The 47086-nt window shown below is 65.1% G+C and carries 43 protein-coding genes (1 of these 43 only partly in view); 33 read left to right on the top strand and 10 right to left on the bottom strand.

All coding sequences use genetic code 11. The features are described from left to right. Window positions 1–1111, bottom strand: a 1111-nt coding sequence (locus WEB52_01015) for a YifB family Mg chelatase-like AAA ATPase (protein MEX2225009.1), incomplete at its 3' end; no start/stop codon positions are given. 502 nt (window positions 1112–1613) lie between these two features. On the opposite strand from WEB52_01015, the gene WEB52_01010 reads away from it, so the two are divergent. Further along, a complete protein-coding gene (locus WEB52_01010) occupies window positions 1614–2861 on the top strand; it encodes a hypothetical protein (GenBank protein MEX2225008.1) in 1248 nt (415 codons plus the stop codon). 487 nt (window positions 2862–3348) lie between these two features. Beyond that, window positions 3349–3972, top strand: a complete 624-nt coding sequence (locus tag WEB52_01005; GenBank protein MEX2225007.1) for a GNAT family protein — start codon at window positions 3349–3351, stop codon at window positions 3970–3972. Window positions 3973–3995: 23 nt separating this feature from the next. Here the strand turns inward: WEB52_01005 and WEB52_01000 are convergent, their stop codons facing one another. Next, window positions 3996–4352 (bottom strand): DUF2795 domain-containing protein, encoded by a 357-nt coding sequence (locus WEB52_01000; protein MEX2225006.1) that lies wholly within the window; start codon window positions 4350–4352, stop codon window positions 3996–3998. Window positions 4353–4444: 92 nt separating this feature from the next. Here WEB52_01000 and WEB52_00995 point away from each other — a divergent pair, with 92 nt between their 5' ends. Continuing rightward, window positions 4445–4588 (top strand): hypothetical protein, encoded by a 144-nt coding sequence (locus tag WEB52_00995; protein MEX2225005.1) that lies wholly within the window; start codon window positions 4445–4447, stop codon window positions 4586–4588. Beyond that, window positions 4585–5667 (top strand): hypothetical protein, encoded by a 1083-nt coding sequence (locus WEB52_00990; protein MEX2225004.1) that lies wholly within the window; start codon window positions 4585–4587, stop codon window positions 5665–5667. The genes WEB52_00995 and WEB52_00990 overlap by 4 nt, the downstream gene beginning before the upstream one ends. 413 nt (window positions 5668–6080) lie before the next feature. Here WEB52_00990 and WEB52_00985 read toward each other — a convergent pair whose 3' ends face one another. The 4 genes from WEB52_00985 to WEB52_00970 form a co-directional block, all read right to left on the bottom strand. Next, on the bottom strand, window positions 6081–6389 hold the full coding sequence (locus tag WEB52_00985) for a hypothetical protein (protein ID MEX2225003.1): 309 nt from the start codon (window positions 6387–6389) through the stop codon (window positions 6081–6083). Between the two features lie 83 nt (window positions 6390–6472). Beyond that, the gene (locus tag WEB52_00980; GenBank protein MEX2225002.1) at window positions 6473–7324 is read right to left on the bottom strand and encodes an SMP-30/gluconolactonase/LRE family protein; all 852 of its coding nucleotides are present in this window, start codon (window positions 7322–7324) and stop codon (window positions 6473–6475) included. A gap of 2 nt (window positions 7325–7326) precedes the next feature. Continuing rightward, a complete protein-coding gene (locus WEB52_00975) occupies window positions 7327–9543 on the bottom strand; it encodes a bifunctional (p)ppGpp synthetase/guanosine-3',5'-bis(diphosphate) 3'-pyrophosphohydrolase (protein MEX2225001.1) in 2217 nt (738 codons plus the stop codon). A gap of 16 nt (window positions 9544–9559) precedes the next feature. Next, window positions 9560–9799 (bottom strand): hypothetical protein, encoded by a 240-nt coding sequence (locus tag WEB52_00970; GenBank protein ID MEX2225000.1) that lies wholly within the window; start codon window positions 9797–9799, stop codon window positions 9560–9562. Window positions 9800–9938: 139 nt separating this feature from the next. Here WEB52_00970 and hisS point away from each other — a divergent pair, with 139 nt between their 5' ends. From hisS to WEB52_00860, 22 genes are all read left to right on the top strand, one after another. After that, on the top strand, window positions 9939–11216 hold the full coding sequence (gene hisS, locus WEB52_00965) for a histidine--tRNA ligase (GenBank protein ID MEX2224999.1): 1278 nt from the start codon (window positions 9939–9941) through the stop codon (window positions 11214–11216). Window positions 11217–11226: 10 nt separating this feature from the next. Further along, window positions 11227–11721 (top strand): hypothetical protein, encoded by a 495-nt coding sequence (locus WEB52_00960; GenBank protein ID MEX2224998.1) that lies wholly within the window; start codon window positions 11227–11229, stop codon window positions 11719–11721. 97 nt (window positions 11722–11818) lie between these two features. Further along, window positions 11819–12880 (top strand): peptide chain release factor 1, encoded by a 1062-nt coding sequence (prfA, locus tag WEB52_00955; GenBank protein MEX2224997.1) that lies wholly within the window; start codon window positions 11819–11821, stop codon window positions 12878–12880. Then, on the top strand, window positions 12877–13149 hold the full coding sequence (locus WEB52_00950; protein ID MEX2224996.1) for an Rdx family protein: 273 nt from the start codon (window positions 12877–12879) through the stop codon (window positions 13147–13149). The genes prfA and WEB52_00950 overlap by 4 nt, the downstream gene beginning before the upstream one ends. A gap of 2 nt (window positions 13150–13151) precedes the next feature. After that, window positions 13152–14015, top strand: a complete 864-nt coding sequence (gene prmC / locus WEB52_00945) for a peptide chain release factor N(5)-glutamine methyltransferase (GenBank protein ID MEX2224995.1) — start codon at window positions 13152–13154, stop codon at window positions 14013–14015. After that, window positions 14008–14367: a hypothetical protein gene (locus WEB52_00940; GenBank protein ID MEX2224994.1), complete on the top strand. Its 360-nt coding sequence runs from the start codon at window positions 14008–14010 to the stop codon at window positions 14365–14367. The genes prmC and WEB52_00940 overlap by 8 nt, the downstream gene beginning before the upstream one ends. Then, window positions 14364–14984: an alpha/beta fold hydrolase gene (locus WEB52_00935; protein MEX2224993.1), complete on the top strand. Its 621-nt coding sequence runs from the start codon at window positions 14364–14366 to the stop codon at window positions 14982–14984. The genes WEB52_00940 and WEB52_00935 overlap by 4 nt, the downstream gene beginning before the upstream one ends. Before the next feature lie 32 nt (window positions 14985–15016). Continuing rightward, a complete protein-coding gene (locus WEB52_00930; GenBank protein MEX2224992.1) occupies window positions 15017–17395 on the top strand; it encodes an HD domain-containing phosphohydrolase in 2379 nt (792 codons plus the stop codon). A 383-nt stretch (window positions 17396–17778) separates the two neighbouring features. Beyond that, window positions 17779–19566, top strand: a complete 1788-nt coding sequence (locus WEB52_00925; GenBank protein ID MEX2224991.1) for a hypothetical protein — start codon at window positions 17779–17781, stop codon at window positions 19564–19566. Between the two features lie 500 nt (window positions 19567–20066). Then, a complete protein-coding gene (locus WEB52_00920; GenBank protein ID MEX2224990.1) occupies window positions 20067–20759 on the top strand; it encodes a sugar transferase in 693 nt (230 codons plus the stop codon). 64 nt (window positions 20760–20823) lie between these two features. Beyond that, complete coding sequence (locus WEB52_00915; GenBank protein MEX2224989.1) at window positions 20824–22332, top strand: polysaccharide biosynthesis tyrosine autokinase; 1509 nt, start codon at window positions 20824–20826, stop codon at window positions 22330–22332. A gap of 27 nt (window positions 22333–22359) precedes the next feature. Then, window positions 22360–23823, top strand: a complete 1464-nt coding sequence (locus WEB52_00910; GenBank protein MEX2224988.1) for a flippase — start codon at window positions 22360–22362, stop codon at window positions 23821–23823. Continuing rightward, window positions 23820–25091, top strand: coding sequence for a glycosyltransferase family 4 protein (locus tag WEB52_00905; protein MEX2224987.1), 1272 nt, complete (start codon window positions 23820–23822; stop codon window positions 25089–25091). Before WEB52_00910 ends, WEB52_00905 begins: the two co-directional genes overlap by 4 nt. 3 nt (window positions 25092–25094) lie before the next feature. Next, window positions 25095–26555 carry a flippase gene (locus WEB52_00900; protein MEX2224986.1) on the top strand — a complete coding sequence of 487 codons (1461 nt, stop codon included), beginning with the start codon at window positions 25095–25097 and terminating at the stop codon, window positions 26553–26555. Continuing rightward, on the top strand, window positions 26555–27592 hold the full coding sequence (locus tag WEB52_00895) for a GNAT family N-acetyltransferase (GenBank protein MEX2224985.1): 1038 nt from the start codon (window positions 26555–26557) through the stop codon (window positions 27590–27592). Before WEB52_00900 ends, WEB52_00895 begins: the two co-directional genes overlap by 1 nt. A 26-nt stretch (window positions 27593–27618) precedes the next feature. Further along, window positions 27619–28632 carry a GNAT family N-acetyltransferase gene (locus WEB52_00890; GenBank protein MEX2224984.1) on the top strand — a complete coding sequence of 338 codons (1014 nt, stop codon included), beginning with the start codon at window positions 27619–27621 and terminating at the stop codon, window positions 28630–28632. A gap of 84 nt (window positions 28633–28716) precedes the next feature. After that, the gene (locus WEB52_00885; GenBank protein ID MEX2224983.1) at window positions 28717–29877 is read left to right on the top strand and encodes a DegT/DnrJ/EryC1/StrS family aminotransferase; all 1161 of its coding nucleotides are present in this window, start codon (window positions 28717–28719) and stop codon (window positions 29875–29877) included. Window positions 29878–29897: 20 nt separating this feature from the next. Beyond that, complete coding sequence (locus WEB52_00880) at window positions 29898–31124, top strand: glycosyltransferase (protein MEX2224982.1); 1227 nt, start codon at window positions 29898–29900, stop codon at window positions 31122–31124. Beyond that, the gene (locus WEB52_00875) at window positions 31124–32527 is read left to right on the top strand and encodes an O-antigen ligase family protein (GenBank protein ID MEX2224981.1); all 1404 of its coding nucleotides are present in this window, start codon (window positions 31124–31126) and stop codon (window positions 32525–32527) included. Before WEB52_00880 ends, WEB52_00875 begins: the two co-directional genes overlap by 1 nt. Continuing rightward, complete coding sequence (locus tag WEB52_00870) at window positions 32524–33795, top strand: glycosyltransferase family 4 protein (protein MEX2224980.1); 1272 nt, start codon at window positions 32524–32526, stop codon at window positions 33793–33795. The genes WEB52_00875 and WEB52_00870 overlap by 4 nt, the downstream gene beginning before the upstream one ends. Beyond that, on the top strand, window positions 33792–34817 hold the full coding sequence (locus tag WEB52_00865) for an SDR family oxidoreductase (GenBank protein MEX2224979.1): 1026 nt from the start codon (window positions 33792–33794) through the stop codon (window positions 34815–34817). The genes WEB52_00870 and WEB52_00865 overlap by 4 nt, the downstream gene beginning before the upstream one ends. 3 nt (window positions 34818–34820) lie before the next feature. After that, complete coding sequence (locus tag WEB52_00860; protein MEX2224978.1) at window positions 34821–35966, top strand: glycosyltransferase family 4 protein; 1146 nt, start codon at window positions 34821–34823, stop codon at window positions 35964–35966. A gap of 159 nt (window positions 35967–36125) precedes the next feature. Here the strand turns inward: WEB52_00860 and WEB52_00855 are convergent, their stop codons facing one another. Together WEB52_00855 and WEB52_00850 are read right to left on the bottom strand one after the other, a co-directional pair. Then, complete coding sequence (locus WEB52_00855) at window positions 36126–36992, bottom strand: acyl-CoA thioesterase domain-containing protein (GenBank protein MEX2224977.1); 867 nt, start codon at window positions 36990–36992, stop codon at window positions 36126–36128. Beyond that, window positions 36989–37786: an enoyl-CoA hydratase-related protein gene (locus tag WEB52_00850; protein ID MEX2224976.1), complete on the bottom strand. Its 798-nt coding sequence runs from the start codon at window positions 37784–37786 to the stop codon at window positions 36989–36991. The genes WEB52_00855 and WEB52_00850 overlap by 4 nt, the downstream gene beginning before the upstream one ends. Window positions 37787–37929: 143 nt before the next feature. On the opposite strand from WEB52_00850, the gene WEB52_00845 reads away from it, so the two are divergent. The 3 genes from WEB52_00845 to WEB52_00835 all read left to right on the top strand — a co-directional run bounded on the left by WEB52_00845 (window position 37930) and on the right by WEB52_00835 (window position 42861). Next, window positions 37930–39039, top strand: a complete 1110-nt coding sequence (locus tag WEB52_00845) for an acyl-CoA dehydrogenase family protein (GenBank protein MEX2224975.1) — start codon at window positions 37930–37932, stop codon at window positions 39037–39039. Window positions 39040–39093: 54 nt separating this feature from the next. After that, window positions 39094–41916 carry a DNA polymerase I gene (gene polA, locus WEB52_00840; protein ID MEX2224974.1) on the top strand — a complete coding sequence of 941 codons (2823 nt, stop codon included), beginning with the start codon at window positions 39094–39096 and terminating at the stop codon, window positions 41914–41916. 147 nt (window positions 41917–42063) lie between these two features. Next, a complete protein-coding gene (locus tag WEB52_00835; protein ID MEX2224973.1) occupies window positions 42064–42861 on the top strand; it encodes a hypothetical protein in 798 nt (265 codons plus the stop codon). A 28-nt stretch (window positions 42862–42889) separates the two neighbouring features. On the opposite strand, the gene WEB52_00830 is transcribed toward WEB52_00835, so the two are convergent. Continuing rightward, a complete protein-coding gene (locus WEB52_00830; GenBank protein ID MEX2224972.1) occupies window positions 42890–44254 on the bottom strand; it encodes a prenyltransferase in 1365 nt (454 codons plus the stop codon). Further along, window positions 44254–44733 (bottom strand): pyridoxamine 5'-phosphate oxidase family protein, encoded by a 480-nt coding sequence (locus tag WEB52_00825; protein MEX2224971.1) that lies wholly within the window; start codon window positions 44731–44733, stop codon window positions 44254–44256. Before WEB52_00825 ends, WEB52_00830 begins: the two co-directional genes overlap by 1 nt. A 193-nt stretch (window positions 44734–44926) precedes the next feature. On the opposite strand from WEB52_00825, the gene mutM reads away from it, so the two are divergent. The 4 genes from mutM to dtd all read left to right on the top strand — a co-directional run. Then, window positions 44927–45880 carry a bifunctional DNA-formamidopyrimidine glycosylase/DNA-(apurinic or apyrimidinic site) lyase gene (gene mutM / locus WEB52_00820; protein ID MEX2224970.1) on the top strand — a complete coding sequence of 318 codons (954 nt, stop codon included), beginning with the start codon at window positions 44927–44929 and terminating at the stop codon, window positions 45878–45880. A 1-nt stretch (window position 45881) separates the two neighbouring features. Beyond that, a complete protein-coding gene (locus WEB52_00815) occupies window positions 45882–46631 on the top strand; it encodes a hypothetical protein (protein ID MEX2224969.1) in 750 nt (249 codons plus the stop codon). Between the two features lie 74 nt (window positions 46632–46705). After that, the gene (locus tag WEB52_00810) at window positions 46706–47059 is read left to right on the top strand and encodes an FmdB family zinc ribbon protein (protein MEX2224968.1); all 354 of its coding nucleotides are present in this window, start codon (window positions 46706–46708) and stop codon (window positions 47057–47059) included. Continuing rightward, window positions 47060–47086: the 5' end (the start) of a D-aminoacyl-tRNA deacylase gene (gene dtd / locus WEB52_00805; protein MEX2224967.1), read on the top strand. It continues 438 nt past the right edge of the window; 27 of the gene's 465 nt are visible here — the first part of the coding sequence; the start codon lies at window positions 47060–47062; its stop codon lies beyond the right edge, outside the window.

The following is a 47086-nucleotide window of genomic DNA, read 5'->3' as shown; positions in this document are numbered from 1 at the left end:
GCGACCGTCGTCGTGGCATACCGCTTCCCCGCTGTAGAACTGACCGACAGGGGCAGGGGTTCATGGCGGTGACGAGCATGAAGTTCGCGGGATACGTCGTCGAGCCCTGGGCGCGCGAGATCGTGACGGTGCGGTCTTCGAGCGGCTGTCGCATGACTTCGAGCACCTGCTGTCCGAACTCCGGGAGTTCGTCGAGAAAGAGCACGCCGCGATGGCTGAGCGTAATCTCCCCGGGTCGCGGCGTGCGGCCGCCGCCGACGAGTCCCGCGTGCGAGATCGTGTGATGCGGCGCGCGGAAGGGGCGCCGGCAGATCAGCGGCGTGTCCGGCGGCAGCATGCCCGCGACGGAGTAGATCTTCGTCACCTCGAGCGTCTCTTCGGCCGACATCGACGGCAGGATCGACGGCATGGCGCGGGCGAGCAGCGTCTTGCCGCTGCCGGGCGGGCCGGACATCAGCACGTTGTGGCCGCCCGCGGCCGCCACTTCGAGCGCGCGCTTCACGTGTTCCTGGCCGCGGATCGCGGCGAAGTCCGTGCCGAGCCATTCTGACGGTTCGACCTTCGGGATGCCGGTACACGGCATCGGCGAGAGCGGTTCGCGCTGCGCGAGGTGATTGAGCAGCGACGACAGCGTATCGACCGGATAGATCGTCATGTCGGGCAGGAGCGCCGCCTCCTTCGCGTCGACGCCGGGCACGTATGCCGTGCGGATGCCGCGCTCGCGGGCCAGCGCGACCATCGGCAGGATGCCCTGCGCGTGACGGACGGCGCCATCGAGCGAGAGTTCGCCGAGGAACACGGCGTCGTGGACGTCGGCGAGGACGTTGCCGGCGGCGACCATGATGCCGACGGCGATCGGCAGGTCGTAGGTCGGGCCTTCCTTGCGGATGTCGGCCGGCGCCAGGTTGACGACGATGCGTCCGCGCGGGAAGGGGAAGCCGGAGTTTTTGATCGCGGACTCGACGCGGTCCTTCGCTTCCTTCACCGCGGCGTCGGGCAGGCCGACCATGGCGAGGCTGTTGAGGCCGCGGTTGGCGGCGTCGACCTCGCACTCGACGATCTCGCCTTCGAGACCGACGACCGCGCACGAGAGGACCTTGGCGAGGGCCATAACCCCGCGACTATCTCACACAGAACATTTGTACGTCAACAGGGGGATTTGAATGAACCACAGAGGCACAGAGGCGCAGAGATTTCTTGGGGGAGCTAGGCCGTTAGGCCGCCCTCGAAGAAAAAAACAACTCCGTGCCTCTGTGCCTCTGTGGTGAAACCGTCCGGGCCTATGCGCGGAAGTCGGTTGGTTGGCCGGTGCGGGATTCGCCGGGAGGTTCGCCTTCGCGGGTGTCGGCCTGCGTTTCGATGTCCTGCTTGTCGCGCTTCGAGGCGCTGGTCGGGGCCGCGGGTGCCACCGTTCAGTTGCATGGCCATGAAGCATGCAGCCGTCATTGGATTGCGGCACGGATTGCCTAGAAAAACGGGGAATGCGAGCCATACCAGTCGTTGACAAAGGTTTCCATGAATCGTACCTTACTTACCGTTACGAACACTGCTAATCGCAGTTGCGAGGGGTTGATGTAGTGAGGTATGGCTTCCTTGTCCTGACCTTGCTAATCGTGGGCGTTGCGACGATTTCCGTCTACGGTGCGTCGGAGTTTCTCGATCTGTCTACGGATCGCGTTGATGCTCGCGCGCTTCTGCAGGAAGCCGTGAACGCAGAGATTCGCCCCGGTCCGAACGAAACTCTCCACTTGACGACCAGACAGTTTTCAAGAGTTCGTTCTGACGCAGACAGGCCAACCGATCCCTATCACCTTGACCTATACGAAGCTGAGCCAGAGACGACGTACGTTGATGCATGGTTTCAGGCGGATTCGAATGGAGGCATAGATCGGCGCTATACGGTGGTAACGGATGAATTTGGGAACGTGGTTCAGGAAGAGTCCCGCACTGGGCCACATAGTGAACTCATCTATCAGTCGGCACTAGGGGCGGTGCAACTTCTCCCGTTTGAAGTGACTCACTCACCGGTGCGCTCGATATCGATCCCGGATGTCCGACCCGAATCGTCCGTTTCCGTCCTGTCTACACGCCGCACCGGGAACGATGAGACCACGGTTGTCGAGGTGCGGACGATGGCCTCGCCGGCGCCTGAGTCGGATAACGCTTATCAGCGACCATATACACAAGATCTCCGACCTATCGAGTCGATTGAGACACTTGAGATCACGGACAACGCCAATGTCCTCCGCTACACCGTCGAGCTCCGGACAGAAACCAACACGAAGGTGTTGATCGTCGACACGGAAGTGCTCGCGCTCGAGATCGTTCCAGCGAAGCCGCAAACGTTCTTCGAGCTTAAGCATGCTGCTGAAGTGCCCGTTCTTGCGGAGAGCGTCGAGCCTCCGCAGCCTACGACCTACTCCGATGCGAACACCGTTCCTGACGGCACTCCTGTAGCGTTCCTTGATCCCGATTCGGCGGCAAAGTTCTCTTCAACTACAATTACTGGCGCGCAAGCGAAAGTGCAGCCAGGGCTCCTGCAACGAGATGCACGATTCGCCAGTATGTACGGGCTTGCGATCACCACGACCTATGCCAGCGAAGACGGAAGGGTTCTGCGAATCACTGTAGGTAGCGCAGCCGATCTGAATCCGCTCCTGACTTCGACCCCCCCTTGGTGGCGCACGGCAGAACCGATCAATATCTTGCTCGATGGAGTTGACTTTAGCGCGTGGTTGATGAGCAACGGCGGGGAGATGATTGTGGGTGAGCGGGATGGCCTTCTCTTGGTCTGGGAGTCACAGCAAATGACCAACGAGGACCTTTTGACCGCCGTGTCGGATACGACGGTCAGGAGGTAGTAGCAATGTCGATTCGCAGAAGGCTTATCACTGGAATCGTCTTAGGCACACTCGTCAAATCGGCCCACGCTTCTATCGGCGGACCGTCCGTGTTAGCGATAACGTGCGACGAGCTGAAGACAGGTCAGAACAATTACACGAACCCTGACCGGTTCTTGTATCGAGAAAACTGCGTAGACTGGGATGCGCCCAGTGGCTTCCCGAACGTGACTGGCCAGGCTCATACGTTTAAAAACCCGGCCCCCCAGGTAATTGGCTCGCGTGCCGTGGGAAAGGAATTCTGTAACGGAGCTTGGCGCACGATGTATGACACGCAGATGCTGGTTAGCTACAACAGCAAGACTAAAACGGTGAATGGTGTAGGCACGTACGCCCAGTGCATGAACCACGATACTAGGTTTCGCACTCAGCACAACTACTATCAATCTAACCCCCCACTGAATCAGACCAATACGCTATGCATTCCCACCTGTCCCCCTCTCTGAGCATGCTCGAGTCTGATTACCCGGACTCCCTGTTTAGCCGCCGTGTCGTCATGCGCCCGATATCCCGTGACGACTACCCGCTGCTGTTCAAGTGGAGAAGCGACGTCAGTTCGCTACATTTGTGGTCCACGCATCGGCGGGTCATAAGTTTCGAGCAGTTCGCCGGTGGTCTAGAGCAACTTCTTCAGGAAGTCGTCTTCTTCCTGATTCTGGATCGCACCAGCCGCCGGCCGATAGGCTTCGTGCACACCTATGGGGCGAGCCCAGAGGATGGATTTGTTCACTTCCTGCTCTACGCTGACCCATCAGTCAGAGGAACTGGCATTACCGTCGAGGGTTCGATGCTCTTCGGCGACTATCTCTTCAAATTCTTTGCCATTCGCAAACTCTATGCCGAGGTTTACCAGTTCAACCAGGCATCCATTGATGCGCTTGAATCGGCCGGGTTCTCACGCGAGGGAACCTTGAGGGAGCATATCTGGTATCTCGATCGCTACTGGGATCTCTATCAATACGCACTCTACAGAAGCGATTGGGAGCAGTTGCGTACGCGCATGCGTAAGGTGATCGACGGAGAGCGGTTGGAACCGACGATTGAGCTCGGCAATCGACGCTCCAGCGTGTGAGCGGGTTTTGAGGTTCGGCTGAGTCAGGCCAAGAAGTCGGTTGGTTGGCCGGTGCGGGATTCGCCGGGAGGTTCGCCTTCGCGGGTGTCGGCCTGCGTTTCGATGTCCTGCTTGTCGCGCTTCGAGGCGGCCGTTGGCGCTGCGGGTGCGGCGTCGGGGAGGGCGATGCCGCTCGCGTAGATCTGGGCGATCTCCGCGTTGAGGTCGTCGATCGAGTCGTAGGTGCGGTCGGGGAGGTGGCGGAGGACGTAGGTCACCTCGGCGTCGATGCCGCCCTTGTCCTGGGCCTTGTTCTGGATCGCCGCCTGCGATGCCGGAAAGTCGAGCCCTTCGAGCGCATCGACGAACTCGCGCGGTTCTGCGTGCCTGCGTTGCACCATGCCGCACCTCCACGTCGAGTGTAGGGACGAGCGTGCGACCGGCGCGTCGTGATTCGCGGCGGTGGCGTTGCAGATGTGGGGCAGGGGCGCGGGTGCCGCACGGCGCGACGCGTTCCGGCGGCATCAGCGAGACGGACAAGCTCTACACGGGCCAGCGCAAAGAGCCTGGCGACGCCGAGTTCGGCCTGTACAACTACAAGGCGCGGTTCTACACACGACGTTTGGGCGGTTTGTGAGTGCTGATCCTGTTGTTGCCGCCGCATACGATCCACAGTCGTGCAATCCGTACTCGTACGTTCTGAACAACCCGCTGCGATACGTCGACCCGTTCGGCCTGACGCCGCAGTGCTTGTTGTTCTGCACGAGCTCGCCCGACGACATTGTGGTGGACGTTGACGAGGGCACGTACTACACAGAAGGCGAGTCCGTCAACGCGAAGCCCATGAGGTGCGATGCGGCCTGCGAACTCAAGGGCGCGTTGGATTACCTCAAGTATCAAGGCGATCAACTGGTGGGCGCACTGAAGTACCTCGAATGGCAGAACGCGATGGCTGCATTGTTCTTCATAGCGTCGCAGAGCATCGGGACTACGCGCGAAGCCGAACCGCGAGAACTCGGTGAGCCTTCCCCGCCGCCCTACGAGAACCCTATGAAAGCCAAGCTCCCTGCAGACGGAGGCTGCATGCTGTGTGACTTCGGCGAGACGTTGGTTGAGAAGGTTGGCGAACCACTCAAGGACGCCGCGGGGGTTGCGTTGCGTGTGGTCAATCCGTTTTCGGTGTGCTACGAGATGGTAGTTGGTACTCTCGTCATAGGTGGGATGACGCTCGCCACCAGCACGACCATAATTGCATTCGGCGCTGCGACCTCGCCAGCCGGAGTCGGGGTGCCGATAATGGGGATCGGCGTCCTAGTGGCTGTGGCTGGTGGAGGAGCGACAGTGGCAGCCGGCTACGCGCGTATCAGGTTTGTACGGGAGGAGCACATTGAGATGTCGATTGATGAACCTCAATGGTACGGATTCCTTGCGGGCTTCGTGTTGGGCCTCGCGGGAGTAATTAGGATGAGGTTTCACCTGGAGGGCGTCAACCGCGCTGGAGGATACTCGCGGTGGCGATGGGCGAAAGTTGATCTCGTTGGCGTTGCGCTAATCGTCGCGTCAATCTGGTTCGCCGGATGGGTGTGGATTGATGATCTGCTGTTCCTTACTCTATTCAGCCTCCCGTTCGGGTTGCTGCTCGCACTTACCTGGACCATTGCCGCCGACGCTGCGATCCGCGCGCGACGGTCGAATCTCTCGCCACCCCGTGAATAGGCCCCGGTACGCAGGGGAACCCCGCCCGTTGGGCCACAAATACTGTGCACGAAAAGCGCACCAGACCACGCTCGCACGGTTCTTGTCGTCGTTGGACGCAACTTCAAGATGAACGACACGATGTGACGCTCCTATGTTCAAGGGGACTTGCGATCTAAACTGACATTGCCAAGAGGGAACGGGCGGACAGTTTTGCTGTTCGTCCGTTTTCAGTTACACCGCGTTCACCGCTCGCATCGGGTTGCCTTCGCCGGGTCGCACGCGATTCAACAACGGCCACACCCGAAACGCGCGTACCGCCTGAGCGCAAGCATCGCTTCCGTCGTGACTTGCCTCTCTTCTAGGCGAATCGACACGATGTGGGGATAGTGTCAATTGCTAGGTGGCGTGAGCTTTTGCTCGACGGACAATGACTACGGCGGCGCGTCATCGATGCGGTAGGCGACGCGGGTGTCGCCGTTGCCGCTGAAGGAGACCGAGACCGGCATCGCCTGGTCGATGTGCAGTTGCAGGTGCTCGACGTTGACGCTGCCCGGCTCGAGCAGTTCGACGGTGAACTCCAGCGTGTCGCCGGCATCGCTGACGAGCGTGATCGACTCGGGCTCGCCGGCCGCCGACCCGCTCACGTCCTGCAGCATGCCTTCGACCGGCGACTGGACGTCGGCGTCATCGCCGCCGCACGCTGCGCACGCGAAGAACGCAAGGTTGCGAGCAGCGAGCACAGCTTGATCATCGGCGCGGAATATAGCACACCACGTGGTGCGCGCCGCGCTGTCGGCAATCGCGGTGGGACGCCGGCGCTTCGCTACCGGAGATGTGCCGCGATGCCGCGGATGTTGAATCGCAGGCGGTAGACGCCGGTGCGGGCGGTGATGTAGAGCGTCGAGCCGTCTTCGCCCCAGGCGCAATTCGCGGGCGATTCGGGGCAGTCGAGCACGCCGAGCGGCTTGCCGTCGGAAGCGAAGACCTGCAGGGCGCCGGCGGCGACGTAGACCCGGCCTTCGACGTCGACTTTCATGCCATCGGGGCGGCCGCCTTCGGCCATATCGGCGAAGACGCGGCCGTTCGACAGCGCGCCGTCGACTGCGACGTCGAGCGCGCGCACGTGCAGTCGAGCGGTGTCCGCGATGTATAGGGTGCGCTCGTCGGGCGATAAGGCGAGCCCGTTCGGACGGTCGAAGTCCGAGACGAGCAGCGACAGTTCGCCGTCGGGCGCCAGCGTGAAGACGCCGTTGTACGGCAGCTCGCGCTGCTCTTCCGTGATGCCGTACGGCGGGTCGGTGAAGAAGATTCGGCCGTCGCTGCGCACGACGATGTCGTTTGGGCTGTTCAGCCGCTTGCCATCGTAGTGCGACGCGATCGTTTCGATCTCGCCGCCGCGTTCGCGTGAGACGCGCCGGGTGCCGTGCTCGCAGGCAAGCAGGTTGGTATCGAGATCGAGCGTGAGGCCGTTGGCGTTGCCGCTGGGCTCGCGGTAGACGTCGAGGGCACCGCCGCGGAGGCGGTGCACGCGGTCGTTGGGGATGTCGCTGAAGAGCAGCGATCCGTCGGGGTGCCAGACGGGGCCTTCCGTGAAGCCGAGATTTTGCGCGACGGGCGTCCAGTGGTCGCCTTCGACGAGTTTGCCGAGCCCCGCATCCGTGCGGACGATGCCCATGGTCAGAGGGAGCCGCTGGTGGTGCGCCGGTGGCCTTCGCGCTCGCGCGTGACGGTGATGACGCCGCGCACCGATTCGAGGCGCGCCATGACGCGGCTGAGTTGCGGGATGCCCGTCGTCTCGAGCGTGAGATAGACGTTCGTCGTGCGGTCGGCGTGTTCGGTGCGCACGCCGAGCATATTCACCTTCTCGTCGGAGACGAGGGTCGAGACGTCGCGCAGCAGGCCGACGCGGTCCCACGCTTCGATGACGACGCCGACGGGGTACGCCGCCGCGTCGCTGCGTCCCCACTCGACGTCGACGAGGCGCTCCTTCTCGTCTTCGTGGAGGACGTTGTAGCAGTCGGCGCGGTGGATCGTGACGCCGCGGCTGCGCGTGACGAAGCCGATGATGCGGTCGCCGGGCACGGCGTTGCAGCAGCGCGCGATCGTCGTCAACAGGTCGCCGGTGCCGAGCACCTGCACGGTGTGGCTGGTGACCGGCGCGAGCGTGCCATCGACCGTCGGCAGATCTTCTTCTTCGTCACGATGGATCAAGGGCGCGAGGCGCGTCGCGATGTGCGACGTGCTGACGCCGCCGTAGCCGAGCGCGGCGAGGAAATCGTCGAGATTATCGAACTTGAAGATGCGCAGCACCTCGTCCTGACACTCGCTGAGCACGAGGTTCATGCGACGCAGTTCCTTATCGATGATCTCGCGGCCGCGATCGATGTTCTCGGCGCGCTCCTGGCGCTTGAACCACTGGCGGATCTTCTCGCGCGAGTGGCCCGTCTTGATGTAGCCGAGATTCTGGTTGAGCCAGTCGCGCGACGGCCCGCGCGGGTGCTTCGACGACACGATCTCGACGACGTCGCCGTTCTGGAGCTGGTAGTCGAGCGCGACGAGGCGGCCGTTGACCTTCGCGCCGACGCATCGATGCCCGAGTTCGGTGTGGACGCGATACGCGAAATCGACCGGCGTGGCGCCGGTCGGCATCTCCTTGATCTCGCCCTTGGGCGTGTAGACGAAGACCTGGTCGCGGAAGAGGTCCGTTTTGACGGATTCGACGAACTCCTCGGCGTGCGACATATCGCGTTGCCACTCGAGGAGCTGGCGGAGCCACGACATGCGGTCTTCCGTGCGCACGTCGCGGCGGCCATCGCTGCCTTCCTTGTACACCCAGTGCGCCGCGACGCCGTACTCGGCGAGTTCGTGCATCTCCGCCGTGCGGATCTGAATCTCGAGCGGGCGGGCGCCGATCGCCATCACGGACGTGTGCAGCGACTTGTAGAGGCTTTCCTTGGGGTTGGCGATGTAGTCGTCGAACTGGCCGGGCACGGGGTGCCACAGCCCGTGCACGACGCCGAGCGCGTTGTAGCAGTCCGTCACCGTATCGACGATGACGCGCAGCGCGAGCAGGTCGTAGATCTGCTCGAATGACTTGTGCTCGGCGGCGTACTTCTCGGCCTTCTGCGCGATGGAGTAGATGTGCTTCGCGCGGCCCTTCACCTCGGCGTTGATGCCGTGCTTCGCCAACTCCTCGCGCAGAATGCGCTCGACCTGCGCGATGTAGCGTTCGCGCACGGTGCGCTTCGACTGGATGAGCTTGGCGATCTGCTTGTAGCGCTCCGGTTCGAGGTGCCGGAACGCCAGGTCTTCGAGCTCCCATTTGAGTTGCCAGATGCCCAGGCGGTTCGCGAGCGGCGCGTAGATCTCCATCGTCTCTTGCGCCGTGCGAATGCGGTTCTCCGGCGGCTTCGCATCGAGCGTGCGCATGTTGTGCAGGCGGTCTGCCAGCTTGATGATGACGACGCGGATGTCTTCGGCCATGGCCAGGAACATCTTGCGAAGGCTCTCGGCCTGGATCGTCTGGTCGCCGGGGCGCTCATCGGGGGCACGCCAGGCGATCTTGTCGAGCTTGGTGGCGCCGTCGACGAGCCGCGCCACCTCCTCGCCGAAGCGGCGCTTGATCTCGTCGTTAGGGACGCCGCAGTCTTCCTGCACGTCGTGCAGGAGCGCGGCCGCGATCGCCGCGGCGTCGAGTTGCAGATTGGCGACGGTCATCGCGGCGTCCAGCGGATGGATGATGTAAGGGTCGCCGGTGAGCCGCTTTTGCGGGCGGTGCGCCTCGGCCGCGAACTCGTAGGCGCGACGGATCAGGTCGAGACGGTCCGGCGGCAGGTACGCCGAAGCCTTTTCGATCAGCGGCTGCACGCTTGGCTCATGGGCGACGGCGGTCATGCTGGTCCGGCCCCTCTTATCGCTTGAGTCCGAGTTCTTCGAGCACGCGGTCGACGTCGGGGCCGCCGCGCCGCGCGAAGGTCTTCATGCGGGAACGCGTGCGGATGGCGGCGTGCTCGTCCTGCGTCGCCTCGAACAGCAGTTCGAGAGCGTCGGCGACGATGTCCTTCGCCGGGCGATGCGTACGGGCGGCCTCCACCTTGAGGGCGGTGTAGAGCTCCTCGTCGTCGAACACGATGGTCATGCGCCTGGTCATGCCGCGCCTCCTTCGGCGTATGCGCCTTCGGCGTATGTACGTCTGTACGCTCGTACGCCTGTACGCCTCACGCCAAGTGTAGCGCACGAAATGGCTGATTCTCCCCCTGATTTGAAGCTGCTGTTATGCTTGCGGCGCTATGACCGAGGATGTACCCCGCCCCGCGCGCTTCGCTGCCCCACGCGGCACGAACGACCTTTTGCCGGACGACTGGCCCTACTGGAAGCACGTCCGGGACACCGCCGAGCGGGTCTGCGAGCTATTCGGCTACCGACGTATCGAAACACCCGTCTTCGAGCACGCCGGCGTCTATCTGCGGACGGCGGGCGCCGGGACCGACATCGTCGAGAAGGAGGTCTACCTCTTCGACGATCGGGGCGGCGACCGTCTGGCGCTGCGCCCCGAAGGGACGGCCGGTGTCGCGCGGGCGTACATCGAACAGGGGATGGCCAGCCTGCCCCAGCCGGTGCGCCTCTACTACCTGGCGCCGAACTTCCGCTACGACCGGCCCCAGGCGGGCCGCTATCGCCAGCACACGCAGCTTGGCGCCGAGGCCATCGGCGATGCTGACCCCCTGATCGATGCTGAGGTCATCAACCTGCTGTGGACGCTGTACCGGGAGTTGGGGCTGCGCGACTTCACGCTCAAGATCAACACGATCGGCGACCAGAAGTGCCGCCCGGCGTTCATCGAAGCGTTGCGGGAGTACTACCGGCCGCGCCTCGACGACGTCTGCGCAGATTGCCGCATGCGCTTCGAGAAGAACCCGATGCGCCTGCTCGACTGCAAGGAGGAGCGTTGCCAGCCGATCATCGCAGGCGCGCCGCGCCTCCACGATTACCTGTGCGACGAGTGCCGGGAGCACTTCGAACGCCTGAAGTCGTATCTTCAAGCGCTAAAGATAGGCTTCGACATCGATGAGCGCCTCGTGCGAGGACTCGACTACTACACGCGCACGGCATTCGAGATGCAGCCGTCGATCGAAGGAAGCCAGAGTGCGCTCGGCGGCGGCGGCCGGTATGACGGCCTGATCGAGTTGCTGGGTGGCGCGCCGACGCCGGGGATCGGGTTTGGCAGCGGGGTCGAGCGGCTGGTGATCAATTTGAAGCGCCAGGAGGTGCCGGTCGACCCGACGGCGGGCCCGCGCGTGTACATCGCGCACCTCACACCGGAAGCGGCGATCCTCGCCCTCCAACTCGCCGAGCAGACACGGGCGGCGGGCTGCCAGACGATGATGGGGAGCAGCGGCCGCAGCCTGAAGGCGCAGTTGCGCCACGCCAACGCGAAGCATGCCGACTTTGCCGCGATCATTGGCGCGGCGGAAGTTGGCCGGGGCGAAGTGACGTTGCGGGACCTGCGAGACCACAGCGAGCGGCGCGTGCCGGCCGGCGACGTCGCCGGGCTGATCGGCGCGTAGTATCCCTAACATGCTCGTACGGCTCTACGCGCCGCCCGATAGCTCGGCGTACGATGCGCGCACGGCCGAGGCCGGCATCGCGGTGCGTCGGATGGAAGCGTGGGACCGAGCGCCGCTGCAACGCTTCATCCTCAAGCACTTCGGCGAGGCGTGGGCATCCGAAGCGGATCTCGCGTTCGCGAACGGACATCCGACCACGGGTTTCGTCGCGATGAAGGACGGCGCGATTGCGGACTTCGCGGTGTACGAGTGCGTGCGACGCGGCTACTTTGGCCCGACCGGCATGCGCGAAGACCTGTGCGGCCATGGCGCCGGGACCTCGTTGCTGTTCCGTGCCTCGAGGGCATGTGGGAGTTGGGATACGCATACGCCATCATCGGCGGCGTCGGGCCGGCGGAGTTCTACGCGAAGGTCTGCGGCGCGACCGTCATCGAAAACAGCGATCCCGGGGTGTACGGGGCGTTGTATGGCGAGCAAGCCGCACGCGGCGCAACGCGAGAGCTAACCCACTGCTGGTGGGCTGTTAAGATGTGATGAGAGGGCAGAACCCCCACCGTTGCGCGGCTGTGGCCCACGGGGAGGGGGTTTTCGCACGTATGACGATGTTCGACCGGCTTGAAGCGACAGAGCAACGTTTCGACGACCTGACCGCCGACATGGCGCGGCCGGAGATCAACGGCGACTACGAAAAACTGCAGGCGATCGCGAAGGAGCGTGCGGCAATCGAAGACGTTGTCTCTTTGTATCGCGACTGGAAGGCCAGCGCGGCAGCCCTCGAAGACGCGCGCACCGTCGCCAATGACGGCGATGCGGAGATCGCGGCGCTCGGACGCGAGGAGGTTGAAAGCCTGACCGTGCGTCGCAGCGGACTCGAGCAGCGGCTTAAGCTGGCGCTCGTGCCGAAGGATCCGCGCGACGCCCGCGACGTCATCGTCGAGATCCGCGCGGGCACGGGCGGCGACGAAGCGGCGCTTTTCGCGGCGGACCTCTACCGCATGTACTCGCGCTACGCCGACCGTCGCGGTTGGAAGACGGAAGTCGCTTCTGTAAGTGAGAGCGGCATCGGCGGCATGAAGGAAGTGGTCTTCGAGGTCCACGGGCAGGGCGCGTACTCGCGACTGAAGTACGAAAGCGGCGTCCACCGCGTGCAGCGGGTCCCCGCGACCGAGGCGCAGGGTCGTATCCACACCTCGACGGCGACCGTTGCTGTGCTGCCCGAAGCTGACGACGTCGAAATCCAGATCAACGAATCCGACCTGCGCATCGATCGCTTTCATTCGGGTGGCGCCGGTGGTCAGAACGTAAATAAAGTCGAGACCGCGATCCGCGTCACGCACAACCCGACGGGGATCGTCGTGGTGTGCCAGGACGAACGCTCTCAGCTCAAGAATCGCATGAAGGCGATGGCAGTGCTGCGCGCGCGTCTCCTCGACTTGAAGCAGAACGAACAGGCACAGGAGATCGCCGGGTCGCGCAAACAGCAAGTCGGCAGCGGCGAACGTTCGGAGAAGATCCGCACCTACAACTTCCCGCAGGACAGGCTGACGGACCACCGCATCGGCCTGACGGTGCACAACCTGCCGCGGATCCTCGATGGCGAGATCGACGACATCATCGACGCGGTAAATGCGGACGAGCAGGCGCGGCTGCTGGAAGCGACATGAGCGCGAAGCACCGTCTGGAGATCGAGTTCTGCCAGGTGTGCAAGTTCCACGGCCGGGCGTTCTGGCTCGCGCGCGAACTGTACGACCAACGCCCCGACCTGGCCGACGAGTGGGTGCTGGTGCCTTCGAGTGGCGGCGCGTTCACGGTGCGCTTCGATGGGCAGGTCGTCTTCGATTACAAGAAGGAAGGCCGTTTCCCCGATCCCAAGGACGTGCGCGAGGCGGTGCTCGCGGCGAGCGGGAAGCCTGCGACACCGCCGCGGCACTGACGGTGACGACACCGGCTGAGGTTATCCACGGCACGTCGGCACTTCTCAAGAACGTGCTGCAGCGCGATCTGCGCCTCGAGATCGAAGTGCTGTTGGCGCACGTCCTGCAGGTGACGCGCTCACAGCTCCTCGCGCGCCTGCAGGATCCGATCGACGAACTTCCACTGAGGGAGTTCGACGAACTTCTCGCGCGTCTCATTCAGCATGAGCCGCTTGCGTACATCATCGGCTACCGCGAGTTCTATGGGATCGAGATCACATGTTGGGATGATGCGCTGATTCCGCGGCCGGAGACCGAGATGCTCGTCGACCTGGCGCTGGAAGAGATCACGCGACGGGGTGACGACCTGAGAATCATCGACGTTGGCACCGGAGCCGGTGCGGTGGCTATCGCGATCGCGGAGAACGCGCCGCAAGTGCGGATCATCGCGACCGATGCATCCGCTGCCGCACTGGACGTAGCGACGAAGAACGTGCGGGCATATGGCGTCGGATCCAGGGTCATGCTTCGACCGGGCGATCTTCTTGCGAGCACGGGCGAATTCGACCTCATTCTCGCCAATCTTCCTTACGTGTCCGAGGGTGAGTGGCAGACGCTCGAACCCGAGATACAAGAATATGAGCCTCGCTCCGCGCTCGTCGGGGGCGTGCACGGCACGGAGATCATCGAACGGCTGATCGCGGAGGCGCCGCAGCACCTCGCTGAGGGCGGGGTGCTCGCTGCCGAGATCGGCGAGACGCAGGGAGAGCGATTGCTCACCGTCGCGCGTCGTTTCTTCCCCGACGGGTACGCGTACGTTATGAAGGACTACGCGGGCAAGGACCGCGTCCTCGTCATTCGCAGGGAGGAGGAAGGGATTGGGTGAGTCACTCCGGGAGAGCGTCGAGGCGCAGGCGCGCGCGCACGTGCGCGGCGATGATGCGGCGTTCGCGTCGTACATGACTCCGCGGGCGCTGCTGCAGCTTCGCGGCAACGGCCACGTCACGCCGCGCCGGTTCGAGATCATTGCGTTGAGCCAGGGCGATGGCGTTGGCGAGAGCGCCGTGCGCTATGCCGGGCGCGGCAGCTACGTGTTGCGCCAGCGCTGGGAGAAGCGCGAAGGCGTGTGGAAAGCCATCGATGCCGAGCGTCCGGCGAATGAGGTGCGGCTGTCGTTCTGGCGACGGCTGTTCGGCGGCCGCGTCCGCGACGAAGTGTCGCCACGGGACCTCACGTGAGCAGCCGCGGCGAGAGGGCCGTCACGTTTGCGTCCGAAGGACTGAGCATCGATGGCCGGCTTCGCGCGGGTGAGGGGAAGCTCGCGGCGGTCGTATTGCATCCCCACCCGCAGTACGGCGGCGACATGGACAGCCATGTCGTGATGACGCTCTTCGATGTTTTGGCGGACGAAGGTGCTACCACGCTGCGGTTCAACTTCCGCGGCACGGGCGCCAGCGAAGGCGACTTCGATGCAGGGCGTGGCGGCGCCGCCGATGCGCAGGCGGCCGTCGCCTACGTACGCGAGCGGAGCCGGGATGCTTCGCTAGTGCTAGCGGGCTATTCGTACGGCGCGGTCATCGCCGCGGCCGTGGCGGGGGACATCGGTGCGCGGGCGCTCGTGCTCGCTTCGCCGCCCGCCGCGGCAGCCGATCTCCAGCTACCAGACGGGATTCCGACCCTGGTTGTGACCGGCGACCGGGATGCGTTCGCGCCGGCGGCCGCGCTCTCCCGCCTCGAGGCTCCGGGCCGGGAAGTGATGGTCCTCGAAGGCGTCGACCACTTCTGGTTTCCGGGCGCCGACCGGTTGGCCGAGGCCGTCCGCACGTTTCTCAAAAAACTCCGAACCGACCAATAACCCGGCCTCCGGGAAGTGCCGATGATTTCCATGTGAAATCGGCGCCAACGCTTCCAGAAGAGTCGCGCCAGCAGGTGCGGCGCATCGTGCTCATCTCCCGTATCGCGGGCGTGATCGTCGTGCTCGCGCTGGGCATGATGGTGCTCGTCATTAACTGGGGGAACGTCTACACGATCCAGGGCGTCGCCGGCATGCTGACGGTGGGCGTCGGCGGATTGGCGTTCTTCGCGCTCTCGACGCTGGCGCGCGTCGGGCACACGCGGGTGATTGAAAAGAGCCTGAGCGAGGTGCAGCGGCTGACGGAGCAACTGCGCGAGATGGCCGACACCGACGGGCTCACGGGGCTTTGGAACCTGCGCGCCTTTCAGTCGCGGCTCGAGGCTGAGATCAGTTACGCCGGGCGGGACAACCGTCCGGTCAGTCTGATCATCGCCGACCTCGACAACTTCAAACTTCTGAACGACACGTACGGTCACCAGTTCGGCGACCAGGTGCTTACCGAGACGGCGAAGGTATTTGCATCGGTGGGCGGACCGATGGCCTGCGCGGCGCGTCTCGGCGGCGACGAGTTCGCCGTGATCCTTCCGGACCGCACGCGGAAAGATGCGCTCGACGTCGGCTGCCGCATCGACATGGCGCTGCGCGATCTGCGGCTCAAGGCGGAGATGCCGGCGACGCTGGGGAGCTTCGGGATCGGCACGTACCCGGACGACGGCGACGGCGTTCGTGACCTGTTCGCCGCGGCCGACAGCCGCATGTACAGCGAGAAGCATCGCCGCAAGGCCGAATCCGTGTCGACGCTCACGGGCGCCACGCGCAAGTTGTTCGTGCGCGTCGGACGGGCGATGAAGCCGGACCGCACGACCGCGCAGATCCTGCAGGAGATCGCCGTAGCAGCGCGCGACGAGTTCGCTCTCAGCCTTTGCACGATCTCGATCGACGCGCGCGATCGTCATTCAGCGTTGGTCGCTTCCGCGGGGTCGCTTCCCCAGTACGAGGATGCTTGTACGCCGGCGGCGGCGGGCGGTCCGGTGACGGCTTCGCTGGTCGCGGAGCAATTGCCGGGAGAAACGTGGGTCCTCGACGCGCCGATCCCCGATGAAGGGGGATCAAGCGGCGTGCTGGTGCTCGCGGGCCAGCGGTCCGCATCGTTTCGGCCAGATACGATGATCGTGCTCGCGCTCGCCGACCTGGTACAGGCGGTCGTTGCGAACGGCCGCGCGCACATCGACGCGATCCGGGCGGGCCGCGAGCGCGACATCCACATCGACCTGGCACGTGCGCTGGCGACGGCTGACTCGCTGCACGATGGACTCGAGACCGTGACGCACATGATCGGGGACTTCGTGGGTTGCACGAGTGTGCTCATCGAAGGGCTGACCAACGAGTGGGCGAGTTCGCCATTTCACGTGTCGTCCGGCAAAGGCGGCGAGATCCGCAGACGCTGGGAGGAGGCGCGCCTGACGCCGGAGGCGCAGATGTTCTTGAGGCGCACGGCCGAGGAATCGCCTTGTATCATCGTCGATCCGGCGAGCGACCCACGGATGCCTGCCGTGCAGCGCGAGTTGATGGTGCTCGCCGGCATGCAGTCGTTGGCGGTCTGCCCGATACGCTTCGACGGCCAGCCGCTGGCGGTGCTCGCCGGCATGAGCACGACCGCGGGGTTTTTCGACGAAGGGAACCTCGCCGTGCTGACGACGATTGCCGACCACCTGGCGCCGGCCATCAAGGTCGCGCTGCTTCGGGACGAGTTGGAGGCGTCGTACCAGCAGCTCGAGCGGGCGAGCCGCGATTCGCTCGCGCGCCTCGCGGATGCGGCGGAAGCGCGTGATCCGCACACGGGCGGGCACCTGCGGCGCATTCGCTTTTATAGCGTCGAGCTTGCGAGGGAAGTCGGGCTTCCCGACGAAGAAGCGGAAGCGATTGGCGCTGCATCGACGATTCACGACCTGGGCAAGTTGCGGTTGCCCGATGCGGTGCTCATGAATCCGGGCAAGCTCACTGAAGACGATTGGGAGTTGATCCGATTGCACCCGGAGCATGGTGAGCGGCTCATCGGCGACTCGCCGATGTTCGAGACGGAGCGCGTCGTCGCGCGGTGGCACCACGAGCGTTGGGACGGCTCCGGCTACCCGGATGGGCTGCGCGGCGAGCAAATACCGCTGCCGGCGCGCATCGTCGCGGTCGCCGACGCGTTCGATGCGCTGACGACCGAGCGCCCGTACAAGCGCGCCTGGTCGCTGCAAGAGGCCTACGACGAGATCGAGCGCAAGAAGGGGAAGCTGTTCTGCCCACGGGTGGTCGGCGCGCTTGCCGTGCTCTCTTCGAGCGGGCGTCTTGCGACGATCTTCGATGCGGCGGAAGACCACGAGCAGGCGCATCGCAGCAGCCTCGAACGCGAAGCAGCGTAATCCTCCGCACGTCTGTTCGGACGCGTAGAACAAAGTGTAAAAACCCTTCCGATCGCCCCCATATGAGGGTTTTTTGAACCTGTAGCAAGGGCTTTCCACGTCCAAACGGGCCTACCGGAACGGTCAGGATCGGAGGAGGCGGCCGATTATGCCCTTGGGGTCAAGGGATACGCCGGCGAAGCCAGCCGGCGTCTGTTTGGGGGTGCATTCTGCTGAAGGAACGACTTCAATCACTGCTGCGTGGACTGGAAGTACGCTGGTTGCCGCTGGGCCTGATCGCAGGTCTGGCGACGCTTTCGCTCGTCACATCGGTGGCGACAAAGGCCACCGGCCTCGCTCCCTCGTCGCCAGAAGTTCGAGGGAAGACGGACGATGGGCAGCGAATGAAAGGGGTGGAAGAGGACAACATCGCATCACAGCCAGTGCCGGTGGCGCCCAGCGCCGCGGCGAACAGCACAGACGACTTGCCGGGCGACCCGCGTGCCATCGACTACGATGCCGCGGTCGCCTATCCGATCATGCCGTCGGGGGACGTCGCCGCAACGGGCGATGCGCCTGTGACGGTGCTCAACGCGGCCGCCACCGCCGATGAGCGTTACTACTACACCACGGTCCTGGACGAGTCGCGGGGCGCCCGCGGCCGCGTCGAGGAATGGCTCGCGTGGTGGCGAGTCCGCACGGGTACGACCCGCCCGGGCGGTGACGGCAACGGCCGCGACCGCGACGCGCGTGACATCGGAGACACGGACAGCCCTGTAGAAGGGGACGACGATACGGGCACGGCGGATCACCGCCGCAGCCCAACGCCGACGGCGACGCGCGCCGGCGAGGTGAGCGTGCCGCGTAACACATCGATCGACCCGCTCGACACGCCTACGGCTTCGCCGACGCGTACGAATACGCCAACGCGGACGCCGACGCGGACGAGTACGCCGGCGCCGACGAATACGGCCGTTGCGACAGCGACGCCGACGCAGACGAATACGCCGCCAGCGACGGCCACCCGGACGAACACGCCGGTAGCAACGGCGACGCCGACGACGGGCGCTGCGACCAATACGCCGGCGCCGACCGCGACGTCGACGCGAACGCCGACGCCGACGGCGACGAAGGTCGCGTCCTCGACGCCGACGCCGACGACGGCGGCCGCAACCGCGACGCCCACCCGGACGCCGACGCGGACCAACACGCCGACCCGGACGCCGACGCGGACGAACACGCCCACGGTGGCGCCGCCGACGCCGACACGTACGCCGACCCCTCAAGCGAGCGGCGGCACGCGCAACAAGTACCTGTGGCCGTTCGCGAGCAACTCGCTCTGGAACATGCCCATCGGGTCGAACGCGCAGTACGTTCCGGCAGGCATCCAGTACGCCGGCGGCTGGAGCGGCCAGATCACGGTCGACGAGGAGTTGATCGGGCTGAGCCCGAACGACCCCGTGAAACGCCTGAATGACGAGGAATGGGTACACGTGCCTTCGGACATGGAGCACGACGGCAGCTGGAACGGCTGTGCGGTGTTCCTGCGCGACGACAACAATACGATCGTGCAGGGTCAACCGCTGGATCTGTCACCGGGCGGCAACCCTTCGTGGGACTACGACTACTCGTTCTTCGGGAGCGATGACTATCTCGATCTGCGCGGAGAGGGCCGCGGGGGCTGCCATGGTGGCTCCGGTCTCTCGGGCGTGGGCGGAAGCCTGCGGCCGGGCGAACTGAACGGGCCCGACCCCATCCGTCACGTGATGAAGGTCAACCTGTGGGCGCAGCGATTCATTTCCTGCCAGCAGGACGGGTTCCGCTGGCCCGCGTACCGGGCGGATGCCTACATGGACTGCCAGTCGTATGGTGGCGATAACCCGGCCTTGCGGATGGGCGCGCTGCTCGCGATTCACCCGAGCGTGAACTGCGAAACGGCGGTCAGTTCGAGGCACGCGAAGAAGCTGTGTCATGCGTTCCAGGATTATGGTGCGTACGTCGTCGATGACACGTATTGGGATGTGCACGCCTTCGCGATGGACGCCGACGCCGAGTTCGGCGATGGCGGAAGTTTCCACGATGACATGCAGGATCTGTTCCAGATCCTCCAGGTGGTGAACAACAACAGCGCCAGCAACCTGGGCGGTGGCGGTACGCCACGCGCCCCGCTGGCGCCACCGATCGGCAACTAAGGCCGGTCACAGGACGGTCTGAAGAAGAGGGCCCGCGGCGAGCGGGCCTTCTTCCTGTCCGCGTGCGCACGGGATCGGGATGACGGCGTCTTAGACCTTGCGGCGCTCAAACGTCAAGAACGCGCCTCCGTAACGTGTTGTTTGCGTGTTATTAACCCCGCCACCCCTGTTGGCAGGCACGCATACCGAGTACAACGGGAAGCGTGGCGGCGAGCTTCCGCCGCGTCCTTCGGAGGCTGACCGGGGAATTGCATGCCCGCCCGTAACGAGCACCCTCCGAAGGCGTTACTAGCAGGGAAGAGGCGTCCGGGACCAACAGCCCGTGGGCGCCTTGACATTGGAGTTCACACGGTGGTTGGAGTTCTATTGATTGGCCTTGTCAAGGCTGTTATGTTTATCAACCATACTCCGCCCCGGGTAGATCCTCATTGCGCGTTGAGTGCTGCCGGCAGCCCAGGACGGGACGCCAGGCGTTTGGGTGGGTGTCTATGCGCAGCGTCATGAGTTCAAACGTCGAATCGGGACAGGAAGTTCTGACGACCGCGGCGACCTTATCCGTCGAGACCGTCGTCTTCACAGAACTCCGCGGCAGAGCCTACGCGATCAAGGGCATCCTCGATCGGGTTTTCGCGGCGGTCTTCCTGGTGGTGCTGGCGATACCGATCGCAGTCATCGCCGTGCTCATCAAGGTGACGTCGCCGGGGCCGGTGTTCGTGAAGCAGATGCGCGTCGGCCGCTTCGGCAAGCCGTTCGCGTTCTACAAATTCCGTTCCATGCTCAAGGACGCCGAGTTGCTTCGCGATGGACTGGAAGACGACAATTTCCACGAAGCGCCCATGGTGTTCAAGATGCGCCGCGACCCGCGCGTGACGCCCATCGGCCGGTTCATGCGCCGCACGAGCCTGGATGAACTGCCGAATCTCTTTAACGTGGTCAGGGGCGACATGAGCCTGATCGGCCCGCGTCCACCCCTCCCGCGTGAGGTTGCCCATTACCAGCAGCGGCACATGCGCCGCCTCGCCGCGATGCCGGGCATGACGGGCCTGTGGCAGGTGCGCGGCCGCAGTGAGATCCCGTTCGAGAACATGGTGGAGATCGACCTCGAGTACATCGAGCGCTGGTCGCTGTGGCTCGATCTGTACATCGTTCTCAAGACCCCCAGCGCCGTGTTCGGGGGCCGCGGCGCCTGGTAGGGAGGCCGCAGAACAAGGAGCGACCACCATTGAGGGCACTGTATTCGCGTGGGGCGGGTCGTAGATGAACGACGAGAGCCGCCTTCAACTAGAGCGCTATCTGCAACTGGTGAACCGGCGCAAGTGGGTGCTGATCATTCCAGTTGTGCTCGCCGTATTCGGCGCGGCGATGCTGAGCTACCGGACGCCGCCGACGTACGAATCGACCGCGACTGCCCGCATCGACATCGGATCGCTCGGTGGCGCATCGAGCGAAGGGGATGCGGAGCGCACGCTCAATAACTTTGCGTTCACGGTCCGTTCGACGCCCTTCCTGGATGTCGTGGCGGAGAACCTTGATCTTGATACGTCTGGCGCCGGGCTGAAGGGCCGCGTCAGCACGCGAGCCGTGTTCGGCACCGAACTGATCGAGATCACGGCGACGGCGGGCGACGCGGACGAGGCCGCCGCGATCGCCAACGAGTTGGTGACGCTGCTCGGGGATCCGGCAGCGCTCGAAGTGACGATTCCGAACATCACCGCCGTCCTCAACCAGCAGGTCGAAGGCGCGCGCCAGACGCTCATCGACGAGCAGGCGCGCCTCACGGAGCTCGAGGACACGGGTGCCAGCGCCGCCCAGGTGGAGAGCCAACGGGCGATTGTTGAAGCGTCGCAAGGGACGTACGAAACGCTTATCACGCAGCTCCAGGAAGCCCGCCTCGAGCAGGCGCGCGCCGCGCAGAGTGTCACGCTCGTCGAGCCGGCGGATGCGCCCGCCGGGCCATCGAGCCCGCGCTGGCGGTTCAACCTGGCCGCCGGACTGCTCGCGGGGCTGCTGGTCGGCGCGGCGCTGGCGCTCGTGCTCGAATACATCGACCCGACGCTGCGCGACGTAAAGGATCTGGAAGGCGTCACACGCCTTCCTGTGCTGGCTTCGATCCCGTTTGGGATCCGCTGGAAGTACCCGCCGCCGCCCATCTCGCCCGATTACCGTCTGCTAGCCACCAAGCTTCAGACGGGGCTGCTGGAAGAACAGCGGAAGAGCGTGCTGTTCACGAGCGCGCGCCCCGAGGAAGGAAACACGACGGTGGCCACGTACACGGCGATGGCAATGGCGCAGGCGGGGATGCGGGTGCTGCTGCTGGATGCAAATCTCAACCGGCCAGACATGCACAAGCTGTTCAACCTGCCCATGTCGCCGGGTCTGTACAACTTCATCTCGCAGAACGGCGCGCGTCCGACGCAGCCCATGCCGGAAGCGGCACTCGACGCGATCCAGTCTTCGCCGATCCCGCGGCTCAGCGTGTTGACTGCGGGAACGAAGATGAACGATCCATCAGAACTGCTCGCCTCTGCCGAGACGCGCGAGTTCCTGCGTTACCTGGAGACCCAATTCGACGTGGTGGTCGTAGACGGCCCGGCGATGGAGGTATCGGCGGGTTCGGCCGTGATCGCGCCGGTGGTCGATGGTGTGGTCGTGGTGGCGGCGGAAGGGCAGGCCAGCAGCCGAAGCGTTGAAGAGACCGTCGATGAGTTGACCAGCCTGGGGGCTCACGCCATGGGGTTGGTGTACTGCAAGGCGACGGAAGCCTAGACCCGCTCAGCGTGAGGAAGGCAGCTCATGACGGTAGCGCGGACGGTTGCACGAAACAGCATCGTGCAGCTCGCCGGGCGGGGCATCACCATGGCGGTGTCGCTCGGCACGCTGAGCCTTCTCGCGCGCTATCTCGGTCCTGAGGACTTCGGCAAGTATCAGTTCGTCATCGCGTTCCTGTTGCTCGTGAACGTCAGCGACTTCGGCGTCGCGACGCTAGCTGTCCGCCACCTGGCGACGTCGGAGCGCGACGCCGATGACCTGATGGGCAACGTGGTCGTCGTGCGGTCGGTGCTGGCGGCGTGCTCGACGGGCATCGCGATCGGGATCGCTTTCCTGGTGGGCTATCCGGCCGAGATCAAGGCGGCAATTGCCGTTGCGGCGCTTTCGTTCCCGCTCATGATCGCCGCGGGCGCCTACAACGCGACGTTTGCCGCCAACCTGCGCATGGAGTTCGCGACGATCGGCAATGTCGCGCAAGCGGTCGTGACGCTGGTCTGCATGCTCCTGGTCGTCGCCAACGGCAGCTGGCTGATCGGGCTGCTCTTCGCGTACAACGCCGGCGTACTCGTCAATAGCGTGATCTGCGTCTACTTCGCGCGCCGCTACGTGCGGCCGAGATTCACCTTCGACCAGGCGTATAGCCTGCGACTGCTCCGCGAGGCGGCGCCGCTTGGTCTGGCTGTGCTGATCATTACGGCGTACGGCCGCCTCGATGTCCTGCTGCTGCGCGCGTTCACGGACGACGAGGTGGTCGGGTACTACGGGTTCGCCTACCGGATCGTCGACCTGGCATTCCCGTTGAGCTTCTTCTTTGTCGGGTCGGTGTTCCCCCTTCTGTCCGGGTACTTTGCGGAAGGCCGCCACGCCGAGTTTCGCAGCCTCTACGCGCGTGCCTGCGACGTGCTGTCGATTGCCGCCGTGGGCGTTGTGACGATGATTGTGCTCTTCGCCTCGCCGATCGTGCACGTGATTGGCGGCGCGGAGTATGCGCCAGCCGTCGTCAGCATGCAGGTGCTTGTCGGCGCCGTAGCGCTGATCTGGCTCTCGAACCTGGCAGACCACGGCTTGATTGCCATCGGGCGGCAGGGAGCGCTGCTCTGGATCGCGCTCGGCGGTCTGGTGGTGAACGTCGGCTCGAATCTCGTGCTGATTCCGCTCTACGGGGCGGAGGGCGCGGCGATCGCGACGGTGATGACCGAGATCGCAGTGTTGATTCCGGCGATGGTCATTGTTGCGCGCTACACCCTGGACGTGCCGTCGTTTGTGCTGGCCGCCAGGCTTGTACCGGTCGCGTTGTTGTCGGCGGCGGTCGTGTATGCGCTGCCTTTGCACTGGGCTGTCGAGGTGCCGATCGTGGCGCTGCTGTTCGGGGCGGGGGTGCTCCTTCTGCGCGTCATCTCTCTCTCCGAAGTGCGAGCGTTGCTGGGCCGCGCCACGTCAGAGTCCGTGAACGTCCGCACGCGCGTAGAGGTGGGAGCCGGGCATTGAGCGACCGTTTGCGGATTGCGGTGTACTACAACGTGGGTTGGGGCGGCGGACGACGGTGGCTGTATGAATGCGTCTCGCGCCTCGCGAAGCTTCACGATGTCGACCTGTACAGCATCGACCGCAACTCGATCGGCGTACAGCACCCGGATGTCAACGAACTCGGCCAGCACGCGGAGATCGTGACATTCAGTGATCTTCCGCGCTTTCCGGGTGTGCTGCGGCCGCTCAACGTGCCGCTCGTCTGGATCGACCTGTGGCGGTTCGCGCAGGCTTCGCGAGTCGTTGCGGACCGGATCGATGCGCGCAAGTATGATGTGTTGTTCGCAAGCATTGGCGGCTACACGGAAGCGCCGATGGTGCTGCGCCATACGAAGACTCTCAGCGCGTACTACTGTCACGAGCCGATGCGCAATGTGTACGAGCCGAAGGTGCGGCGCCCGTACAATTCGAACTCCCTGACGACGCTGCCTCGCCGCCTCTGGAATCGCGCGTACTGGGGCGGACTGATCCGGCGCTGGGACCGCCAGGGCACGCGCGGCGCGTCGCTGGTCATTGCCAACTCGAAGTACACAGCGGACTATGCGAACCGCGCGTATGCAGTCTCGCCCGAGGTGAACTATCCGGGCGTGGACGTCGAAGCGTTCCGTCCCGCTGAGCGTCCGCGCGAGCGTTTCGTGCTGATGGTCGGCGAACTGGTTTCATCGAAGGGCGTGGATTGGGCGGTGCGCGCCATCGCGACGATTCCGGCCGGCCACCGGCCGCCGATCGTGCTTGTCTGCAACCGCGTGTACGCGCCAGAGCGTCACTATGTTGAGACCATCGCGAAAGACTGCGGCGTGGAGTTGATCATCCGCGAACGCGTTCCGGACGCGGAGGTGAAGCGCTTATTCCAGACCGCCTCGGCGATGCTGTACACGCCTCATCTCGAGCCATTCGGCCTCGTTGCGCTCGAGGCCATGGCCAGCGGCACTCCCGTCGTCGCCGTGCGCGAAGCCGGCCCGATCGAGACGGTCGTCGACGGCGAAACGGGCTTCCTCTGCGAGCGCGACCCACAGCAACTTGGCGATGCCGTGCTTCGCCTGATGGACGACGAGTTGCTGCGAGCGCGCATGAGCAAAGCGGGCCGCGAGCACGTCATGGCGCACTGGACGTGGGAGCGCTCGGTCGAACGGCTCGATGGGTTGTTGAGGGCGCTCGTCGAGCGCCATCGCGCGGATCCGGGAATGTCCGCTAAGGAGGGGATAGGCGGCATAGCCGCCGGAGGATAGTTCGTGACGGTAGCGCAGCAGGTGGCGCGTAATAGCATTGTGCAACTCGGCGGACGCGGCGTCAGCATCGCTGCATCGCTGCTTACCCTCATGCTGCTTTCGCGCTACCTGGGCCCAGATGTCTACGGACAGTACCAGGTTGTCCTCGCGTTCCTCGTCATCACCAACCTCAGCGATCTCGGCGTCAACGTCATTGCGGTGCGTCATCTGACCGCCGGCGAGCGCTCTCCCGACGAGATCATGGGCAACCTGCTGACGCTCAGGACGGGGATGGCGGTCTTCTCCACGGCCGTCGCGGCCAGCGGCGCTCTGATCCTCGGTGGCCGCGACACAGGGCAGACGGTGATGGCGATCCTGGTTGCGTCGCTGTCGTTTCCGCTGACCATCATCGCGGGCACGTACGCCGCGACCTTCCAGGCGAACATGCGGATGGAGTTCATCGCGCTCTCGAGTATCACGCAGGGTTGGGTTTCGCTGGCCGGCATGGTGCTCGTCGCGATGTCCGGTGGTGGCCTGATCCTGATGTTGGTCGCCTACAACGTCGGTGCGCTCGCGAGCAGCGTCGTCGCGTTCATCTTTGTGCGGCAGTTCGTGAAGCCGCGGTTCCTCTTCGACCGGGGGTTCATCGGGACGCTCGTGCGACAGGTGGCGCCGATCGCCGGATCGGCGTTGCTCACGGTGAGCTACGACCGCCTGGGCGTGTTGCTGCTCAAGTGGTTTACCGACAACGAATCGGTCGGGTTCTATGGTTTCGCTTTTCGCTCGATCGACCTGGCTGTGCCGCTGAGCGTGCTGTTCGTGGGGTCGGCGTTCCCGGTCATGAGCAGATACTTCGCGTCCGGACACACCGACGAATTCAAGGCGATGTACCAGCGCTGCCACGATCTCTTGTCGCTCGGAGGTATGGCGCTGGTCACCGCGGCGGTGCTCTTCGCCGAACCGCTGGTGCAACTGCTCGGCGGCGACGAATATCACCAGGCGGTGACCTGCGTGCGGGTGCTGGCGATGGCCGTGCCGTTCCTGTGGCTGGGCGTGCTCGCCGAATACGGGCTGCTGGCAGCGGGCCGTCAGAACGTGCTGTTCTTTCTCGCCGGATCAAGCGTTGTTGTCAATCTCAGTGCAAACGCCGTGCTGATCCCGGTGTACGGTAAGGAAGGCGCGGCGGCATCGATGGTGGTCACCGAGGTGGCGATCCTGGTTGCTGCGCTCTACATCCTGGGACGGGCCGTCGGCGAGGTGCCCTCGTTCTGGGTGGCGGGACGGCTGTTGCCCGTGGCCGGCGTCCTAGCGTTGATCACCTACGCGCTTCCGTTATGGTGGGTGCCCGAAGCACTGCTCGTCGGGGCGCTGTTCGGCATTGCGGTTGCGGCTCTACGCATCGTGCGGATCGAAGACGTGCGCGGGCTGCTGAAGCGCGCAGGGCCGCCTGAGCAGGTGGCCGTCGAAGTCAGGATGGGGAACTGATGCCGATGTTCAAGCTGCGCGAAAGAAGGATGGCACCCGAGCGGACGTTGAAGGCGCACTGGTTCGACCGGTGGGAGTGCGCGCTGGACGATGCGCTGCTTGCGCTGCCAGAAGGTGAAACGTGTTCGCACGACCTCTTCCGGCTCCTGGTCAATACTCCTTCGCCGGCACAGAAGCGCGTGGCGCTGGTCACCGACGGTGACGACCCGGTCGCCCTGATCGCGCTGCGGCGGCGGAACCTCCACTGGGACCTGATCACCGAGGGCGTGGTGTCGGCCGCGCTTCCGCCGTGTCTGCCCGGCCGCGAAATCGAAGCGCTGTCAGCGCTGGGCCTGTTCGTGTGGGTCAACGAGTGGGAGGCGCCTGTCCCCGCGTCGAAGCGCGTGCACTTCGTGCAGTACGAGGCGGTGTATCGCGTCTCCACGCGTATCGACCTGGACGCGTATTGGCGCGAGCGTCACCATGCGCGCGACCTGCGCAAGGCGCGAAACCGCTGCGCGCGACTGGGAGAAGTGTCGTTCGAGGTGGATCAGCCCGGCGCCGCCGAATGGACGATCGATCGCTGGGAAGAAACGTGGGCGGACCACCCCTGGTCCGAGACGGTCGCGGCGCCTGATATCCGCGTGGCCGCGAGCTACCTCATGAGTCGCGGCCAGTATCACAGCTTCCGGCTGCTGATCGATGGACGCCCGGTCGCGGGAATGAATGCTTCCGTCCGCGGCAAGGCGCTGGTGATCGCCAACAGCGGGCGTGAACCGGAGTTCGATAAAGCCGGCACGGGCGTGCGGCGGGACGAGCTGTTCTATCGCTGGTGTGCTCAGTCGCCATATGAACGCGTTGACCTGGGCGGCGGGTTCGAATACAAGGCGCGCTGGGCTGAGACGGATGGAGTGCGAGCCCGATTCAGCGTTGCGCCCCCGCACCTGGTGATGGCGCGGCAGGGTCTGATCGTAGCGCGGCGGATGAAGGACTTCGTCTCGCCGAAGAGCCGCGTGGTCGATGATCACGGGGAATTTGAATCGACGCGGTGGATGTGATGGCGGGACGGTGCCTGAGATTGCACGTGGCGTGGTCGGACGCGTGGTCACGAGAGTTGGATGCCGCGCTCGGGCAGCTGCCGGAGATGGAAACGTGCTCGCATGACCTCTACCGCATGCTCGCGAGGACCGCATCGAGTACGCAGAAGAAGTTCGCGCTCGTGCGAGACGAAGGCACGCCTATAGCTGCCATCGCGCTGCGCCGTCGGCACCATCACTGGCAGTTCATGTGCGACGGTGTTGTGCCGTTTGCCGGGGCGCCTGCCGCGCCGGGAAGACTGTGGGATGCCGTGTCCGCGCTGGGCGTGTACGTACGCGTGTTCGAATGGGACGGTCCGACGCCCGACCGACGTCTCATGCGCTTCGTCGAGCGGTCGCCGCACTACACCGTCTCGACGCGCCTTGATTTCGACGCGTACTGGGCCATGAAGGGGAACCGCGACTGGCTGCGGAAAGCGCGGCGCCGTACGGAGGCGCTCGGCGCGATCGAGTTCGAAGTCGGCGGCGGAGACGCAGCGCGCTGGACGATCGACCAGTGGCGGCGCAAATGGACGGGCGACCCTATGGGGGAGACGGACGCGACGCCGGATATCCTCGCGGCCGCGGCGCACCTGGCGGCGCGTGGCAGGTATCACGCGTTCAGACTGCTCATCGATGGGGCGCCGGTGGCAGGCGTGAATATGTTTGCCCAAGGCACGACGCTGGTGATGGCGCAGAGTTACCGCGATCCGCGGTATGACCGGGCGGGCATCGGCGTGCACCTGGATGAGCGGATCTTCCGCTGGTCGGCGACGTCGCCGTATGAGGTCATCGATCTTGGCTGCGGCGAGGGCTACAAGTCGCGGTGGGGGGATGAGGTGGGGAGCCGAACGACGTTTGGGCTGGCGCCGGCGCACGTAGCGGCGGCGCGGCGGGCGGCGGGCATGGTGCGCCGCTTGGTTGCAGGGAGGCGCGCGGCCGTGGAAGATGACATAACGTTAGGGGGCGGGCGGCTCGCTCCGTGCCCGAAACAAAAACTTGACAAGGCCGTTAAGGACTAAAGAAGGCCATGGCGAAGCTGGCCGTCGGGGACGCGGGCAAGGACGGCTGAGGGCGAGCGACGCGCACAGAAGGGGAGTTCACACATGATTCCGGTATTCAAACCCTCGCTCGACCACGAGGAGTACGAGGCGCTGCGCGAGCCCATGGAGAAGGGTTTCCTGGGCCTGGGACCGAAGACGAAAGAATTCGAAGAGAAATTCGCCGAGTACATCGGGGTGAAGCATGCGGTCGGCGTGAACTCAGGCACCTCAGCCCTGCAGCTGGGCTTCGCGGTGCTCGATATCGCCGCCGGCGAGGTCATCACGACGTCGCTGACCTACGTCGCGACGAACCACGCGATCCTGTACTGCGGCGGCATTCCCGTATTCGCGGACATCGAGCCAGATACTGGCAACATCCGCCTCGACGAGATCGAGCGCTGCATCACGTCTCGGACGAAGGCGGTCTGCGTCGTGCACTATGCCGGGCACGCCTGCGACATGGACCCGATACTCGAACTTGCCGCTCGTCACGATCTGCCAGTGCTGCAGGACAGCGCGCACGCGTGCGGTTCGAAGTACAAGGGCCGCATGGTCGGATCGTTCGGCGGGATCAACGCGTTCAGCTTCGACCCCGTGAAGAACCTCGCCACGGGCGCGGGCGGCATGATCACGTTTAGCGACGACGCGACGGACCGCCGCATGCGCAAGCTGCGCTGGCTCGGGCATTCGCGCCCGCCGGGAACGCCGGCCGAGCCGGGCCAGATGGATTACTACCACGAGACGGAAGAGCTGGGGTTCCGGCACCACATGAACGACCTGTCGGCCGCGATCGGCATTGTCCAGCTTCGCAAGCTGGAGAAGCACAACCAGCGCCGGCGCGACATCGCCGCGATCTACGACCGTGAGTTGGCAGGCGTGGACTGGCTGCGGACACCCGTGACGAAGGAGTACGCCTTCACGTCGCAGCACAAGTACGTCATCCAGGTGGCCGCGGAAGACCGCGACGCGTTGATCCTCCACCTGCGGGATCGCGGCGTCGGCAGTCACGTGCATTTCGTGCCGAGTCACCTGCACCCGGTCTACAAGGATTACCGCACGGAGCTGTTGCCGGAGACGGAGCAATTCTGGCGCCGCATCGTGTCCTTGCCGATGTTCCCCGGCCTGACGGAGCAGGAGATCCAGCAGGTCATCGATGGCGTACGGTCGTTCCCGAAGCACGCTCGCAAACACCTCGCCGCAGAGGCGAGCACCGTCGCGTCGTAGGACGTGGAGCAATATCCCGCATGATCAAAGGGCGCGACATCGTTTGCATTTCGTTCGTCACGTGGGACGACCACTGGGGCACGCCGCAGCAGTTCATGAGCAGGCTGGCGGAGCACAATCGCATCTTCTTCGTCGATCAGCCGATCTCGCCGCTGTCGTTGTTTACCGGCGTCCGCCGTCGCGGCGCGGTGATGGAGCAGTTTCGACGATGGCGGCGTGGCTATCGCAAGGTGGCGAAGAACGTCTACGCGGGCGCGCCGCCGCCCATCCTGCCCTTGCGCTACACCAAGGTTGCGAACGCCGTCAACGCATTCATCATGCGGCGATGGCTCGCGCGACAGACGAAGCGACTCGGCTTCAGGGATCCGGTGTACTGGAACTTCCAGCCATCTTTTCCGCACCTCGGGCGAGCGACGGAGCCGTCGCTGACCGTGTACCACTGCGTCGACGATTTCGCATCGGTGCCCTACTGGTGGCATCCGGCGGCTAGCGTGCGCGCGCGCGAGATCGAATGCTGCAAGGAGTCGGACCTCATTGTCTGCACGGGGCGTAACCTGGTGGAGTCGCGCCGGCACCTGAACCCGAATGTGCACTTCGTGCCGGAAGGGGCGGACACCAGTCTGTTCGCGACGGCAGCGTCGCCTGACACGAAGATCCCTGATGACATCGCGAGGCTCCCGGGCAAGGTGATCGGGTACATCGGCGTCATCGACTTCCGGCTCGACGTCGAACTGCTGACGTACCTGGCGAAGGCGCGGCCGGAGTGGTGGTTCGCGCTGGTGGGGCCGGTCAAGAAGGACACGGATCTCGGGAGCCTGCAAGCGCTGCCCAACGTGCATTTCTTCGGCAACCGCAAGATCGAAGAATTGCCTGCGTACATCAAGGCGATGGACGTGTGCCTGATCCCCTACGTCCTGAACGATTACGTGCATCACGTCTTCCCGCTGAAGCTGTACGAGTACATGGCGGCGGGCAAGCCTATCGTCGCGACCGACATGGCGGAGATGCGGCCCTACGCCGGCGACGAGATGACGCTCGCACGCAGTAGCGAAGAGTTCCTGGCCGCGGTCGAAGACGCGATGGCGCATGACTCGCCGGAACGCGCGATGGCGAGGCAGCATGCCGCGCGAAACGAGTCCTGGGACAATCGCGTCGAGCAGCTCTCGGCGATCCTGGAACCATTGCTGAACGAGCACGAGCGTGTTCCCGTACGCCAGACGATAGGTGCGGAGGCGGCAGGAAGCTGATGGCAGTCACCGCAACAGCGGCATCGCCCCGCCCACGACGCCACAGCACGGCCCGCTGGATCCGGCGGCGCAACGACGTGTGGCTCGGGCTCGTCATGGGGGGCCTCGTCGCGTTGCTCCTACTGCAGTTGCCTATGGAGGCAGCGCTTGCGTCATCCGTCGTGTGCGCGTTCATCATCGTCGCGCTCGTGGATACGCGCGTTGCGCTGCTGACGCTGTTGCTGATCCGCGCCGTCATCGACGTCGCCGCGACGGTGCCGCTGCTGGGCGGGGAGCGCTCCGTCGACGCGAACGCCGCCGCGGTGATGACATTCCTCATCATCGGCATCGGTGTCGCGCATATCGGGCTCAGGCGCATGAATCTGTGGCGTATCCCGCTGACGAAGCCCTTCGCGATCTATCTGCTCATTGCCGCTATCGGTCTTGCGCTCGCTCCGGACGTCGGTCTGGCGCTCGAGGACTGGCTGCGCGCCTTCAGCGCGTTCATGGTGTACGTGCTGGTCGTCGACCTGATGGAGGAGGAGCGGGACTGGCGCATGATGTTGGGCGTGATGATCCTTGCGGCGGTGATCCCGGTCACCGTCGGCCTGTATCAGTTCTTCAGCGGTACGGCGCCGGAAACCGAAGGTCTGCCGAGGCTCGTAGGCACGTTCACGCACCCCGCGCCTTACGCGTTTTTCCTGGTCGGGCTGCTGCCGCTCTCCGTCGTGTACTTCATGCACAACAAATCGCCGCTTGTGCGCGTAGGGCTGTTCTTGTTCATTCCTGCGACGGTTTTGTGCATCTACGGGTCGCAGACGCGTGGCGCCTGGATCGGGCTCGCGGTGCTGTCCACGATCTTCCTCGCTACAAAGGCGCGCTGGGCGGTGCTGCTCGTGCCGCTGGCGGCCGGCGCGCTGTTCTTCGCGCTACCCGGTGTACAGACGCGCATCGATGAAGCGACGAGCGACACCGGGTCGGTCTTCTGGCGCCAGAAGACGTGGGGTGATTCGTTGGAGGTGGCGTCGCCGCTTGAACTGGTCACCACGGGCGCCGGGTTGCGCGCCGTCGATGTCCAACTCGGTGCGTTGTCGCACAACGAGTACATCCGCCTGCTCGCCGAGACCGGCATCTGGGGACTGCTCGCCGTCCTGATGCTGTACAAGGGATTGCTGGGTATTGCGCTCAAGGGGCATCGCGAAGCCGAATCGCCGTTCAGACGCGATCTCATGCTCGCGTTCATCATGGTGCTTGCGGCGCGCATGGTGACCGCGCTCGCCGACAACATCCTGATCTTCCCGGTGCTCGAGTGGTACTTCTGGGCCTTCGCCGGCGTCATCGTCGTGATGAGCGGCGCCTACCAGCGGCGACCGGCGTTACTCGACGCGGCGCCGTCCGACGCGGAGGTGAAGACCGCCGCATGAGAGTACTGAACGTCAACAAGTTCCACTACCGTCGCGGCGGCGCCGAGACCGTCTACTTCGCACAGACGGAGTTGCTCGCGCGCCACGGCCACGACGTGATCCCGTTCTCGATGCAGCATCCGGAGAACGAGGCGACGCCGTACGCGCGATACTTCGTCTCGAACATCGAGCTGCGCGACGAAGACGCCGGTATCTCTGCCAACATCGCAGCGGCCGGCCGCATGCTGTACTCGCGAGAGGCGGCGCGGAAGCTCGACGCCTTGATCCGCGCCACGAGGCCGGACGTCGCGCATCTGCACAACATCTACCATCAGCTTTCACCTTCGGTCCTGCGGGTGCTCGCGAAGCACCGCATTCCCGCCGTGCTGACGATGCACGACTACAAGTTGATTTGCCCCGCGTACACGCTGTATGCGAACGGCGCTCCCTGCGAGCGATGCAAAGGCGGCGCGTTCTTCAACGCCACGCTGCAAGGATGCGTGAAAGATTCGCGCGCCAAGAGCGTCCTGTGCACCGTGGAGGCATATCTGCACTCGGCGCTCGGGCTGTACCGGCGAAACGTCGCCTGCTTCATCGCGCCGAGCAGGTTTCTGGCGGGCAAGGCGGCGGAGTTCGGGATGGATGCGGCGAAGATCACCTACCTGCCGAACTTCATCGAACCCCGCGACATGCCGGACATCGAGCCGAAACGACGCATCATGTACGTCGGGCGGTTGGAGCGCGTGAAGGGCATCCGCACGCTAATCGACGCGTTTGCCCGAAGCTCGGCGGCCGAGTCATGCGAACTGGTGATCGCGGGCGATGGCGAGGACCGCGCCGCTCTCGAGCGATACGCTCAGGAGGCCGGAGCGCCGAACGTGCGGTTCACAGGACACCTGCCGCAGGCGGGGCTAATGGCGCTTCTTGACGAATCGCTCTTTACGGTCACGCCTTCGGAGTGGTATGAGAACGCACCGCTCAGTGTCATGGAAGCGGCCGCGCGAGGGAGGGCGGTCATCGTCTCGGACCTGGGTGGTCTGCCGGAACTCGTGAAGCACGGCGAGACCGGCCTGGTCTTCCGCGCCGGGGATACCCCCGCACTCGCAGGCGCCATCGACGAATTGGCCGGCGATCCGCCCCGCGCACGTGCAATGGGCGTCAACGCACGTTCGTTCATCGAAGAGAGATTCAGTGCGCAAAGGCACTACGACCAGCTCATTGCCATCTACCAGCGAGCGCTGAGCCGGGAACCGCAGTTGGTGACATCGAACCAGGGGGTCGCGACGTGAGCAAGTTGATCTGCGTGACGGGCGGCGCTGGCTACGTGGGCGTTGAGCTGGTCGCGCAGCTTGTCGACCGCGGCGACCGCGTGCGCGTGCTCGACCGGTTCTTCTGGGGCACCTGCGGGCTCGATGCACTGCCGAACGTCGATCTGCTCTCCCGCGACGTGCGCGAGATGCGCGACGAAGACCTCCACGGCGTGGATGCCGTCGTGCACCTTGCCGGGTTGTCGAACGACCCGACCGCGGACCTCGATCCCAATGCCAACTGGCAGATGAACACGATCGCCACGGAAGAGTTGGCGAACGCCTGCATCCGCACCGGCGTACAGCGCCTGAGCTTCGGCTCCAGCGGCTCGATCTACGACGGTCTCGCCGGCGATGACGTCCTCGATGAGGACGCGCCGGTGCAGCCGATCGGCCCGTACTCGGAGTCGAAGTACGAAGCGGAGCGGCGCCTCATCGAAGCGGGCAAGCGCGGTCTCGAAGTCGTGTTACTCCGGCAGGGCACGGTCGGCGGGTACAGCCGGCGCATGCGCTACGACCTGGTCGTGAACACGTTCTTGAAGGATGCGCTGCTCAAACGCCAGCTTTTCCTGCACGAAGGCGGATTCATGTGGCGGCCGTTGGTCGATGTGCAGGACGTCGCCGCGGCGCACATCGCCGCGCTCGATGCGCCCGCCGAGCACGTCGCGGGGCGCGTGTTCAACGTCGTGCAGGAGAACTATCAGATCAAGGAACTCGCCGAAGTCGTCGCGGAAGCAGTCGAGCCGATCGTCGGCGCGATCGAATTGACGCCGACGCCGGCGACCGGGCGCATCCGCAACTATCGCACGTCGAACGCGCGGCTGACGGAGGCTACGGGCTTCACGCCGCAGCGCACGGTGAAGGATTCGGTGGACAGCATTCTCGAGCATCTGGGTGAGATCGACAGCCAGGAACTTTTGCACCCGCGTTACTACAACCTGCGCTGGATGCAGCTCTTGACGGAAGTACACGAGTCCCTCAAACCATATCCCCGGGTGTTCTGATCCATGACTCACAGCACAGACGCGCAGGCGGCGGTGCGGCCGTTGCGCATCGCCATGCTCGGCATGCGCGGCGTCCCCGCGAACTACGGCGGTCTCGAGACCGTCGCTGAGGAGGTCGGCGCGCGCATGGTCGAGCGCGGACACCGCGTGACAGCGTACTGCCGCGCGCACAACTCCGCGACCGGCGCCGTCGTACACCGGGGCATGCGGCGCGTGCTGCTCCCGTCGATCCGCGAAAAGCACGTCGATACGCCGAGCCACACAGCGCTGTCCGGCGTACACGCGCTGTTTCACCGCTCCGACGTTGTGCACGTCTTTGGCGTCGGCAACGCACCGTGGCTGCCGCTGCTGCGCCTGGCTGGCAAAGGCACCGTCATCTCCGTCGACGGCATGGACTGGCGACGCCGCAAGTGGGGCCGCATCGCGAAGTCGCTTCTTGAGCGGTCGTCGCTGTTCGCGATCCGTGCATCGGGCGCCTGTATCACCGACTCGCGCGAGGTCGCGCGCTACTATCGAGAGAAGTTCGGCCGCGAGCCGGTCTACATCGCGCACGGCGTCGACACGCGCGAGGTTGATGGACGCGCCGCACTCGACACCTATGGGCTGCGCGGCGGCGGCTACGTGTTGTTCGTCGGGCGGATCACGCCGGAGAAGGGCGTGCATCACCTGATCGACGCCTTCGCCGGAGTGGAGGCAGACATGCAGTGCGTCATCGTGGGCGATGGCTCCGGCGACGCTTCGTACTGGCGCTCGCTGGAAGGGCGCGCAGCGAAGGACGCACGCGTGCGACTGCTCGGCCCGGTCTACGGCGAGGCCACGCGCGAGCTGTTCGCGCACGCGTACGCCTACGTGCAGCCGTCGGAGATCGAAGGCACCGCGCTGTCGCTCGTCGAAGCGATGGGCTACGGGAACTGCGTGCTCGTCAGCAACATCGCGGAGAATCTCGAGACGGTCGGCGAAGCGGGCCTGAGCTTCGAGATCGGGCGCCCGGTGGAGTCGCTGCGTGAGCGCCTGTGCGAACTCATTGCGTCGCCGGCGCTCGTCGAGGAGCGGCGCGCTGCGTCGCTGGCGTACGCGAAGCGCGAGTACTCGTGGGAGCACGTCGCGGACGCGCACGAGGCGTTGTATTACAAGGTCGCGGGAAAGTAGACGGGGCTACCGGATGCGGTGAGTGCGATCATTGAATACACTCATCGAATATCGAGCGCTTGTGCTGGTATTACGCGCGGGCTTTCAGCCCGCGCTCGTGGTCAAGCGGCCGCCAGCGCTCGTGGTAAGTGACGGTCGATACGTGGCAGTCGACGGCGATCACTCGCGCTTCCGCCGCACGACCGCCTCCTGCGCCATGGATGCGACCTGCAGGCCGCCGTGGGTGTAGAACGCGCGATACGACAGCGCGCGTGCCGAGTATGCGACGGGGCTCTCTGTGGTCATGAGGATCCAGCCGTCCCAGAAGATCGGGTGGTGGAGCCAGAACGCGTGGTCCAGGCTCGCCGAGGCGCGCCACTCCATGCCCTCGTCGCCGTAGCGGCGCTCGATCGCCGAGAACGATCCTGCGTCGCTAGCGAAGACGAGCGCAGCGGCGTGCAACACCGGGTCCGCCGGCAAGGGATGTCGCATGCGCGCCCATTCTCGCACGAGCGGCCGCTCGCCCGGCTTCGCGATGTAGTCCGGAGGCTCGCACAGCCGCCACTCGATCGGGCCGTACGGCCACATGGTGCCGTCTTCCATCGGAAACTGCTCGCGGGCATCGACGAGCGTCTCCGGGTCGGGCGCGTCCGGCATCGGATCCTGATGCGCGATGCCCTCTTCCTGGTGGGCGAAGCTCGTCGTCACATCGCAGATCGCGTCGCCGCCCTGGCGCACGAGCACGCGTCGCGCCTTGAACGTGCGGCCATCGCGCACGCGCTCGACGTGATACTCCACCGGCACGTCGAAGCGGCCGCCGCGCAGGAAGTAGGCGTGCAGCGAGTGCATCGACGCGTCTTCGACCGTGCGCCCGGCTGCGATCGTCGCCTGCGCGAGCACGATGCCTCCGAAGAGCCGGTGCTGGTCTTCGTGCTCGCGTTTGCTCTCGCTGGTGAAGACGTCGTTCCCCGACGGACGCACGTCTAGCATGCGCACGAAGTCCGCGACGGTCTCCTGCGGCGTCTGTTCTTCCCTGGTCGTGGTCATTGGTTAAAGACCGGCTGCCTCTTCTCCATGAACGCCGTCACGGCCTCGCGGTGGTCGGGCTCTGTTTGCCGTTCGCGGATCGAATAGCTTTCGAGCGACACGACCTTGCGCAGATCTGTCTCATTCACGTTCGAGTGTAGCAAGCGCTTCGCCGCCCAGATCGCCTCGTGCGGATTGGCGGCGATCTCTTCGGCGAGCTTCATCACTTCGGGCATCAGCTGGTCGGGCGGCACGATGCGGTCGACGAGCCGCCGCTGCAGCGCTTCGTCCGCATCGATGATGCGACCAGTGAGGGTGAGGTACAGCGCGTTCGGCAATCCGGCGACGAGGGGCAGGTAGCGCGAACTGCCGCACTCCGGCGTGAGGCCGACCTTCACGAACCGCGCCGAGAACCGCGCCTCCGTCGACGCGATGCGGATGTCGCACGCCATCGTCATGGTCAGCCCGACGCCCACGGACACGCCGTTGATCGCGGCGATCACGGGCTTGCCGTGCGTCAGCGCGATCGGCACCTCGGGGCTGCCACCTTCCAGCAGCATCTTCGAGGGGCGCTTCGGCGCTTCCCCGCGCAGTCCGCGGTCCCAGCCGCCGATGTCGGCGCCGGCGCAGAACCCGCGACCGGCACCGGTGATGACGACGCAGCCGATGGCCGGATCAGCCGCCGCCTGGCGCGTCGCGTCGATCACTTCGTTCTCCATGATCTGCGTCCAGGCGTTGAGCTTTTCGGGGCGGTTCAGCGTGATGAGCAGGACGCCGCCGCGCGGTTCGTAGAGGATGTGCTGGTAGTCAGGCATAATGGCTCCTCGTGTGCGTCCGGGGTGCCCCGCACTCCGCGGACGGATGCAACAGCGCGTGGAATCGGACACCATTATGTGGCCTGTGGCCGGTACGGCCCACCGACACCGTCTTTAGAATCTGCGCAGCAGGGGTGACTACCATGACGAACACCGCCTCAGTGAGCGACCTTGCGGAGATCGCTGCGGGCTTCGCCGCCCGCGACGCCGCCGCGCCGGACGTCTACCCCGCCGAGAACATCGCTGACATCAAGCGGTCGGGCGTGCTGATCGCGCCGTTTCCGGAGCATCTCGGAGGCGCAGGCGCTTCGCTGCTCGATGCTGTGCGGATGACGGAGACCGTCGCAAAGCAGTCGCCATCGACGGCGCTGATGCTCTCGATGCCGCTGGGGCTTGCGAGCGTCTACGGGGCGCCTCTTGAAGCGATTCCGGAGCAGCATCGAGGCCTGTGGAACGAGCAGTCCGAGGCGATTGCCGCCGAGTACCGCGCCGGCAAGTGGTACGCCGCCTGCAACTCCGAGAAGGGCGCGGGCGGGTCGCTTGCCGCGACGAAGACGACCGCGCGGCTGGTCGGTGGAACGTGGCGCGTCAGCGGTGACAAGATCCTCGCGACGACGGGGAAGTACGCGGATTACTTCTTTTCATCGGCAAAAGTGACGCAGGACGACCTGCCCGGCGGCGGCGTCGTCGAGATGTTCTACGTGAAGACGGACGCGCCCGGCGTCGCGATCGCCGCCGACTGGGACGGCTTCGGCATGCGCTCGACGGAAAGCCAGAGCGTGCGGTACGACGATGCGCCGGCCGACGGCATGCTCGGTTATCCCGACTTCCTCGAACACGCGGCGCCGTCAACCGCGTGGTACTGCCTGTTTGCGGCGGTCCCGCTGGGTTGCGCCGCGTCGATCCTGGCGCAGGTCGCGAATCCCGTGCCGCAGTCACCAGCGCTGCGGCTGCGCCTCGCCGACGCGCAGATGCGCCTCGAAGCGCTGACGGCGTACCTGCACGAGACGGCGGTGCTGCGCGGCGAGACGCTGGAGCCGCGCTCGCTGAGCATGCGCGTGATCCGCGCGAAGACGTATGTCACGCAGGAATCGACGAAGCTTTGCGCGGAGCTGTTTGCGTTGAGCGGTGGACGCAACTACAGCCGCACCTCGCCGGTCGCGCGCGCGCTCGCCGATTCGTTCGCCGGCACGGCGCTGCGGCCGCCGCTCGCGCTGGCGTTGGATATGCTCGTCGAGAACTTCGCCATCTAGGAAGCGAAGCGGAGCGGGCGGAGTACAACGGCAGCCCGGGGCGTATAATCAACCGTGCCCGAACAGAAGCCCCGGCTCATTCTCGTCGATGGTCACAGCCTCATCTATCGCTCCTTCATGGTCTTCCAGGGGAGCCAGTCATCGAGGGCTGTGGAGTTCTCCGTGCGCCGCACGGGCGAGATCACGACGGCGGTCTACGGCTTCACGAGCACGTTCCTGAGCATCCTCAACGACCTCGAGCCTTCGCACGTGCTGATGTGCCTCGATGCGCCAGGGAAGACGAAGCGCGCCGAGAAGGACGCCAGCTACAAAGCGACGCGCGCCGCAATGCCCGATGAGTTGCGCCAGCAGATTACGCGGATCCGTCAGGTCATCGATGCGTTCGAGATGCCGGTGTTCGAAGCGCCGGGCTACGAGGCCGACGATCTCGTCGGCACGCTGGCGCGCCAGGCGAAGGCTGGCGGCATCCCCGTGACGATCGTCACGCTGGACACGGACTTGCTCCAGCTCGTCGAGCCCGGGGTCGACGTGTACCTGTACCGGCCGTACGTGAAGGGGCAGGCGGCGATTACGTACGGCGTCGAAGCCGTCCGCGAGCGCTACGGGCTGGGGCCGGAGCAGATTCCCGACTACAAGGGGCTCAAGGGCGACCCGTCAGACAACATTCCCGGCGTGCCCGGTGTCGGCGACAAGACGGCGACGAAGCTTCTCCAGCAGTTCGAAACCGTCGAAGGCATCTACGACCGCATCGACGAAGTCATGCCCGAGAAGATGCGACAGAAATTGCGCGAGAACGAAGGCGCAGCGCGCCTGAGCAAGGACCTCGCGACGATCGACCGCGAAGTGCCGGTGACGCTCGAGCTCGACGCAGCGCGGCTGCAGGTCTTCGACCGGACGGAGGTCGAGAAGCTGTTCGCCGAACTCGAGTTTCGCTCGCTCATCGAGCGTATCCCGGCGGGGCTCGGCGCCACCAAGACGCCGCCGCCGCCGGCGTTCGAAGGCGAGCGCGACTTTCGCACGGTAGCGTCGGAGAAGGACCTGAAGGCGCTCGTCAAGGAGATCCAGGCGTCGGGGCGGATAGCCGTCCATGTCGAGAACACCGACACGAACGGCATGCGCGGCGTGCTCGTCGGCATCTCCGTGGCAACGGCGCCCGGCAAGGCGTCGTACATTCCCATCGGTCATAACCTCGGGCTGGGAGATGCGCCGCAACTCGTTGAAGCGACGGTGCTCGACGCGCTGCGGCCTGTGCTTGAAGACGCGGCCATCCAGAAGATCACGCACAACGGTCATTTCGACTTCCTGGTGCTCGCGAACCACGGCGTCACGATGCGCGGCATGCGCTTCGACACGAGGATCGCGTCGTACCTGCTGGGGTACGCGAACATGTCGATCCAGTCGCTGGCCGCGGAGCGTCTCGACATGCGCATTTCCGCGCTGATCGAGCTGATCGGCAAGAACGGGAAGAACCAGATCACGATGTCCGGCGTGGCGATCGACGCGGCGTGCGAATTCTGCTGCGTGCAGGCCGACGCGCAGATCCGTGCGTCGGAGATCCTCGATGGCGAACTCCGGGCGCGTAACCTCTGGCCGCTCTTCGATGACGTGGAGATGCCGTTGATGGCGGTGCTGGCGCGGATGGAGTTGTTGGGCGTCGCCGTCGAGCCGAATCAGCTCGTCGACATGTCGCGCGAGATGCAGGCCGAGCTGCAGGGCATCGAGCGTGAGATCTACGCCGTCGTCGGGCACGAGTTCAACATCGGATCGCCGCAGCAGCTCTCGCAGATCCTGTTCGAGGAGCTGGCGCTGCCGAAGACGCGCCGCACGAAGCTCGGCTACACGACCGACGCGACGGCGATGGATACGCTGCGCGGGCTGCACCCGGTGGTCGACCTGATTATGCGCTATCGCGGCGTCTCGAAGCTCAAATCGACGTACGTGGACGCGCTGCCGGGCCTCATTCATCCGAAGACGAACCGCATCCACAGCACGTTCAACCAGGTGACCGCCGCCACAGGGCGCCTGTCGTCGAACGACCCGAATTTGCAGAACATCCCCGTACGCACGGGCTACGGCAACAAGATCCGGCGCGCGTTCATCGCCCGGGATATCGGCAAGGAGCCGATGCTGCTCGCCGCGGACTACTCGCAGATCGAACTGCGCATCATGGCGCATCTGAGCCAGGATCCGGCGCTGATCGAAGCGTTCGTCCAGGACGAAGACATTCACGCTGCCACGGCGTCGAGCGTGTTCGACGTGCCGCTCGACGAGGTGACATCGGAGATGCGGCGCCGCGCGAAGGTATTCAACTTCGGCGTGCTGTACGGATTGAGCGAATATGGCCTCTCGACGAAGGAGCGCATTCCCCGCGAAGAGGCGGCGACGTTCATCCGCCGCTACTTCGAGAAGTACGAGAAGGTGCGTGCGTGGCGCGACGGCGCGATCGAAAGTTGCCGCACGCTGGGTTACGCCGAGACGATGATGGGGCGCCGCCGGTATATACCGGAGATCAAATCGCCGAACTACCAGATCAGGTCTTCGGGCGAACGAATGGCGATCAACATGCCCGTGCAGGGCACGGCGAGCGACATCATCAAGGTCGCCATGAACCGCATCGACGAGGAGCTAATGGAGCGTGACTTGCAGTCGCGGATGACCCTGCAGGTCCACGACGAGTTGATCTTCGAAGGTCCGCGCGCCGAACTGGACGCGGTGAGAGACATCGCGCTGCGCGTCATGCCGAAGTCGCTCGACCTCGTGGTGCCGCTGAAGATCGACATCAAGACGGGCAAGAACTGGGGCGAACTGGAAGTCGCGAAGGGTCCGCTCGTCTCGGACGAAGAGGCCGCACTGGAGTTCGCCGAAGCCGGCGGCTGATGCTCCCCTAAACCCACCTGTGCTTGACGGTTTGTGCTCTCCTCACCGGATGGATGAGGATTGCAACGCCTCGCCGCGGAATCCAAGGTACGCGCAATTGAGCAGCTTCACACTGATAGTGTCGCAACGGGCGATGGGAGGGTATCGGTGCAATCCTCGCTGGCAGCCATCATTGTACTTCTGGGCGCCGCCGTCATGGGGCCGGCTGGCGCGGATCGCGCGTGGGCGCAGAGCGCGCCACCGGATAATTTCGTCTCGGGCATCGACTGCCCCGGAGACACCGGCGCACAGGCACGCTTCCGAATACCCGGGACCGACGATCTTCGGCTGAAGTTCGGGGCGGTGCCGGACGCGATCTGGATCGATATTTCGCTCTTCAACAACAACTTCGCGCCGGGCACATTCCTGGGCATGGGGCCGTTCGTGCCGGAGGTCGGACTCACGACGCAGGTGCCGCGATGGTGGAACCTGATCCCGGCAGAGACGCACTACTTTCGGCTGAACGCGCGCTTCGGCAACGAATGGCGCGAAGTGGGACGCGGCAGCTTCGAGACGCCGAACTGCCAGTTCATCGGTGAGTACGCCTGCTTCGGTGACGGCACGTCGCAGGTCACCTTCCGCCTGGCACCCGCGTTTCTTACGCCCGATCGGCCTGTGCAGCAGCAGTGGATCGATCTGACGCTATTCGCGAGCCCGCGCAACCCGTTGCTCGACAACGGATTTCCACCGGGCACGTTCATCGGCGCCGGTCCATTCCCGCCGTCAGGCACCGTCTTCGAATGGCGCGGCATCGTGCCGGCGCGACGGCACTTCTACCGCGTGAACCTGCTCCATGGCGGGCCGCCGCTCATTGGCGCCGCGGATCAATGGGAGCCGTTCTTCAGCGGGTCGTTCGTGTCGCTTGACTGCAGGGATCTGCCGCGACTTCAGCCGCCGGACGTATGACGATCGGCGTCGATGTCGCGACCGGAATCTAACTCAAGATCCCCGGCGGCGAATCCATCACCTTGTCGGCGATGACGGCCACCATGTAGCCCGTGAAGAGCAGCACGCCGGTGAGCAGGTGCAACTGCACGTTGTGCCCCATGGTTGCCATGAGGTCGTACGGGCGGTTGTAGTGGGCGCGGATGCCGTCGTAGACCTTGAAGGCGAGCGGCAGCGCCAGCAACGCGATGAGCGTCGGGCGCGGCAGATAGCCCGTCGCCGCCCCGATCGCGACGACCGCAAATGCCGAAAGCGCCGCCACGAGGAAGCCCTGCGTGACGAGCGCCTGTCCCATGCGCACGGGCAACGTCCGCTTCCCCACCTTCGCATCGCTGTGGCGGTCCGGGATCTCGTTCACGTACAGGATCAGCGCGATCAGGATCGCGACCGGGACCGACGCGACGAACGCCTCACCCGATAGATGCTGCGCCTGCACGACGTAGGCGCCGAGCACCATGACCGGCCCGAAGCCGAGCGCCGTGGTGAGTTCGCCGAGGCCATGATGCACGAGCCGGAAGGGCGGCGCCGTGTAGAAGACGCTCAGGAATACGCCCGCTACGCCGATGACGAACAGTTCGACCGACGCGCGGTTGATCACCAGGAAGATGCCGATGCTTATGGCGACCGCGTACGCGACGAGCGAGATCGTGCTCATCTGCCGCAGCGTGACGAGGCCGCGCTGGATCACGCGCGAGCCGCCGCTGAACTGCGTCGGCGAGACGTTTGCTTCGTCGGCGCCGGACATGGCGTCGAAGACGTCGTTGGCGACGTTCAGTCCGATGTGTACGGCCATGCCGCCGATGAGCGTGAGCGCGGCGAGCCACCAGCTGAAGTGCCCGTGGTATGCCGCGACGGCGATGCCGAGCAGGATGGGCACGATCGTCGCGGTCAGGAACGGCAACCGCGTCGCCACGAGGAACGTCCAGAACCGCGAGAGTTGCGGCTTCACCGGCGCGCCGCGCTCGAGCGACAGCTTGCTCATGTACTCCATCGCGACGGGGTTTGAGCGCTCGACGTATTCGAAGAACGGCGTCTCCTGCTCGTCCCAACCCCACGCCCGCTCGGGCTTGAGCGTGAAGCCCTTGTCACCTTCGGCAAGCGTGCCCCAGAGGCAGATGTAGCGGCGCTGGTCGTAGCCGGTGCCGGGTTGCGGGCGGACGTGGCTGACGGTGACGTTGACCTGGCGGTCGGTCGGCAGCGGCAAGCCTGTGCGCGCGATGCGCACTTCCAATGCGTCGGCGTCGGCCTCAAACGAAGCTGCCGTTTGCGTCGGGTAGCCATCGTCGCCGACCCACGACACGACGACGTGGGGATATGTTGCGAGCTTGTCGAAGAGCGCACGGTCGATCTTCATCAGGCGGCCTCCCTCGCGGCGGCGGCGAGCGGGACGTGCGTGACGTCTCCGTCGGGCCACCAGAGTGCGCGCACCGGAGTGATTTCGATGATCGAGCGTTCGAAGAAGAGCGGCAGGGCGAATCGCTTGCTCAGGAAGAAGTCGATGGCAGGCTCCTTGGCGCGCCAGAGCGGCAGCACCTGCTCCCACGTCGTGTGCGGATCATCTTCGATGATCCGGGCGTCGCCCTGCACGCAGCACCGCGATGCGAGGCCACCCGCTGACACGGGATCGCTGATCGCCAGGCTGACGCGAGCGTCGCGCTTGATGTGGTCGAGCTTGCGCGAAAACGACACGCTCGAGGTCATGTACACGCGGTCGCCATCCCACAGCGGCAACAGCGGGTGCGTCACCGGCTCGCCGTGCTTGCCGACGACGGTGAACTCGCAGACGAGCGCGCTGCGCAGCAGATCCTTGACCTCGACCGGGAGCCAATCCATGCGTTTCCTCCGAGCCGGCGCGCTCGCAGGCGTGGGGCGAGCAGCGCTGATCTGGGCGCGATCCGTCTCAGAACAAGTGTCCCGCCGTCCGCAGAATCCCACTCTATTGTGGATGACGTCCGCGCTTAGGAGAACGATCAGATGCGCGGCATATGCAGCCGCCGGATACGAACTTCGCGCTATCCTGCATCGCATGCCTGAACTTCCCGAAGTCGAAACTGTCCGGCGTGATCTGGAACAGCGCGTGATCGGGCGCAGCGTCACGTCGTGTTTTGTGGCGCCCGACACGCCGCAACTTGTGCAGCTCGTGCCGGCATTGGAGTTCTGCAGGCAGCTCACGGGGCGGCGGATCGCCGGGTTGCGGCGGCGCGGCAAGTACCTGATCGTCGATCTCGATGACGGGCGCGCCTGGGTGATCCACCGTCGCATGTCCGGCAACATCCTGTATCGCCGCCCCGTCGATCCGCCCGACGACTACGTACGCGCCGTCTTCGGACTAGACGACGGACACGAGCTGCGGTGGACCGACCTGCGGAAGTTCGGCACGATGTGGCTCGTCGAAGATGCGACGATGGTGATGGAGACGCTCGGGCCGGAGCCGCTCGAGGCGGAGTTTACGCCGGCGGTGCTGCGCCAGCGCGCGGGAAGGCGGAAAGCGCCGATCAAGTCGGTCATCCTCGACCAGACGGTACTCGCCGGCATGGGCAATCTCTATACAGACGAAGCGTTGCACTACGCGAAGATCCATCCTTTGCGTCCGGCCAATCGGCTCAGCGCCGGCGACTACGCGCGCCTCCACGCCGGCATCATCGATGCGCTGCGCATGGGCATCGAAGGGCGCGGCAGTTCGCTCGGTACGACGCTGCGCGACCACGTGAACCTCGATGGCGACCCGGGACGCAACCAGGAGACCGTGAAGGCGTACGGCCGCGAGGGCGAGCCGTGCCTGAACGAGTGCGGCGGCGTGATGCGGCGCCTCAAGGTCGGCGGTCGCAGCAGTGTGTATTGTCCGAACTGCCAGCGCGCGCCGAGGGCGCGCCGTGCAACGAAGCTCGCGAACGCGGCCGCGAGCGGGGGCGCGCGCCGCAAGACAGGGAAACCTCGGACCGTCGCGCTGCGAGGCGCCGCACGCGGGGCGCCGATCTAGAATGCGGCGTAGGTGGCGGCTCGGACAGCGTGGTGCGCTCGCGATTGCGGGACTGGGGGCATTCGCTTGTGCGGCGTGCGGCGTCTTCGCTGAGCAGCCCGTCATCGCGGCGCCGACGCCGGCGGTCCAGCCGAACGTCCTGCAGAACGCCGGCTTCGAGCAAGGCGCCGATCCGTGGTTCGCCGCATCGCCGGACCGGCAGTTTCGCGTCACCAATCTCAAACCCGGGACGGGGACGCTGAGCCTGCGGCTGGAACTGCCGGCTGGCGATGCGGCGCCCGGGCCGAGGATCGCCGGCGCGACGCAGCGCATCGTCAGTGATACGTTCCCGGAGTTCGTCTCGGGCTATTACTACGTCGATAGCTGGGAGTCGCCGGGGATGTCGCCGTACGTAGAGTTCGTCGTATCGATCCGCGGCGGCGGGCATCCGGACGGCAGTGAACTCCACGAAGTGCATTTCATGCTCGGAGGCGCGGCACGGGAGCCGTTCACGTCGCCGACGGAGGCGTTCGTCTTCCTGAGCCGAGATGAACCTTCGACGGGGCAATGGACGTACTTCTCCTATCCCGTGCCGGAGGCGATCCGGTCGCGGCTGGGTTGGGATCCCATCGGCTGGGAGTACCTCGAGCTTTCGCTGGCAGTGCGGGATCGGGAGGGCGCCGCGGACGGTGCGGCGGTAGCCGATGTCTATTTCGATGACCTGTACCTGGGTCCGCAGCTCTTCAATCCGAATAGGCCCGAAGATGATTGACGGGCGCTTGCCGAATTCCTGACCCGATAGCTAAACTTTTCGCATATATTAGGCTCGTTGGAGGATCGACGACATTGCCCACGTACGCGTATCTCTGCGAAAGCTGCGGCGACCAGTACGAAAAGCGCGAGACGTTCAGCGCCCCGGCGCGCCAGAAGTGCCCCAAGTGCGGCAAGGCGGCGCAGCGCGTGCTTTTTGCGCCGCCCATCGTGTTCAAGGGGAGCGGCTTCTACAAGACGGACAGCCGCGGCTCCGGCTCAGACGACACGTCCACGCCGGCACCGACGCCCGCAGCCGCTGATGGCCACGGACACAAGCATGGCGCCGGCGGCCATAGCCACGACGCCGCCCCCGCCGCCCCTGCAACCCCCGCTTCGACGGAGTCCACATCTACCGACACCGCGACAGAAGGCGCCGCGGCGGGCTGATTGCGCATCGTCCTGCAGCGCGTGCGG

Source organism: Dehalococcoidia bacterium, from assembly GCA_040902535.1.
Taxonomy (GTDB): Bacteria; Chloroflexota; Dehalococcoidia; order DSTF01; family JACRBR01; genus JBBDXD01.
This window is presented reverse-complemented; position numbering and strand designations above follow the sequence as displayed.

What these genes read in the sequence shown, in the direction of transcription:
- WEB52_01005 (MEX2225007.1), top strand. Translation starts at nt 3,349, where the DNA reads ATGCTCGAGTCTGATTACCCGGACTCCCTGTTTAGCCGCCGTGTCGTC.
- WEB52_01000 (MEX2225006.1), bottom strand. Translation starts at nt 4,352, where the DNA reads ATGGTGCAACGCAGGCACGCAGAACCGCGCGAGTTCGTCGATGCGCTC.
- WEB52_00980 (MEX2225002.1), bottom strand. Translation starts at nt 7,324, where the DNA reads ATGGGCATCGTCCGCACGGATGCGGGGCTCGGCAAACTCGTCGAAGGC.
- WEB52_00975 (MEX2225001.1), bottom strand. Translation starts at nt 9,543, where the DNA reads ATGACCGCCGTCGCCCATGAGCCAAGCGTGCAGCCGCTGATCGAAAAG.
- WEB52_00970 (MEX2225000.1), bottom strand. Translation starts at nt 9,799, where the DNA reads ATGACCAGGCGCATGACCATCGTGTTCGACGACGAGGAGCTCTACACC.
- hisS (MEX2224999.1), top strand. Translation starts at nt 9,939, where the DNA reads ATGACCGAGGATGTACCCCGCCCCGCGCGCTTCGCTGCCCCACGCGGC.
- WEB52_00960 (MEX2224998.1), top strand. Translation starts at nt 11,227, where the DNA reads ATGCTCGTACGGCTCTACGCGCCGCCCGATAGCTCGGCGTACGATGCG.
- prfA (MEX2224997.1), top strand. Translation starts at nt 11,819, where the DNA reads ATGTTCGACCGGCTTGAAGCGACAGAGCAACGTTTCGACGACCTGACC.
- WEB52_00950 (MEX2224996.1), top strand. Translation starts at nt 12,877, where the DNA reads ATGAGCGCGAAGCACCGTCTGGAGATCGAGTTCTGCCAGGTGTGCAAG.
- WEB52_00925 (MEX2224991.1), top strand. Translation starts at nt 17,779, where the DNA reads ATGAAAGGGGTGGAAGAGGACAACATCGCATCACAGCCAGTGCCGGTG.
- WEB52_00920 (MEX2224990.1), top strand. Translation starts at nt 20,067, where the DNA reads ATGAGTTCAAACGTCGAATCGGGACAGGAAGTTCTGACGACCGCGGCG.
- WEB52_00915 (MEX2224989.1), top strand. Translation starts at nt 20,824, where the DNA reads ATGAACGACGAGAGCCGCCTTCAACTAGAGCGCTATCTGCAACTGGTG.
- WEB52_00910 (MEX2224988.1), top strand. Translation starts at nt 22,360, where the DNA reads ATGACGGTAGCGCGGACGGTTGCACGAAACAGCATCGTGCAGCTCGCC.
- WEB52_00895 (MEX2224985.1), top strand. Translation starts at nt 26,555, where the DNA reads ATGCCGATGTTCAAGCTGCGCGAAAGAAGGATGGCACCCGAGCGGACG.
- WEB52_00885 (MEX2224983.1), top strand. Translation starts at nt 28,717, where the DNA reads ATGATTCCGGTATTCAAACCCTCGCTCGACCACGAGGAGTACGAGGCG.
- WEB52_00880 (MEX2224982.1), top strand. Translation starts at nt 29,898, where the DNA reads ATGATCAAAGGGCGCGACATCGTTTGCATTTCGTTCGTCACGTGGGAC.
- WEB52_00875 (MEX2224981.1), top strand. Translation starts at nt 31,124, where the DNA reads ATGGCAGTCACCGCAACAGCGGCATCGCCCCGCCCACGACGCCACAGC.
- WEB52_00870 (MEX2224980.1), top strand. Translation starts at nt 32,524, where the DNA reads ATGAGAGTACTGAACGTCAACAAGTTCCACTACCGTCGCGGCGGCGCC.
- WEB52_00860 (MEX2224978.1), top strand. Translation starts at nt 34,821, where the DNA reads ATGACTCACAGCACAGACGCGCAGGCGGCGGTGCGGCCGTTGCGCATC.
- WEB52_00855 (MEX2224977.1), bottom strand. Translation starts at nt 36,992, where the DNA reads ATGACCACGACCAGGGAAGAACAGACGCCGCAGGAGACCGTCGCGGAC.
- WEB52_00850 (MEX2224976.1), bottom strand. Translation starts at nt 37,786, where the DNA reads ATGCCTGACTACCAGCACATCCTCTACGAACCGCGCGGCGGCGTCCTG.
- WEB52_00845 (MEX2224975.1), top strand. Translation starts at nt 37,930, where the DNA reads ATGACGAACACCGCCTCAGTGAGCGACCTTGCGGAGATCGCTGCGGGC.
- WEB52_00830 (MEX2224972.1), bottom strand. Translation starts at nt 44,254, where the DNA reads ATGAAGATCGACCGTGCGCTCTTCGACAAGCTCGCAACATATCCCCAC.
- WEB52_00825 (MEX2224971.1), bottom strand. Translation starts at nt 44,733, where the DNA reads ATGGATTGGCTCCCGGTCGAGGTCAAGGATCTGCTGCGCAGCGCGCTC.
- mutM (MEX2224970.1), top strand. Translation starts at nt 44,927, where the DNA reads ATGCCTGAACTTCCCGAAGTCGAAACTGTCCGGCGTGATCTGGAACAG.
- WEB52_00815 (MEX2224969.1), top strand. Translation starts at nt 45,882, where the DNA reads ATGCGGCGTAGGTGGCGGCTCGGACAGCGTGGTGCGCTCGCGATTGCG.